This window comes from Acinetobacter tianfuensis, assembly GCF_003611465.1.
In the GTDB taxonomy this organism is placed as follows: domain Bacteria; phylum Pseudomonadota; class Gammaproteobacteria; order Pseudomonadales; family Moraxellaceae; genus Acinetobacter; species Acinetobacter tianfuensis.
The window spans coordinates 1-49,395 of sequence record NZ_RAXV01000029.1 but is presented as its reverse complement, the minus strand read 5'-3'; the positions used below and the strand labels follow the sequence as shown (position 1 = coordinate 49,395).

Genomic DNA, 49,395 nt, shown 5'->3' with positions numbered 1-49,395 from the left:
TTTATTTCATTGTTCTGTAGGGTAATACCCCCTAAAAATAATTGAAGTTTCAAGTAGAGGCCTAGTAGATATACTTAAATCCCCAATACAACTTGATATGGTTTAAATCCATCAAGCACAGCCTCAGAAACTAATTGGATAAATGCTTCAGTTTTACCATAAGCCATCCATTGATCTAAAGCTTCATAGTAAGCCAAACGATTTTCTACTGTAATCACACAAGGCGGATATCCAGCTTTAAGTAATTCGAGATTCATCAATAAGCGTGATGTACGACCATTCCCATCAATAAATGGATGAATGCCTACAAAGTCTGCATGTACTTTAGCTGCACGTTCAATAGGATGTAGCTTATGTGCCTCAGTATTGTACCAATCGACAAGCTGAGCCATTTTATCATTCAACAGTGTATAGTCGGGTGGGTTAGTCGTAGCACCTGAAATCAACACGTTTTGTTGGCGATAACGTCCTGCATTGTCATCATCGATATTTTTTAGAATGAGTTGATGGATATTACGAATCTGCCATTCAGAAAAAGGTTCTTCTTTACGAATAATATCTTCAACATAATAGATCGCATTTCTATGGTTAATTGCCTCGAAATGTTCTCGTAATGCTTTTCCACCAACGGTAATGCCTTCCAAAACCACTTTTGTTTCTAGCAATGTCAGTGTATTGCCTTCAATTGCATTTGAATGATATGTCCAGCGAACAATAAGATCTTCTTGTAGATTTTTTACAATTGCAGGAGAAAGAGGACGATGCTGATCTAATTTTGTTTTTAAGGCATCTATATTGTCAAACATAACTTTCACCCTGAAGTTGTACTCTTGAATGATACATGAAAAAAACAAATATAAAAAAGTAATGTTATAACATATCTTTTAATATTGAATGCGTACGTGTTAAAATCGGGACACCATTTCAAATCCTGTTAATGGATTTGAACAAAATAAATTTTGTGATTCAATGCACTAAATCTAATTTGGGTAAAAAATGGGTACAGGAAAAATGCTATTGGCTTTATGGTTCACTAAATCAATAGCTTGGGAGTTGAGTTCAATTGACGCCATCACAGCTACTTTACTAAATATGGCTATGTATTACGTTATTGATAGCTGGAATGTTAAAGTCTAAAACGTGTTATTATTTCATATAAGATTTTGAAATATATGAAAATATAGGTTTATTTTTGTTTGTTTGTTTGTTTGTTTGTTTGTTTGTTTGTTTGTTTTTTTAATCAATATTATGAAAAAATTATAACAGTAAGAGAAATTAATTTAATAAAAATGGTGTGCTTTTTTAATTTGGTGTGTTGTAACTAAATTTTCATATATATTTAACTAGACATTAATTATTCGATTCAAAAACTTTTCTTTAATCTGGCTTGGAGAATGGAATTGCTTGTTATTCGCTATAAGCCTTGGATCATGATTATACTACTGGTTTTGCTCGTCAGTTTTGCTACATATCGCTGGTGGCAAGGACCATTGCTGCCTAGTTATGAAGTCGTATCTAGTCCATTGATTCAAACAGTTGTCGCTTCAGGACGGGTAGAGAAAGTATCTCGGACTCAGATTGGTAGTGAAATTACAGGGGTTGTTCTTGAGCGATTGGTTCAAGAGGGAGATCGGGTCTCTCGAGGGGATATTCTTTTAGTACTGAAATCTGATGAAATTTCAGCGCAAGTGCGGCAGGCAGAAGCTGAATTAAAAGAACTCGAAACCACTAGACGCCCGCAAGCAGAAGTTGATTTAGCGAATGCCAAAGTACAATTAGAACAGGCTCAAAGAGAGGCGTTACGCAGACGAAATACCGAATCAGGAATATTATCAGCAGAGGAAAGGGAGAAATCGATAGAGGCAGAAAGACTCGCCCGTAATAATTTGGAATCAGCTCGATTAAAAGTTGCTTCACTTGCCCCAAATAAAGTTGAAGAGACAAAATTACGCGAACGACTCGCTGCACTACAAGCGCAACTTGCCAAGACCAAAATTCGTGCAGAAGTTTCAGGTATTATTTTAACGCGTAATGTTGAGCCAGGGGATCTGGTACAACCGAGTCAGACTCTCTTCACTATTGCACTGGATGGTGCGACTGAAATACGAGTGCCATTTGATGAACGAAATTTACCACTGCTGGCTTTACAACAAAAAGCCGCAGTGATTGCAGATGCCTATCCAAATCAATCTTTTCCTGCCCATATTAATTTTATTGCTCCAAGTATTGATGCTCAACGTGGCACAGTAGACGTCCGATTAACAGTTGATCCAGTCCCAGGTTTTCTGCGTCAAGACATGACGGTATCGGTAAATGTTGAAACCAACAAGCGCGAGCGAACCTTGGTCATTCCAAATGATGCTTTAAGCAGTATAAGTGGCAACAAGGCTATGGTTATTTTAGTAAGAGATAGAAAAATTCAACGTCATCCTATCACACTGGGTTTACGTGGTTTGGTTATGTCTGAAGTTGTAGCTGGAGTGAAAGAAGGTGATCACGTCCTTACCGATGCAGAATCAGTGCTTAAAGATGGAACTCGTGTCCGAATAGAGAAAACTAAACGTGTTTTCCAGAGTCAAACGGATCAGAAAAATAGCAAAAATGAATTACCGGTGAAATTCGATTGAAAAACTTTTTTAGGCGACTTTGGACCGAGTGGACCATCGCAATCAGTTTTTTGCGAGAGGGTCGCACACAGTCGATGATGATTACCATTGGCGTCGCGGTGGGGGTAGCGGTCATTGTGTTCATTAGCGCCTTAATTCAGGGTTTACAATCGAATATTGTAGAAAGGACTTTAGGGACACAAGCGCATATTCGTTTGCTCTCACCAGATGAGGTGAATCATATTGTGCCACCAGCAGCAGGAACACTTCAGTTGTTACTAGAAGATCAGCGTGCACAACGCTTACGTTCTATTAATAATTGGCAGCAGATTACTGGGACTTTAGATCATTTACCGGTGTTGACTGCGGTTTCTCCTGTGGTCTCTGGTCCTGCATTTGTACAGCGCGGAGATGCAATTCAATCTGTTGCATTGGTTGGTATCAACCTTGAACGTTATCAACAGATTATTCCGTTAAAGCAATATATGGTGAGTGGTGAATTACGGGTCAGTGCGGATAATGTATTAATTGGGCGTCAATTAGCCAAAGATTTGGGTGTGCAAGTCGGGAGCAAATTAAGATTAGATACTGGGCAACAGAAAAATGCAGTGGTGAATATCTCTGGAATATTTGAACTGGGCGTGCGTGAATTGGATGCGCGCTATGTCTATCTGGATTTGAAACAGGCGCAATCTTTACTTAATTTGCCTGGTGGGGTCACAGTGATTGATCTGACGATCCAAGATATTTTTCAGGCGGAGCAAATTGCCTCACAAGTTGGACGCCTGGCTGGATTAAAAGCAGAAAGCTGGATTGAAACCAATGCTCAATTAATGAATGCGATTACCGCTCAAAGTCTTTCGACCAACATGATTATTGTTTTTGTAGGGATTTCAGTCGCTTTTGGAATTGCCAGTGTGATGTCGGTGAGTGTGGTGCAACGGACTCGGGAAATCGGTATTTTACGTGCAACTGGGGCTACACAAACGCAAATTTTAAGAGTTTTCTTATTTCAGGGAGCAATTTTTGGTCTGCTTGGTTCGATGCTTGGTAGTGTTGTCAGTTATTGTCTAATTTGGGGATTTAATCAGTTTGGTCCCGGCTTGTTTTATATTTCGATTTCAATCAAGCTTATCTTGTCAGCATTATTCTTGGCGACTTTAACGGGAGTTTTGGCTGCTGCAATACCATCCCGTCGGGCTGCTGCACTCGATCCTGTGGAGGCAATTCGTCATGTCTGATTCATCTGAGGAAGTACTACGTTTAGAAGCATTGCGAAAGTCCTATAATGTTGGGCAACCTAATGAAGTGGAGGTATTACATGGGATTGATCTGTGTATTCAACGGAATGACTTTGCTGCATTAATTGGTCCTTCTGGTTCAGGCAAAAGTACTTTACTGAATATTCTTGGCTTATTAGATCAGCCTAGCTGTGGTGAGTTGTACTTGTTGGGTCAGGCAACAAGTCGTATGGATGATATGGCTCGGACAGCATTACGTGGCAACAGTATAGGTTTTGTGTTTCAATTTCATCATCTTATACAGGCCTTTACTGCCTTAAATAATGTGCTTATGCCATTAATGCTGAAGCAAGGTAAGCCAGATCAATCTGCGTTGCAATATGCCCATGAATTATTGGCCGCTGTAGGGTTAGATAAGTTCGCTGACCGTAAACCCAATGAGCTTTCTGGAGGGCAACAGCAACGCATAGCGATTGCACGTGCACTGATTACTCAGCCTGCACTATTGTTGGCTGATGAACCGACAGGTAATCTTGATACTCAAACTGCTGCGGAAATGTTTGAATTATTTCGTAAAGTTCATCGCGAACATGGCTGTGCAGTATTATTGGTGACTCATGATCCTAGATTATCGGCAACCTGTGATCGAACCATTAATTTGGTGGATGGGAGAATTCAGAGTGATTCCAAAAAATGATATAAGCTCAGTGTGAATGTGAATCACGTATCTGGGAAAAGCAGTTCAAAGCATATACCTTCTGCGCTATTAATCGCCTGATACATCCCTTGATGAAGCGTCATAATAGATGCCACAATGGATAGTCCCAAACCACCTGTTTGATGATAACTTTGTCTACTGGAACTGCATTGATAAAATCGCTCAAAGATATGCGGCAAATGTTCCGGGGCAATTTCTAAACCACTGGTCACGACCGATAGCGCAATCATAGGCAGTTTGTTGATGATCTTTCGATAGCTATGCACATAAATAGTCCGGCGCTTGCCGCCATGAATCAGGGCATTGGAGAGCAGATTATACAGAGCTTGTTGTAACTGTTCTGGATCTGCCAATAGCTCAGTTGCCTCAAGCTTTAAAACAAAATTGCAGTGTTGTTCTTCGGCTTGATACTCAAAAATGCTGAAGATATTTTCTATAAAGGATTGAAGTTGGATTTTTTGTCTGTTTAAGCAAACCTTCTGCGCATCTGCACGTGCCAGAAATAACATGCTGTCAATCATTCTTTTTAAGCGTTGATAGTCCTCTAGGTTGGAAATCAGCACTTCCTGATATTGTACGGGACTGCGTTCACTCATGAGTAAAATTTCGGTTTGTCCTATTAAATTATTCAATGGTGTTCTAAATTCATGCGCAATGTCTTCTGAAAAACGATTCAGCTGGCTATATCCCAGCTCAATACGGTCGAGCATGGCATTGATATCGGAGGCTAGTTGTGCAATCTCTTGAGGGGGATAGGGCAGATTGAGTCGCTGTTCAAGTTGCTGAATATTTATCGCATGGGTTTGTTCTCGCAGGGTTCTTAATACTTTTAATCCCAGATGGCTAGCAATAGCACAAAGGATGAAAATCGCCAAGATACCTGTGAAAACATAAATGACAAGGCTCTTTTGAAAAGGTGCAATGATGCCTAAACGTTCAGACCACTGTTTGCCTGCAATTAACAGATACGGCTGGCGATTAATTTGAATAGTTTTCCAGGCAATGCGGGTGGGATAAGCATGCGCCGATAAATCTTGGAATTGAATTTGGGGCTGATGGGTAAATTCAGGTAGAGGAATGCCAAGAGGATTAATGCTGATCAGCGCCTGATCACCCTGAATCAATAAAAACAAATTATCCTGATTTCCCAACATGTTTTGATACAGCTTCGGGCGAGCGATAATCTGTTCAATATTGCTACTGTCTTGTAGTAATATTTCCAGTCGCTCAATTCGCTCAATCAAAGCCCTATCTTGCTGAGCAATTAAAATCTGGTTGATACCCAGATAGGTCATAAATGCTACACCGCACAAGACCATTGCAGCACACCCTGTAACCAAGAGTGTTAATCGGAGTTCTAGCGAACGAATCGGTTTCAACATTATTTCTCTGCCGAAATTTTATAGCCCAAACCGCGAACAGTATGAATTAACTTTATATCATGTCCCTCATCAATTTTACTACGTAAACGCCTTACCGCTACATCAATAAAATTGGTATCGGTATCAAAATTGATCTGCCAGACTTCAGAAGCTATTTGCCTGCGCGTAATAATTTCATTCGGATGGCGCAGCAGAAAGCGCAAAAGGTTGAATTCTTTTCTACTGAGTTCTATCGACTGCTCGTTACGCCAGACTTTATGATGGATCAAATCCAATTTCAGATTGGCAATTTCTAATTGGTTTTCCTGTGCATACTGCTGGCGCCTAAGTAGACTTTTAATTCGGGCCAGTAATTCAATATAAGAAAAAGGCTTGGCCAGATAATCATCGGCGCCCAGTTCCAAACCTTTGACCCGATCAATCACCTGATCTTTTGCTGTAAGAAAAATGACCGGAATTTGGGAAAATTGTCGCAAGACTTTCAGGACTGCCCAGCCATCAATATCGGGCAACATTACATCTAATATGACTAGGCTATATGCATGCATCTTTAACTTTTCCAAACCTTCTAGTCCTGAATGGACGCATTGCGCCTCATAGCCAGATTCATTTAACCCTTTAACCAGATATGAGGCGATCTTCGCTTCATCTTCGATAATTAGAATACACATTTTGTTCAGACTCATTTTAAAGATGACAACTTTGTAATGTGATTGTCATCCTTCAAATCATTCAGGTTGTATAAGATTTTTAAAACTTAATTCAGGGCAATCATGATGAACAAACTCAAAGGGCTTATTGCAACAGTAATGCTGATGAGTAGCAGTACTTTTGCACAATCCGTTCAATTCAATCAAGTTTATTCACTTGATTCTCAGTCAGCACGAACTCTTACGGATGCTGCGGTGACTGCGTGTCAAAAAATACAGCACAATATCGCTGTGGTGGTGGTGGATCGGGGCGGAAATACGTTAATGGCAAACAGGCATGAAACTGTCGGACCGCATAATTTGGGCGCAGCTGAAAAGAAAGCCTATACCGCCTTATCGACCAAAACGGCGACTATGTTGTTAAGTCAAAATGCCAATGAAAACAAGGATGCAAAAAATTTAACCACCTTATCTAATCTACTGCTGTTGGGTGGCGGCCTACCTGTGAGTTATGAAAATCAGGTGGTCGGTGCCATTGGCGTTGCCGGAGCAGGGGGTGCAAAAAATGACCATTACTGCGCTGAAACAGCTGTTAAGTCTATTTTCAATCCTTAAGGAATTCATCATGTTTAAAAAATTATTGCCACTTTCAACACTATTGTTGACCTCAATGACTTTCGCACAAACTAACCCTTTAAGTGTGCATGTGTTGAATCTAGAAAATGGTCTACCCTCAGCTCAAGTCGAAGTGGTACTCGAAAAAAGTACTGGGAATAAATGGGTGAAGTTAAATCAGCAATATACTGGTCCTAATGGCCGTATTACTGGATTGTTTCCTGAAAATCAGAAGCTTGAAGCCGGTATTTATAAAGTTACTTTTAAAACTGAGGACTGGTTTAAAAAAAATAAGCAAGATACTTTCTTTCCTGAAGTTCCTGTAATTTTTAAGGTAGATGGAAGTGTCAGCCATTATCATATTCCTCTACTTTTAAGTCCTTATGGATATTCGACTTATAGAGGTAACTAAGACTTAACAGGGCTAGTTTAACTAGCCCTTTTATTCGTGCTGAGTCCGTAAACTAGAGAAAAATCACAAAAAATTCATGATTGTATTGTTATTCTTTTAGTCAGATTAAAGTCGATAAAGCTTATTGACGCTTCGTGATGATTAAAAACGAGAATGGTATGAATCAATTTTCTGAAGAGGACTTATCCAGAATTATAGAAATGGCTTGGGAAGATAGAACTCCTTTTGAAGCTATTTTATGTGAGTATGGTTTAAATGAAGCGGCGGTGATCCGCTTGATGCGGCAAAATATGAAAGCATCGAGTTTTAAAATGTGGCGTGGACGCGTCACCGGCCGAAAAACCAAACATCTGCAACTGCGTTCACCCGACGTGATACGGGCCTATTGTTCACGGCAATACAAGCGTTTCTAAGCGTTTGATTTTGACCGCTGTCTGGACTCACGTTTACATCGTTCAGAACAGTATCTGACTTCCTCCCAGCAGCGTTGCCATTTTTTGCGCCAAGTAAAAGGACGCAAACAGTGCATACAGATTTTTTCAGGAAAATGCTGTTTTTTCATGGTTTATAACTCATCAATCCGGCTAAGAAGTTGCTGGGCATGGCTGATAATCTGAGGCCGATCTTTAAGCTTGTCCAGCTGTCGATAGATCATGCACATACGTGGATGAGTACGGAATGTCGCTTCATGCCGGATCATGAAATACCAGTACAGGCTGTTGAAAGGACAGCTGTCCGGTTCGGTACGGGTTTTGACATTGTAGCTACAGTGCTTGCAGTAATCCGACATCTTATGGATATAATTGCCCGAAGCCCCATAGGGCTTGCTGGCCATTAAGCCACCATCGGCATGCATTACCATGCCCAAGGTGTTCGGTAGTTCTACCCATTCATAGGCGTCGGCATATACTGCCAGATACCACTCACTGATCTGCTGCGGGTCTACACCCGTTAACAGGGCAAAATTTCCAGTCACCATCAAACGCTGAATATGATGTGCATACGCATGCTGAAAAGTATTACGGAAACACTCAGCCATGCAGTTCATCTGAGTGCGGCCAGTCCAGTAAAATTGTGGCAACGGGGTTGAGTACTGCAGCGCATTGCGGCTGGCATACTCCGGCATGTACAGCCAGTAAATTCCGCGGACATATTCGCGCCAGCCGAGGATTTGCCTGATAAAACCTTCCACTGCATTCAGTGGTGCATGACCGGCATAGTAGGCCGTTTCTGCGGCATCACAGACTTCTCGCGGCAGCAGCAAGCCACAGTTTAGATAAGGCGAGAGCAGGCTGTGAAACAGCATGTCTGCACCCTGAACCATGGCATCCTGATAATCTCCAAAATGCGGCAAACTGTGGGTAATGAAATGCTCCAGTGCAAGCAGAGCATTGCTACGTGTGGTGGCCCAGCGGAAGTTGTCAAGGCTGCCAGCGTGAAGCGGAAACTCGCGCTCAACCATTTGCATTACATCCAGATCAATCTGATCGCGTTCAAAATGAAGTGTTGGAGGCAATGGTGGAGTGCCTGACCATGCCTTGCGATTGGCGCTGTCATAGTTCCACTGTTGTCCAAGCGGCTGCTGTCTCTGCATCAAATAACCGGTCTGTTTACGCATTTCCCGGTAAAAATATTCCATGCGCAACGTCTGGTAGCGACTGGCAAAGTGGCGGAACTGCTCCAGACTACAGAAAAAACGGTCGTCATTCAGGCACTGTACGGGCAGTTGTAGCCGTGGGCTCCAGTGCTGTTGAATCTGCTGCTGCAAGCGGTATTCTCCGCATTGGGTCATGACTAGTTCTGTGACAGGGAACAGTTGTTGCTGTCCCTGCACAAAATCTAGCAGGCTGCGAATCGGACTTCCGGACTGAAAAGCATGATAACGTACACGCCAGCCCTCGGCCTTGAGCTCTTTGGCAAAATGACGCATGGCGCTAAAAATCAGGGCAATTTTCTGCGGATGATGCGCGACATACGTGGCTTCCTCAACCACTTCGGCCATCAGGATCACATCCTGGGTACGGTCCAGCGCTTTGAGCGTAGCAAGCTGATGATGAAGCTGGTCACCCAGAATTAAACCGAAACGCATACCTATCTCAGAACCAGTGAAAGAGAGCGCAGTGTAAAGCCGAACAGTTCAATTTTTTGTGAAAATAAAGATCAACGCGCATGTTGAATCAATTCAACTCGACCAGATGACCAGATGACCAGATGACCAGATGACCAGATGACCAGATGACCAGCTGGCATTGCACAGGAATCATGATTGCTGCAATAAAAGACTGTCCATCTCTGTAATGCTACAGCCCATTGATGAAATTCACATTGCATCATTCCTTAATGCATAGGTGGTGTGAAAATTATGTGATTTTAATCAAAAAGATACAAATTATTATGGTTGTAATTCAGGCAGCTTGCACCTAGTATCTGCTTAGAAGTTACTCCATGTAAGCTTCCTTAGTTTTGTCCCATACACTCCTATGTATGGGATTTTTTTTAATCAGTGGATGTCATGAGCATGCATTCAAAAGCATATATTTTTAGACAGCAGCAATTACTGGTGGATGAACATTTTCAGTTGCCGCAGGTAGAAAAACTGCAGCACGACCTGGATCTGTCGGAAAATGGCCAAGTCATTGCACGGGATCTAAAAGAAAATGAATCAGTACCCGAAGGTTATCAACTGGTCCCGATCCGGCAACTGGTACAGGTCTGGAGCAGGCCACAGTTTGAAGAGGCCAGCCGTGCGGTACAGTTGCTAGAATGGCGCCGTAATCACCGCTTTTGCAGTAAGTGCGCTCACGCCACCCAGCAGCACGCCAGCCAGTATGCCATGGTCTGTCCATCCTGTGGCTATAACCAGTATCCGCGGGTAAATCCTTGTGTGATTACTATCATCACCCGCGGCGAAGATGAAATTCTGTTGGCAAAAAATGCCCGCAATAAAACCCAGATGTATAGCCTAATTGCAGGATTTGTTGAAGTGGGCGAAACCTTGGAGGAGGCAGTACGCCGTGAGACGCTGGAAGAAGTTGGGCTGCAGATCAAGAATATTCAATATCTGGCTAGCCAGCCCTGGCCGTTTCCTAGCAACCTGATGATGGCTTTTAGGGCAGAGTATCACTCGGGTGAGATTCAGATTCAGGAAGATGAACTCAGCGATGCACAATTTTTTAAGTTTAATCAGTTACCAGAGATTCCGTTTAAAGGTAGTATCGCTTATGCAATGATTCAGCATGTGATGCATGGAATGCCTGTGGCAGATGACAGCAAAGAGTGGCTTTGAAATTTTGAACAAAATATAGTGCGCATTCTCGCTCTTTTAAGGGCGAGTTAAGCCACTAGAAATTTAAAATTATTATATGAGTTATAAATAATATAAAGCGATAATATATAAATATTTTTATATTATCATCTTTGTTTTAGCTGTGAGTAGTTCATCGACTTAAATAATTTTGAAAATTTTTCCGCTTGAAGTACTTTGGAAAAACATTTCAAAACTGGGCCGAATATCTTCACCATCCACGGTTATATATTTGATATGGGAGTAAGACTGGCTAGCACTAAAATGGCGCTCAACCGTGGCCTGAATAGAATATTTGATACCAAATTGGTCTTTCACATTTAGATTTTGTTTAAACATTAGTTCACCTTTAACAAGATTATGGCAGAGCGACTATTCAATTAATTAAGCAATATAGTATTTTTTTAAATAACTTTTTGATTTAGCTTAAATAATTTATTTAAAGACATATAAAATGTACGACCATCTAAATTTAAATCTACCTCAATTCCAGATTCCAGCAGAACTCTTTTACCCACTTCAATTTCTTTAAAACCTTGACGTGTATTCTGCATTTTATTTAAGGGAATTAAAGAAACGATAATTTCAGCACCATTTTTAGATTTTGCAATTAATTCATTAACTTTTAACAATTTATATCCTGTTTTTATGATTTTTTCCAATATGGAACAACAACTTTTTTCTTTAAAATTAAAAAAGCACTGAGTAGTGCTTTTTCAACTCGTATTTTAGTGCTTATATAGCAACAATATTGACCGCATTCGGTCCTTTTTGACCTTGAGCAATACTAAATTCAACCTGTTGGCCTTCGAATAAGGTTTTAAAACCTGAGTTGGCAATTTCACTGAAGTGCGCAAAAACATCTGGACCTGATTCTTGTTGAATAAAACCAAAACCTTTAGTTTCATTGAACCACTTAACCGTACCTTTAACAATATTTGAGTTTGACATAATAAATCCTACTGATTTTTTAATAATTTTAGCCATTTTATTGACTGCTGATAACTTGGAAAATAATAATGAATGAGACTTAAAATCTAAAAAAACGAAGGATTATGAATAAAACGACGATACTTAACAGAGATTGAATGAAACAAGACTTTTTTCTAGTTAGGATCACTATACATTAAAAATAAATTTAATCAAGTTTTTTTATATGTATATTTAATTATCTTATAAAAGACATCTGAATCTGGAAAGAGTCTGTTGATCTGGTTGACTTTTTTTAACAAGTCTATTGACAGCACTGATACATTCAAACAGAAAAAACTAATTTACCGCTTAAAAATGGGATCCAATAAAAATGATTTTACCTATTTTTTCAGGCTATAAAATTGAAATTTTGCCTACATTCGTCCTGCATTTAATCTTCACATTTTGTTCACATCGACTTGGGTTATCTTAATCTTGGAAATCAAATAAGGCTTAAAAATGAAGATGCTATTAAAGTCAGTTTTTGCAGTTACAGCGTTAGCCATCATCTGCTTAAGCTTTACAGCTCAAGCTGAAACGGTTACCCCTCGGGCAGTCAATCAGGTTGATATCCAGAAGTATGCTGGTAAATGGTATGAAATTGCGCATTTACCGATGTATTTTCAGCGTAAATGCGTATCGAATATCTCGGCACACTACATTGTCAATGCCGATCAGACTATGGGCGTATTAAATAGCTGCCGGATTGAAAATGGTGAAATGATCAGCTCTGAAGGGGTGGCCTATCCGCAAAATCAGGGCAACAGCAAACTAAAGGTCAGCTTTTTGCCGCCAGGTTTAAGATGGATTCCGTTTACCAAAGGGCATTACTGGGTATTACGCGTGGATCCGGAATATAAAGTGGCACTGGTCGGTGGACCGAGTACCAAATACCTGTGGATTTTATCGCGTGAACCGCAACTGGATGAAGCCATCTATAAGTCTTATCTGGAGACAGCAAAATATTATGGTTATGACATCACAAAACTGATCAAATTGTCGCATTAATCTGTTAACCTTTTGCCGAACTGACCACTCTCTCTACACAGTTCGGCTTTTTTTATTTCATTTCACATAAAATTCATATCTGACTGATTACACTCATCAAATAGAATAAAGACAATCGCTTGAAAATAGGATGAGTCCATGTTGAAAAGTCTGATGCGATGGATAGACAGCTGGTCTACACCCACAGCGCCCGAAACACTGACGGCTGAAAACAGCAAGATTCAGTGGCTGAGGATTTTACCCTTTATTCTATTACATCTAGCCTGTCTCGCCGTGTTCTGGGTGGGAGTGTCATGGTTTGCGCTGGGCTTTATGCTGGCGTTCTACCTCATCCGCATGTTTTCCATCACCGCTTTTTTTCATCGTTATCTGTCACATAAAACTTTTCAGACTTCGCGTTTAGTACAGTTCCTGTTTGTGTTGATGGGTACCATGAGTGCGCAGCGTGGCCCGCTCTGGTGGGCGGCGCACCACCGTTATCACCATCGCTATACCGATACCTTGCAAGACCCGCATTCCTCCATGCATGGTTTTTGGTACAGCCACGTTGGCTGGTTTTTAAACGAATATAACTTTGCCACGCGTAAAGAAGTCATTAGAGATTGGCTGAAATATCCGGAACTGATCTGGCTGGACCGTTTCAGTTTAATTGTGGTGCTGCTGACCGCGGGCGGGATTTATGCGCTAGGGGAGTGGCTGGCCACGGCTTTACCTCAACTCGGCACTTCCGGCCTGCAATTGCTGGTCTGGGGATTTGTGGTCTCCACTGTGTTACTGCTCCATGCCACTTTGTGTATTAACTCACTGGCGCATCATTATGGCAGCCGGGATTTTGACACTGAAGATCACAGTCGCAACAACTTATTCTTATCCATCATTACCTTAGGCGAAGGCTGGCACAACAATCACCATTATTATGCCGGCAGTACCCGGCAGGGTTTTTACTGGTGGCAGATTGATGTGACCTATTACCTGCTGAAACTCATGTCTTTGTTCGGGCTGGTCTGGGGACTCAAGCCGATTCCGGCACGGGTCTATGAAGCCAGTAAAATTGCCCAGGCTCGGAAACAGAAAAAAGCCGCTACGGCAGGCACTCACACGATTCAATCGAAGGAATCACCATGAAAATTGCGATTATTGGTTCAGGTATTTCCGGTCTGTATGCCGCCTGGAAACTCAGCAAAGTGCATGAAGTCACGGTCTTTGAAAAGAATAATTACTTTGGAGGCCATACCGATACCCATCAGCTGAATATAGACGGCGAACAGGTCGCAGTAGACAGTGGCTTTATTGTGTTTAACGAGCACAACTATCCACTGTTCTGCGCCATGCTGAAAGAACTCGGGATTCAATCGCAAAGCAGTGACATGGGCTTTTCGGTGAACAATCAGGTCACGGGCTTGCAGTACAATCCATCGAAAAAATTCTCGCTGCTGTTTAGACCGCAAAACTTTTTAAAGGCTGATTTTCGCGCGATGTTGTCGGATCTGTTCCGCTTCTATGCCGCCAATAAAGATCTGGATGTGGAGCAGGTTGATGCACAGCTCAGTATTGATGAATATCTGAATCAGCATGGTTATTCTGAAGCCTTCCGTCAGGAACATCTCTATCCGATGTGTGGAGCGCTGTGGTCCTGCCCGGTGGAGCAAGCCGGACAGATTCCCTATAAATTTGTGGTGAGCTTTTTCCAGCACCATCGCATGTTGCAATTAAAAGACCGGCCGTTATGGCTTACGGTCAAGGGGGGATCAGCTCGCTACGTTCGTGCGATTCAGTCCCAGGCGAATATTACCTTCCGCAAGATGGGTGTTCTGCATGTATCCCGCAGTGCCAATGATGTACTAGTTGAAACAGCACAGGGCACCGAACGTTTTGACTGGGTCGTGTTTGCCAGCCATGCTGATGATAGTCTGAAATTACTGAAAGACCCTTCTGCGCAGGAACTGGATGTACTCGGTAAGTTCCGCTATCAGGATAACCGTATGGTGGTGCATTCCGATACCCGCATCATGCCCAAATCCAGACGCCAGTGGGCCAGCTGGCATGTGCATGTGACGCCGAGTCAGGCTGCTGAACATACCCCATTCCAGCACAGCGGCATTCATTATGGTTTCAGTTACTGGATGAACCAGCTGCAGAACCTGAAATGCAAAACCCAGGTCTTTGCCACCCTGAATCCTAATTTTGCCCTGGATCCGAAAAAAGTCTGGGTAGAGCGGTATTACCGCCATCCGGTGTTTGATGCCCCGGCGATTGAAGCACAACAACGCTGGAGCGAGGTTAATGCCCAGAACCGGACTTCATACTGCGGCGCCTATTGGGGTTGGGGCTTCCACGAAGATGGGGCGCGCAGCGCAGCCTGGGTGGTCGATCAGCTATTGCAGCAGACTGAGCAGGTGGCCTAGGAGCACATGATGCAGATCTATCCACTGGCGATCGCCGCTGCCGAAATTCGGCATCGCCGTTATTTGCCCAAAGCCCATGCTTTTGAGACCCAGCTGACCTATTTATGGTTTGATCCGGATCAACTCTCGACCTTTACCCGAAAATCCTGGCTGTGGTCCTCTAGCCGCTGGAATTTCCTGACCCTGGATGAGCGTGACTTTCTGACCATGGAATGTGGTTCGATTCGGCAGAAGGTCGCACGCCTGCTGATCAAGCGGGAAAACTATCTGTTATCGCATGCCGCTTCCATCCGGGTGCTGGCTTTGCCGCGCACACTCGGCTTTCGCTTTAATTCCGTGGTGTTTTATCTGGTCTTTGGTGCCACCGATCAACTGCTCTTTGTCCTCAGCGAAATCACCAACACACCGTGGAATGAACGTCAGGTCTATATCCACGACTGCCGGAACAATACAGCTGAACATGCTCCGTACCAGAGCCACCAGTTTGATTTTAAAAAGGCTTTCCATGTATCGCCGTTCATGCCGATGGCACTGGATTACCGCTGGCGCTTCAGCTTCTCCGATCAGCAGAACGTGATTCATATGCAGCTGTTTGAGCAGGGCGTGCTGCAATTCGATGCCACGATGCAATTTTCCCTGCAGGCCATCACGGTTCCTTCACAGCAGCATCGCTATGCTGTGCTGAAAGTTCTTGAACCCTTCAGGATGATCAGCGGAATTTATTTGCATGCCTTTCGTTTATGGAAAAAGAAAATTCCGTTTTACCGGCATCCTAAAAAAGAAAAAGGAAACACATTGCAATGAAAACACTATTCATGGGAGAGCAAAGCACACTGCCGGTAGTATTACGGCATTTGCTGAAATTACGGCATGGTCAGCTGATTTTTAAAGGCGTCTGGAACGGGTCGGTCGGGGAAAACAGCGATCTTGAGGCTGTGATTCAGGTGCATGATGCCCGTCTGATGGAACTGTTGTTCCGTAATGGTGTGCTCGGTGCAGCAGAGGGTTTTATCCGCGGTTACTGGAGCAGTGAAGATCTGGTCAATGTGATCCGCATTTTGGCACGTAACCGCGATGTGCTGGATCTGATGAATCAGAATGCAGTGGCCAAAGCCAGCCAGTTACTGTTAAAGGTCTGGTATAAATCGCGCAAGAATTCGATTGATGGCAGCCGCAAAAATATTGCCGAGCATTATGACCTGAGTAATGACTTTTTCAAGCTGTTCCTGGATTACAGCATGATGTATTCCAGTGCGGTGTTTAAAGAGCCGGGCATGAGCCTGGAACAGGCTTCGGATTATAAAAAAGAGCTGATCTGCCAGAAACTGCAACTCAAACCGATGGATCATTTGGTCGAAATTGGCAGCGGCTGGGGCGGTTTTGCCATTTATGCCGCGCAGCAGTATGGCTGCAAAGTCACCACCATCACCATTTCCAGAGCACAGTATGATGAAGCCGTGGCCCGGGTCGCTGCAGCCGGACTGTCACATCGTGTGACTGTGCAGCTGAAAGATTACCGTTTACTGGAAGGCAAATACGACAAGCTGGTGTCGATTGAAATGATTGAAGCAGTGGGTGAGCAATATTTATCCACCTATTTCCAGAAATGCCGTGAGCTGCTGAAACCGAATGGTCTGGCCCTGATTCAGGCCATCACCATTGAAGATGCACGCTATGCCAAAGCCCTGAATACCGTGGACTATATCAAGCGCTATATTTTCCCAGGCAGTTTTATTCCCTGTATCAGTGTCATGACCCAGACCGCTTCCGAACAAAAACTGCGTCTCAAACATCTGGAAGATATCGGCCAGAGCTATGCCCAGACCTTGCACCACTGGCGTCAGCGTTTCTTGCAGCAGCATGATCAGGTCCTGCAACTCGGCTTTGATGAGCGTTTTATCCGCATGTGGGATTTTTATCTGTGTTATTGCGAAGGTGGCTTCCGCGAAGGCGTGATCAGTGATGTACATCTGCTGTTCGAAGCCAGTGCCTACTAAGCCAAGATAAAACAGGAGGGACGAAATGCTGCTGAATTTACTGATGCTGAATGTCTTCATCATGCTCTGTAGCTGGGTGTTGGTGACCTATAACCGCAGAGCAGGGCTAGTCGATGTCGCTTGGAGTTTCAGTATTGCCCTAAACATGATTATTGCCGCTTGGGCGATTCACAGTGCACCACTGTTGGTTCGGTTATTTCTGGGACTGGCGAGTGGGATCTGGTTTTCACGGCTGACTTGGCATCTGTTACGGCGCTATGCCAATGAAACCCAAGAAGACACGCGTTATGCCAACATGCGCCGAGCGATGGGGGATTATCAGCATCTTGGTTTTCTGGTGTTTTTTATATTTCAGGCAGGTTTGGCGCTACTGTTTTCCTACCCAATGCTGAAGTTGTTAAGTATCTCGACCGAGCAATGGAATGACTGGACTTTGGTCACTGTGATTGGGGCGGGTATGATCATGCTCTTGGCTTTGATAGGTGAAAGCACTGCCGATCAGCAACTTTACCGTTTTAAGCTAGATCCACAGAATCAAGGTAAAACCATGGATCAGGGCTTGTGGAAATATTCGCGCCATCCGAATTATTTTTTTGAATGGCTGCATTGGTTTGCCTATCCAGTGCTCGGTTTGGCAGCAGGATGCTATGAATTATGGATATATCCACTGCTGATGTGGCTATTCTTGTACTACTTTACAGGTATTCCCTTTAGTGAAAAACAGGCGCTCGCCCACCGTGGCGACAACTATAAAGACTATCAACGACGAACTTCAATGTTTATTCCGTGGCCACCCAAAGAGTAGGTAAATACATGGACTTTATGATTAAAAAAACCTTAGAACTGATCGAAAATGGCAAGGTGCCAGACCCAGTGATTCGTGCAGGCATTCGTACTTTAAGCAAAAAACGTTTGGCACAAGAAGGTCGGTTTAACCCCGCATTGGCAGCGCAGCGCTATATGGATGTGCTGACCATGCTGAAAAACAGCGAAATTGCCATTGAGACAGACAAAGCCAATGAACAGCATTATGAACTGCCGACCGCATTTTTTCAGGCAGTACTCGGTAAGCGTTTGAAATATAGCGCGAGTCTCTTTGAACATGCCGATACAACGCTAGACCAAGCCGAAGAAGCTGCTCTTGCATGCTATTGCCAGCGAGCACAACTGAAAGACGGGCAGGATATTTTGGAAATTGGCTGCGGTTGGGGTTCTTTAAGTCTATATATGGCCGAGCGTTATCCAAGGGCCCGTATTACAGTCGTGTCAAATTCTTCAACGCAGCGCGAGTATATTCAGGAACAAGCCCGTTTAAAAAAACTGGATAACCTGACGGTGATCACTTGTGATGTCAATGTGTTGCAACTTGAACCTGCCTCTTTTGATCGTGTGGTGTCAGTGGAGATGTTTGAGCACGTGCGTAACTATCAAAAACTATTTGAAAATATCAGTATTTGGCTCAAACCAAATGGCTTATTGTGGTGTCATATTTTCTGTCATCGTTTCTTGCATTATCCTTTTGAAGTCAAAAATGAGTTTGACTGGATGTCGCAATATTTCTTTAGTGGTGGTTTGATGCCAGCAGCCTCAACTTTCCTACATTTTCAGCAGCATTTACAGCTAGAACAGCACTGGCAATGGGCGGGCACGCAGTATGAACGTACCGCAAATGCTTGGCTAGAAAATATGGATGCTAAACAGGCCGAGCTAAAGCCCTTATTTGAACAAACTTATGGCGCGGATGCCGCAATCTGGTGGCAACGCTGGCGGATTTTCTTTATGGCCTGTGCCGAGCTGTTCGGTTATGAGCATGGACGCGAGTGGGTGATCGGTCACTTTCTGTTTAAAAAGAAAACCGTATAATTGAATGGCGAATCGGATGGGGTAGCGGGGAATGCACCAATGTTAAAGCTGTTCAGGGACAAACACGATCATCCTCTGGGTGAGGTGTTTAACCGCTATTACTGGCTGCAAATCGGATTCATTGCCTTGTCTGTGGTGATTGGGATTGCCTGTAGTGCCTGGGTAATCAAGGGTTCCTTGCTCAGAACTGCACTGGAACAGGAAATGTCACACTACTGGCAGCGGCTGGAACGTAATCCGGCTGCTGAACTGCCCGACACCAAAAACCTGTATGGTTACCGCTGGAACGATGTCCCACCGCTCCAGTTTCGACACATGCAGCTTGAGCAAGGAGTGAATCGGCATTTTGTCGATGGCAAGGAGCGCATGACTGTGTATGGTGAAAAAGACGGACAGCATGTCCTGTTGGTCTTTGGCGAAAGCAACGTCAACAAGCTGGTGTGGCTGTTTGGTCTGGCACCGCTGATGGTCAGCCTGTTTGTGCTATATAGTGTGCTGTGGTGGTGGAACCGTCGGGCCCGGCGCTATTTTTCCCCGATTACCCGTCTGGCCAATGCGCTGGAATATATCGACTGGGAACATCAGAAAAATCAGGCTTCGCCTTTTCAGGACATCCGCACCGACTCTAATCTGGAAGCTGAATACCTCAAGCAGGCGCTGGAAAAATATCATCAGGTATTAAGCGAATTTATTCAGCGTGAGCGTGAATTTACCGGAGATGTCAGCCATGAGCTGCGCACGCCACTGACCATTTTAAAAGGCAATGTGCAGCTGTGTCAGGCACGCTATGGCGACAACAAGTCCTTTACCCGCCTGCATAACACCATTGAAGACATGCAGCTGCTGGTCGATACCTTGCTGGCAATTGCCCGCAATACCACCAACACTTTAACTGCTGAACCGACCATGCTTTCAGAATGTCTGGACAATCTTGTGCAGGATCTGGAGAGTGTCAGTCATAACAAAGGCATGCAGATAGACCTGCAAAAAGACCTCGATGAACAGCCGCGTAAACTTTATCCATCCATGACCAAAATGGTGTTTGGCAATATTCTGCGCAATGCGCTGAACTATTCACAGGGCACAGAAATTGATGTGATTATGGAAAAAAATAAAGTACTGATTGCTGACAATGGAGTCGGCATGCCTTTACCTAACAATTCTAAAGTTCAGGAACTGTCTGGTCAGCAGCTACAACTGGAAATCAAAGGGCATGGTATTGGATTGCAATTGGTGCAAAAGCTATGCAAACAGCTAGGTTGGCGTGTGGAGCTGTTTGACAGGCAATATTATCTTGACACTCATCAGAATGTTGATCTAGCAATGACCACTGGACTGATTGTTGTTGTGTACCTAAATTAGGCTTCATCTTCGAAAGCAATCTTTAAACCAATCCCAGATATGGTGTGAATCAGCTTTTGTTCAAAGGGTTTATCGACCATTTTTCGTAAATTATAGATATGACTGCGCAGAGCATCACTTTCTGGCTCTTCGTCACCCCAAAGCTGCATCATAATTTCCTGTTTGGTCAGTACTTTAGGAGAATGTCGCATTAGTAGCTTCAAAAGTTTAAACTGAATCGGAGGCAATTCAATGTTCTGCCCAGCTCGAGTTAGCTGTTGTGTTGCTGGGTCCAAAATTAGGTCATGAATTTGCAGACGACTGCTAGATACTTCACCCAGGGAACGTTTGATCAGGGCCTTGACCCGAACCACTAGCTCGTTAAAGTCAAAGGGCTTGACCAGATAATCATCCGTGCCGGAATTGAAGCCTTTAAGTTTGTCATCCAAGGTATCCCGAGCGGTAAGCATCAAGACAGGTAAGTCCAACCCCTCTTCATTGCGTAACCACTCGCACAATTCATAACCAGAACCATCAGGCAAATTAATGTCTAGTAGCAAGATATGGTAGCGTTGCTGTTTCAGTAATTGTCTAGCAGCACTCAGATTGCGGGCGTGATCGACCACAAAGCCATGTTCTTCAAGAAACTCGCATAGGGTAGAGGCCAGTTCATAATGGTCTTCAACCATCAGGATAAAATGTTTCGACATAGCGGCAGACACTAATTTAATAATTGCTGTTTTAATTTAGCACTAAATGGCTGGGGACCCAGCCATATATTAAAATATTGTTGTGCCAGAGGATGTTTAAGCTGCCCTAAACTTTGCTGGTTCAAAGATAAGCTCAGGGTCTGTGTAGCATGGTTGTATTTTAAACGGTAGAGGTCGCCTGATCTGACCGGACGATACAAATCGGTGATTGGGTTGAATAGAGCATGTATTTTTGCGAATTTAACATTACGTTTCAGTAAATGTGTGGCCGCACGCTTAAATGCCCATTCCGGAATATTCTGTGTATAGGAAAAGTCCATCTGTATATTTTGTTTTTCCCAGGACTGGCTACAGTTTTGGGCAAAATAACTGGCCATACCGACCTGTTTTTGACCCACCATCAGCGGACCATTGCCGCATTGATTCAGGCTTTGTGCCTGTGCCCATGGACAGAAGCTACATCCCATCACTAACGCTGTACTAATCGCTATTTTTTGAAAGGCAGTAGCCATGAGTAGACCCCTCCAACATAAGGCAGGGAACGGTACAGGCCATTCGCAGGGTCCCAGAAATCCTGCTGGAAAATAATCTTGTTGTTTTCGTTGATCTTGATTTCACTGATACCGTAAGAGTCCATACTGCGGGTCGTGCCGAACAATTTAAAATCATAGGCCATATGCCAGTGCACATAGGCAGAGTCCTGATGATAAGAAGCGTTTAACAGCTTGACGCTGACCTTGCTGACCCGTTTGTTCATGCCTTGAAAGTGCTCGAGTAGATTTTGACGGGATGAAAATTGCGATAGCGTATCGTTAATAAACAGCTGGTCGGCATACAGTGCTCCAGCATTTTCAACGAATTCAGGTGTGCCCAAGGTATTAAAGGCTGAGGTAAAGCGGAGGCCGATATCCTGAGCTTTAGCCTGATCCAGCGCTATCCCCTGAATACCATTTCTGGATTGGGCGTAATCGTCTGAATAACTGGGAATACTTTTACATCCGGCTAACAACAGAAGCGGCAAGGATAAGGCTGTAGCAATTAGTGTTTTTACAAGTCTCATCATCAGTGTCCGTATGAAGTGTATGTTTATACCTTAGGCAGCACAGCGTGAATAGAATGTGAAATAGACGTTATAGATGAGCAATTGAATAGAATTTTTCAAATCAAAGATTAAATGTTTAACTTTTTTCTTCGGCCATTAACCAATTAATGATATTCATAACATCACGATTTTCATTATTTTTTCTGACCATTGCATAAAAATTATAGTCACAATAGATAAAATCAAAAGGGGCAATGATCTTTCCATTTAACATTTCTTTTTCTACTAGAATTTGAGGTGCTATGGCAATTCCTAACCCAGACACGGCAGCTTCTATCATTAAATTCAGACTATCAAAATAACGGTCATTGGATTTTGGGCAAAAGCTTATTTGAAACTGATCAAACCATGTATGCCATGCACTTTTATTTGAGTGGGTATGAAGTAATGGATAGTTTAAAAGATCATTTACGGAATGAAGAAGATTTATTTCACGATTACAAATAGGACCCATGTTATCGGGAAATAACAGATATTTATTCAAAAAGTTAGGAAGTAGATGATTCTCACTGATGCTATTGATCAATATGTCAACTTTCTCTTTTTCTAATAATTTTAACTCATTACATGTCATTAATTTGATATGGATATTGGGATAAATGACTTCGAGCTTTTCTAATCGGGGAATCAGCCAATTTGCCATAAAACTATGAGAAGCGCCTATTACCACCTCTACCTCTGATGTTTTATTTGTTAACTCAAAGACACATTGTTCTAAACGATTAAAAAATTGCGTACAAACGAGCGATAATTCTTCGGCGTCCGCCGTCAGAGAGATGGTCGAGGAATGTCGAATAAACAATTTTTTATCTAACCATTCTTCTAACTGCTTTATTTGATGACTAATCGCACTATGGGTGACACACAATTCTTCCGCAGCTAAGCTAAAACTTTTATTTCTAGCAACTGCTTCAAATGATTTTAAAGCATTAAGGGGAGGGAGTGTTCTGCGTTTCATGTTGTAAAATTTTCTAACATCATCAGCTCAAAATATATCAATTATCAGAAAAATGAAAATATTTTAAGATGAAAAAAATGGATACAGTAAGAGATATGAGATGACAACCCCTTATACAGGTAATGGTCCTGATGACTTGGGATTTTTTGGTAAATTTGGTGGATGTTACATGCCAGAGAGCTTAATGCCAGCACTTCAAGAATTAGAGCAAGCCTTTAATACTGTTCGGCACAAACCTGAATTTTGGGCTGAATATCAGCAGATTTTAACGGACTTTGTTGGTCGTCCTAGTCCTCTTTTTTTTGCAAAAAACCTAACAGCTTATGCAAGCGGCGCTCGAATATATTTCAAGCGAGAAGATTTGAACCATACGGGTGCGCATAAGATTAATAATTGTGTAGGGCAAATCTTATTAGCCAAATTTATGGGTAAAACCAGAATCATTGCAGAAACGGGTGCTGGGCAACATGGTGTTGCAACAGCAACGGTTTGCGCGCTGTTTAAGATGAAATGTACCATTTTTATGGGAGAAACAGATATTCAGCGGCAACAAATGAATGTTGAACGTATGAAATTACTCGGTGCTGAAGTCAGAAGTGTTCAAAAAGGTCGTGGGACTTTAAAAGATGCGATGAACGAAGCATTACGTGACTGGATTAGTCATGTTAATACAACCTATTACCTGTTGGGTACTGGCGCAGGCCCTCACCCATATCCGACGATGGTCAGAGAATTTCAAAAAATTATTGGTTTAGAAGCCAGAAACCAAATACTGCTCAAAGAAAATAAATTACCGGATGCTTTGGTTGCTTGTGTTGGTGGTGGATCAAATGCATTGGGGTTGATGCATCCCTTTCTAGAAGACCTGAATGTCAAAATGTTTGGCGTTGAGGCAGGTGGAAAAGGAACAAATAGTGGTGAACATGCCGCCTCTATTTGCAAAGGTCAAGTTGGTGTGCTGCATGGCAATTTAACCTATTTATTACAAGATTTAGACGGGCAGATTTTAGAAGGGCATTCTATATCGGCTGGCTTAGATTATCCTGGTGTCGGCCCTGAGCATGGTATTCTGTTTGAAACAGGACGTGTGAGATATACGGCTATAACCGATCAAGAAGCTGTAAATGCATTTCAGCTTTTAAGCCAACAGGAGGGTATTATTCCTGCGCTTGAGAGTTCCCATGCAATTGCGTATGCGATTCAACTTGCTCAAGAAATGCAGCCAGAACAGATCATTATTGTCAATTTAAGCGGCAGAGGTGACAAAGACTTAAACACGGTCAAAAAATATCTTGCAGGAGCTACAGCATGAACCGTCTAGATCAAAAATTAGAGCAATTGAAACTGGAAAATCGAAGTGGTCTGGTCTGTTATTTTACTGCTGGAGATCCTAATTTCGCAGAAAGTTGTCGTCTGTTGAGCCAATTAGGTCAAGCTGGGGCTGACATTATTGAAGTTGGCATTCCATTTTCTGATCCAGTGGCAGATGGGGAAATCATTCAAGCAGCGCATCTTAGGGCTTTAGGTTCAGGTCAAACGGTGAAACAGACCATTGAGTTGGTAAAAGTAATCAGGCTGCATGATGACCAGACACCAATAATTTTCATGACTTATTTAAATCCGATTATACAATATGGTTTTGAGAAACTTATCGCCGAAACAGAAAACCTTATAGATGGAATATTGATTTTAGATGTTCCATATGGATATCGAGAAAAATTTGAGGTGCAGTTAAATGAAAAAAATATGCATTTAATTGCAATGACCGCGCCGACGACACCAGTTGAAAGGTTGGAGCAAATTTCAGCACGCGCGACAGGGTTTTTATATCATGTTGCAGAAAATGGCTTAACAGGAGGAGACTTCAATCTATCTAATCTTGAGAAAAAGATTGCTGAAATCAAACCTATTTTTAATATTCCTGTTGCAATTGGCTTTGGGATCAAAAATGAAAACCACGTTAAAGCCTTAGCCAATAAAGTAGATCTTATTGTTATCGGTTCAGCGCTCGTCGACACTTTTTTTAATAAAGGAATGAACGCAACTTTAGAAAAAGTCACAGTTTTTTCACAAATCCTGAGAGAAAATAAATAATAAGCCAGCTCCTTTGATAGGTATTTGCGTATTCTTTAAAACCATAATTAAATATAAAACAGTATTTATCTTAGTCTTCTCCCGAGAGGGAGATGGAACTTTATACGTGGATTTTTTTCTAAAAGTGATCGCTTTTAAAAATCACTATTATCATATAGATGTGACATGCGTTTTTGCTTTGTTTCTAGATAAGCTTTGTTAAAGATATTTAAACCAACTTTTAAAGGAATACGTTCAACAACATTAATTCCTAAATCAGTTAAAGATTTAATTTTAAGGGGATTATTTGTAATGAGTTTTACATTCTTTATTTTTAAATAATCTAACATAATGGTACACATATCATATTTACGAGCATCTGCTGGTAAATTTAATAATAAATTGGCTTCAAGAGTATCATGTCCTTGATCTTGAAGTGCGTAAGCTCGAATTTTATTGGTTAGTCCTATGCCGCGACCTTCTTGGCGTAAGTATAAGATCACACCTTGACCTGCATCATTGATCATTTTCATAGTTGAATGTAATTGTGGACCACAGTCACATTTCAGTGAAGCAAAAGCATCACCTGTTAAGCATTCTGAATGAATTCTAACAAGTACTGGTTGATTAGAAATAGTATTCATGCCTTTGGCAAGAGCAATATGTTCTTCACCAGTACTTTGGTCTTGAAATGCTATAATTTCAAAATTGCCAAATGCAGTAGGTAGTTTTGATTTTGAAACAAATTCTATAGCCATTGAAGAATACACCTATATAAATTTATATTTGATACGATTTACTTAATCTATCTTAAAAGCATCGGCTAAATTTTTTACAATTATAAATTTCAGCGTTTTACTATCAATTAAAGAGTATGTATCTGATAGTGAATTTTATGTGAAATGTTATTTAGAATATTTTTATTAGCGTTCTGCTTTGTTGCAAAAACACTCAAAAGCTGAGGCTTGTCTAAACCATCAATATTTAAGATAAGTTGGTTTTTTTTGTATAGTTAATTAAATTTATTAGATTTCTTTCATAAGTCATTTTTCACTCAGCTCCAAGTTATAAATTCCAGCAATTAGATTGAATCTTAATGCTAGTCTTTTGCCTCGATTGCGATATCGCTCAGCAAGAATTTTGAAGGTTTTCAAACTGCCAAATACATGCTCAATTCCAATTCTTCTTTTATTGATTTCCTGATTATAGATTTTTAGTTCGGAATCCAGTTTACAGCGCTTCTTTGCTTTTAATGGCAACAAGCTATTTGGATACACTGTATAAATTCCCTGATAACCCTTATCCGCAATGATAAATGCACCTGCAGGAATCTGATTCAAGTTACGTTTGAAGAGTTCGAAATCATGTACGGCACCACGACTCGTACATAAACTCAGGATTTTTTGAGTTTGATAATGAATGATGGCCTGTACTTTGAAAGTGTGGGTCTTTTTCTTGCCGCTATAGCTTTTCTTCTGTTTTTTTAGGCCTTTGGATTGGAATTTCTGTGGCATCCACGATCACAACATTCCAATCGATGCCTTCGCCCTCGGGTAAATCTTTGGGTAAATTAAAGAGATTGGACCGAATCAGGCAGTCTTCAACATGACGGACAATTCTTGAGGCTGTGGGCTCTGAAACCCCGTAGCTCGTCGCAACGTGAAATAAGGTTCGGTATTCCCGCCAATAGCTTAGACAGAGCAGAACCTGGTCTTCCAGGCTTAACTTGGGCGGTCTGCCTTTGGTAGGGACATGTTTCTTCAATTGCTCAACCATCAAATAGAAAGTTGACCATGAGATGCCTGTGTATCACTTGAACTGAGGATCAGAAAGCTTGTTTGAATCGATGTATTTCATCCGCAGATTATGCACGAATGCTAAGAAATCCGGAGTGCAAATATTAACCAAAAAGAAGATCGTTTTTTGATTTATGAAAGAGATCTATTGAATAAGTTAATAAAATTAGGTTTGTGGTAAGGTCAATTCTTTGTATGATAGATTCTATGTGTAGGCTTCTTCATTCTGAAATTATATCGCTGAACAATTTTTTGATAACAGCATTAGGCAACAAGGCTCTAATAAATAAAATGTCCTAAGCAGCAGTACAAATAAAGAAATATATAAATGGGAGTAACTCTAAATTCCTAAAATTATCTGATATGGTTTAAATCCTTCGATCACTGCTTCAGAAATCAATTGGATAAAAGCTTCAGTTTTGTCATAAGCCATCCACTGATCCAAAGCTTCATAGTAAGCCACGCGATTTTTCAACTGTAATAACGCAAGGTGGATATCCAGATTTCAGCAACTTAAGGTTCATCAATAGACGTGATGTGCGTCTATTACCATCAATAAAAAATCCAGGTGTACTTTAGCTGCACGTTCAATAGGATGACGCTGATGCGCTTCCGACTTGTACCAACCGACTAGTTGAGCCATTTTGTCATTCAACAATGTATAGTCAGGTGGGGTAGTCGTAGCACCTGAAATCAATATATTTCGTTGGTGGTAATGACCTACATTGCCATCATCAATATTTTTTAGAATGCTGAATTTTTACGGTATTTTTTGCGGTACAATGATGTGGGTTGGGTTTAAATATTTATAATAAACAATTAGTTAAATTGTATTTACGGTGCGCGCTGAGCGCACCATTTCTTTGTTTTTATACATCCAATTAAATCCGAAAAAATAAACAACTTAAGTTATTTTGTTGTCCGATAAAGCTGTTCTTACAAGTTTCTTCAGCAATATGATTTGGGAATGAAGAAGCTCACATTGCATATTCCTGCCTAAATCTGTCATCTATTTTTATTCGAACCCTACCATTCATTCCTGTTCCAAATCGGCCAGCCAATAATCAAATGATAGAGAATAAAACTTCGAGTGAACTGATATAAAAAAACTAACCGTATCGTTAATTGATTAGCGGGCTAAAGATTTCTTCATTTCATCAAATTTAAGTTGAAAGCTAAAAAGTTGCTTTAAGTTAAATTTTTTTTGTGTAATAAAGTGTGAACAATTTTAATGTGTTGTACGCTTAATAGTGCGTGGGAAGTTACTGCAATATTAGAAACAGCGGCATTAAGGGGCCGAACAATTTATTCATTGAGTGCAAAGTGGCACGACAAATGTCAACAGACCCTAATATTAAGGGGGAAATAGAATGAAACATCCAAAAGAAATGAATGGATGGTCACAGGCTTTGTTCAAAGTTTAATTAAGCTAAGTGGCTTAGAATTCGGCAGTACCAGATTACTCTATATTCTATAGACGACAAAAACATATTGATATTCACATTAACTATTAAAACATAGTGGTGAGCTCATCTGCTTGTCGACTTCACTGGCTTTATATTGGTATAGAGGCTAAAACCTTGCAAATACAAGCAGTTCATAATAAATGGTGTCAGTGATTTGCAAGTCCTTGGGGATTTACTTGATCAAATTCCGTTGGATGAGCAGATGGATTCAGTCTATACAGATGGGGCTTATGACACAGAACAATGCCGTCAGGTCAGCGCAGATCGTCAAACGCATGCAGTGATTCCACCTAGAAAAAAATGCGGGACCTCGGAAAGATAAAAATAATTTCAGTATAATGAAGTGCTTACTTCGAACAGTTAAATGCTTAGGCAGGACATTATGGAAAAATGGTCAGGCTATCATAGGTGAAGTTTGATCGAAAATAAGATGTATTGCATCAAATTATTAGGCGATAAACTTTATTCAAGGCATTTTGATAGCCATGAGATCCATGCACGCGTAGACGTATTAAATAAATTTACGGAATTGGGCCGACCTCACACCCAATTTGTCACTTAAATTTCAGTAGAATAGGCTTAGTTTTTAACTCTTTGAGCAGCAAAGCCTCATGTTTTTAAATGATCAAGGGTTGCAATAAAGTCAGTAAATTTTTCACCTTGAATCACTACATGCGCTTTTAGCAAAGTCTCAGCTTCTTGCTCATGACCTGCAAAAATGGCTTCTAAAATTGCGCTATGCTCTGAAAATGAATGGTTCATTCGATGGTTAACGCGGAGTTGTAGGCGACGGTACGGGTGCAAACGTTTGTGTAAAGTACAGGCTTGTTCAATTAAAAAGGCATTATGACTTGCTTGATAAATGGCAAAGTGAAATAAGCGGTTGGCTTCATAATAATTTTCTGAGTCGTTCTGATTTAAATAGTCCTGACATAACTGGTGTAAGCGTTGTAATTCTAGCTTTTCTTCAGGCTGAATGCGCCGTGCTGCCAGTCGTCCACACATGGCTTCTAATTCAGCCATCACCTCAAACATTTCACAAAGGGTAAGTGAATTAATAGTTGGAATAATTGCGCCGCGACGAGGGCGAATTTCAACCAAACCTTCAGCGGCCAGTAGCTTCAATGCCTCACGAATAGGAGTGCGTGAAGCGCCATAGCGTTCGCAAAGCTCTTGTTCATCTAGCTTAGTCCCGGGCAGAAAAAAGCCATAAATAATATCATCCTCTAACTTTTTACTAATTTGAATAGAAAGAGGAAGTTCCGTAATTGAAGTCATACATCACCAAAAAAAAAATTGTATACAATTTATGTTTATTTGAGTACAAAAGATTGTGTACTGGATACAGATAAGCTATAACTATAGCAAATTATAAGTCAGATTATTAGAAGCGCTGCATGATCCAGGGAGGATTCAGCAATGATTATTTACGGAACAGCCATCTTGGCAGTCTGCCATTTACTTGGTGTTTATCTAGGCAATGTTCTCGGAATTGCCCTTGGTGTCCAAGCCAATGTAGGCGGTGTGGCTATTGCCATGATTTTATTAATTCTATCCAAGGAGCTTTTAGCTAAACGCGGGCACTTACCGCAAGTGACTCAATTTGGTGTGTTGTACTGGTCAGGTATGTATATCCCGATTGTTGTTGCTATGTCGGCAGGCCAAAACGTCGTTGCTGCTATGTCAGGCGGGATGTTGGGGCTTGTTGTTTCGGTTGCCTCGCTTATCGGTACAGTATTGGTGATTCGTTGGTTGAATAAATCCAGTGGCGACTACGAAAGCTATGAATGGGCTGTAGAGCAGCCTGAAAAAACCGCTTGAGGACAAGGGTGTTGTCTTAACACGAAATAACAAGCAGTTATACGGTTACAAGGAAGAAACGCAATGGAAGAAATAATTACGGTTTTTACCAAAAATGCCCTCGTCGCGGCGCTCGCAGTGACTGGTTTGATGATGTATGTGTCGCATCTTTTATCGAAATATCTCACCAAAGGGAAGTTACAAAGCTCAGCCATCGCCATTACTCTGGGGCTGGTCTTGGCTTATTTTGCCGGGATTTATACTCAAGGTGAAAAGGGCATTTCAGATATCGCCATTTTCTCAGGTTTTGCTTTACTCGGTGGCGCCATGATTCGTGACTTGGCCATTGCATCAACGGCATTTGAGGTCGACGTCAAAGAAGTGAAAAAAGCAGGAAAGGTGGGGTTGATCGCACTTGGACTTGGCTGCGTGATTCCGTTTGTGATTGGTGCCATGGTGGCATGGTTGATGGGCTATAAAGATCCTGTTTCGATGACCACGATTGGCGCAGGCGCGATGACTTATATCGTTGGACCCGTGACCGGTTCAGCCATTGGTGCAAGCTCTGAAGTTATCGCGCTGTCGATTGCAATTGGCTTAATTAAGTCAGTGTTCTTTATGGTGGGTACGCCAATCTTTGCAAAATTTATGTATCTCAAAAGTCCACGTTCTGCCATGGTTTTTGGTGGAATGGCGGGCACGACCAGTGGTACAGCTGCAGGTTTAGCAGGAACGGATGTGCGTTTAGTGCCCTATGGCGCATTGGTCGCAACCTTTTATACCGGTCTTGGTTGTTTACTTGGGCCATCTGTATTTTTTCTCACAATTAATGCCATCTTCGGCTAAACAAAGCATAAAGGTGACCCCATGAACCAAATGGTTAAAACGCGCTTATGGGATAAGCAGCGTACCCGTAGACAAGAAAAACTAAACCTTGCCAAAGAAAAAGGCTTTGCAAAACAAGTTGAGCATGCTCGGGTGATTGAACTTTTGGAAACGGTAATTTCCAGTGGTGATCGCGTTTGTTTGGAAGGTAATAACCAAAAGCAGGCCGACTTTTTGTCAAAGAGTTTAAGTCAGTGTAATCCAGAGGTGATTCATGACTTACATATTGTACAGTCGGTATTGGCTTTACCCAGTCATATTGATGTCTTTGAAAAAGGTATTGCCTCTAAGGTCGATTTTTCCTTTGCAGGCCCCCAAAGTTTACGTCTAGCACAATTGGTTCAGCAGCAGAAAATCAGTATTGGTTCGATCCATACTTACCTAGAGCTCTATGGGCGCTACTTTATTGATCTGACGCCAAATGTATGTTTAATCACGGCACATGCGGCCGACCGTGAAGGTAACCTCTATACAGGTGCGAATACCGAAGATACGCCCGCAATTATTGAAGCGACTGCATTTAAAAGCGGCATTGTGATTGTGCAGGTCAATGAAATTGTCGATAAGTTACCGCGTGTCGATGTACCTGCGGATTGGGTCGATTTTTATATTGAAAGTCCCAAGCACAATTATATAGAGCCGTTATTTACCCGTGATCCTGCACAAATTACCGAAGTGCAAATTTTAATGGCGATGATGGTCATTAAAGGCATCTATGCGCCGTATCAAATTCAACGTTTAAATCATGGTATTGGCTTTGATACCGCGGCAATTGAATTGTTACTGCCTACCTATGGGGTATCCTTAGGGCTAAAGGGACAGATTTGTACTAATTGGGCTTTGAATCCGCACCCGACTTTAATTCCAGCGATTGAAAGTGGATTTGTCGAATCGATTCATAGCTTTGGTTCTGAAGTGGGGATGGAAGATTATATTAAAGAACGTCCAGATGTGTTCTTTACAGGCAGTGACGGCAGCATGCGCTCTAATCGTGCTTTCAGTCAAACTGCAGGTTTATATGCCTGTGATCTCTTTATTGGTTCAACCTTGCAAATTGACTTACAGGGCAACAGTTCAACCGCAACTGTAGACCGTATTTCGGGTTTTGGCGGAGCGCCGAATATGGGTTCTGATCCGCATGGTCGTCGTCATGCCAGTTATGCCTATACCAAAGCAGGCCGTGAAGCAGTCGATGGCAAACTCATTAAAGGTCGCAAACTGGTAGTGCAACTGGTCGAAACGTACCGTGAACATATGCATCCCGTCTTTGTTGAAGAGTTAGATGCGTGGCAGTTGCAGGACAAAATGGAGAGCGAACTCCCGCCCATCATGATTTATGGGGAAGACGTGACCCATATTGTTACTGAAGAAGGTATTGCCAACTTGCTGTTATGCCGCACACCTGAAGAACGGGAACAAGCCATCCGTGGCGTGGCAGGTTATACCCCAGTGGGGATGCAGCGTGATGAGGCCAAAGTAGAAGAGTTACGCCAGCGCGGCATTATTCAACGTCCAGAAGATTTGGGTATCGATCCAACACAGGTCAGCCGTGATTTGTTAGCGGCAAAATCGGTGAAAGATTTAGTTAAATGGTCGGGTGGTTTATATAGTCCCCCAAGTCGCTTTAGAAACTGGTGATCGACATGGAAAAGTTAAAATTTGAATTGCAATCAGTACCGCTGAGCGCTGAACAAGCGGCGGTTATTTGTGGTGTGGTTGGTTCTGGAAATTTAGAAGTTTTGGTTTCACAGCATGATCAGGCGGATATTTGTCAGATTGAAGTCACGACATCAGCGGTCGGTTTTCAGCACGTTTGGCAGTCTGTACTGAATGAATTTGCACAACGTCATGCAGTAGCAGGGCTTAAATTTCAGTTAAATGATATGGGGGCGACCCCAGCGGTGGTGAACCTGCGCTTAAGCCAGGCAATATCTATGTTTAAGGGAGTATAGAACATGGATCAAGTGATGCTCAAAAATAGTTTTTATGAAAAAACCGCACGTGCGCGTATTCAAGCGGTCGTCGATGCTCAGAGTTTTAATGAAATACTCAAGCCGACTGAAATTGAAGCCAGCCCGCACCTGTCTGCTTTGGATATTCCGGGCAGTTTTGATGATGGCGTGATTATTGGTACAGCGCGTTTAAACGGAACACCAGTGCATATTATGGCTCAAGAAGGCCAGTTTATGGGGGGGGCTGTGGGTGAAATCCACGGGGCGAAAATTGTCGGTCTCTTACATAAAGCCATTCAAGATCAAGCGCAAGCAGTGCTATTTTTTGTCGACTCAGGTGGCGTGCGTTTGCATGAAGCCAATGCAGGTCTCATTGCCATTTCCGAAATTATGCGTGCCATGTTGCAGGTAAGAAATGCGGGCATTCCCATTATTACCGTGATTGGCGGCACCTGTGGTGCTTTCGGCGGGATGGGCATCAGTGCGTGTTTGAGCAGTGCCATCATCATGACGGAAGAAGGGCGTTTGGCACTGTCTGGGCCAGAAGTGATTGAAACAGTCAAAGGCGTAGAAGAGTTTGACTCGAAAGACCGTGCTCTGGTTTGGCGCGTTACAGGCGGTAAACATCGTTATTTACTGAACCATGTACAGGCTTTAGTTGAGGATGATATTGCCGATATTCGTGATGCAATTTTAACGCAGCTCGACGCTAAGACAGTTCCTTTAGACCTAGAACAATTATTGCAGCAACAGCAACAGCTTGAGCAGCAGTACCAACGCTGGTTTGGTAAAAATGACGGTTTACAAATTTGGCATGACATGGGAATTTCACAGCCAGAAAAAATTCCGATGCTGTCTGCCCATGAAGTTGTGTTGTTAAAGCAAGGATGAGCTCATGAATACAGAATTACTTTTACAACAGTTGTTTCCGCATCAACTGGATTATCAGATCGAAGGTTATGTGATTAAGGGAAATGCGCAGACGGACGCAGGCCCAGTGCGGATTCTCGGCACAGTCAATGCAGCACCCATCAATCAAGACATTGCCATTCAATTATCCTCAGAAATTTTGAAATTGGTACAACAAGGCAATAAAACTCCCGTGGTCTTTATTGTGGATACGCAAGGTCAAGATCTTTCCCGTGCGGATGAGTTATTGTGCTTAAACCGTACCTTCGCGCATTTGGCATCTTGTGTTGACCTACTGCGCAGAAGTGGACATGCCAATCTTGCCATTATTTTCGGTCAAGCGGTCAGTGGCGGCTTCCTTTCTTATGGCTTAATGGCAAACGAAGTTTATGCACTCAGTGATTCGCAAGTGAAAGTCATGGACTTAAATGCGATGGCACGGGTAACTAAAATTCCAGTCGAAAAGTTAAAAGAGTTGTCACAAAGCTCAGCTATTTTTGCTCCAGGGGCAGAAAACTTTTACAAAATGGGCGCAATCAATGCCATTTGGCCAGATTTGGAGACCGACTGGGTCAGTCAAGCATTATTCAATCAACAACAACATCTTGAGGTTTATCTGACAGATCAACGCCGTGTGGTGGGGCAGCAGCGTCAAGGGCGTGTGCTGTGTAATACCATTATTGAGAAAGTTGTCCACAGTTAAGGAAGCAGATATGGATCGTCATGACTTAGCTTATCTTTGTAATTCAGCAACCCTACATTTTTTAGATGTTTCTTTACCAGAAACGGTGAAACAAAAGGTGTATCAGTTGTTGAACCAACATATTCCAATGACCGTTTGTCGGCAGGAAGATGTGGATGTGGGACAAGTGAAGCTGGCGATCAACTGCTTGCTTGAGGGTTATAAATATCGTGTGGCGTGCTTAGTAGAGAAACACGAGATCGAGCAGATTACTCGACCGCTTTCTCTACAGGCTTTGTTAGAAGCTGACTCGCAGCTCCTACAACCTAAAGTGCTGAGTGATTTTGCAGATCATTTAGAACAATTGGGCTGCAAAGTGTATGTCTATGGCTCCTATGCGTATCAGTCCCTCACGCAGGAGATTTATGTCAGACCGACTTCAGACTTAGATGTGTTGTTGTATCCACAGCATCAACATGATGTACCGGAAATTTTACAGTTCATTCAACAAGTCCAAGCCCAGAGTTCTATCCGGTTAGATGGCGAGATTCAAATCCATCCAGACTGGCATGTGTCATTTAATGAGTTAATTGCGGTTTTTCCTGAAATGAACCAGCAAGTGATCGTAAAAGGAATTCAGCGTGTCGAGATGCTGAGATTAGAACAATTATTCGAAGGGAAACTGGAATATGCAGATGCTACAACCACATGAAGTTTTATGTCCAAGCATTATCACTGCTGCTGAAATTTTAGACCGTTTGGCATGTATGGCGTTATTGGATGAAGCCAGTTTAGAACATAAGCCCGGTTTGGTTTGTCCAAGTTCGCAGGGCAGTCATCGAGATATGGACTTTAGCTTGTTCCAATGTAGTGTGGATGCTTTACAGGGCTATTTTCAGGCGCAATGTTTGAATGGCTATCGTGATGTCAATTTTGAAGAGATTCGACAATGTGGCATTTTAGCTGAACAAAAAATGATGGCTGCAACTCAGCAGATCAATACCCATAAAGGGGCAATTTTTAATTTGGGTTTTGCCAGTGCTGCGGTAGGGCAATGTCTAGCAGATAATAGTCCCTTGAATGCAGGCTCAATCAGTCAAAAAATTCAAAGCACTTGGCAGAATGAACTGTTACATCATTTAGAGCGAAATCCCAACAGTCATGGGCAGCGCATGCGGAGTCAATATGGCATCACTGGGGCGATTGAAGAAGTGGCTTCAGGTTTTAAAACGGTGATGGATGTTGCCTTGCCAACGTATATCGACATTTATACCAGAACGGCCAATACACAGCAGGCTGCAATTCAGACCTTATTCAGTCTGATAGCTTATGTACAGGATACCAATATTGTTTGGCGCGGCGGTTTGTCAGCCTTATATATTGTGCAAGATCTCGCCAAGCAGTTTTTGGGCCGTGGCGGTGTGCTACAACACAATTGGATGCAAGATGTGGCTAAAGTGGAAGATTATTTCGTTCAGCATCGTTTAAGTCCGGGGGGCAGTGCCGATTTATTGGGAGTGACTTTGTTTATGCTGAAGGTGGAACATGAATTTTGCAATCATATTTAGTGGGCAAGGACTCCAAAACTTAGCGCATGTTCAAGAGCTGCTCAGCATGGCAGATGAGCTTCATGTATCAGATATTTTAAAGCAGCATTTGCCGCAACTTTTTTGTTCAGATTTAACCGAAGCAGACTTGTATGCGAATGAATTTGCACAGCCTTTTATTTTTGCTTTGCAATGGTGTCGTTGGCAAAAGTTAAAACCTGAGATTGAAGACCTTATGAGTTTCTCAGGCTATTCACTCGGAGAGTTAAGCGCACTCATTTGTGCAACGCAGATAGGTTTGGAGCAAGGTCTATATTTAGCCCAGCAGCGTGCCTCGCTGATGTCTTCAGCCACCCAGCATGCAAGTGGCTTAATGGCCGTTCAGGGCATCAATCTTAATATGCTTGAACCGTTGTTGACTGAAACCTCAACTGCACTTTCCATCAAACTGAGTGATAGTAGTTTTGTCGTGGGTGGGGCTGATACCAATTTACAGCAGCTGGCTCTGCAACTCGAATTGCGAGGAACACGTTTTGTTAAACGCTTAAATGTCACCATTGCATCGCATACCGCACGTATGGATACAGCGGTTCAGCCCTATCAGCAGGTTTTACAGCAGCAAGACTTTGCTGGTTTATGCACGGCCATGATTAGTGGTTCGGGTGGACATAAGTTTTTTAAGGCCACAGATGCCGTGAATGCTCTGATTCACCAAATGAATCATGCGATTGATTGGGATGCCTGTTTAAGTACAATACAAGAAAATCAGCCCGATGTCGTGTTAGAAATTGGGCCTGGAAGTGCATTAAGTAAAATGTTATTAGAACGTAATCCAAATTGTATCGTACGTGCGGTGGATGATTTTAAAAGTTGGTCTGGATTGCAGGCATGGTTAGAAAAACAGAACTTTGCATGAATTTGATAATGCATATCAAGGATTCAAAAATTAGCGGTATTTGAATATTAGGAAATAACATTCAAATACCGCATAAGTTTCCGATGCATGCGCAACATTTATACGCTAACGATATGATGTCATGCTGTTTATGTATTTGAGTTTAACGCATAGACATAGGCCTGTTGTATTTGCCCATTATCTAAAGTAACTTCAGTGAAAACACGCTGATATTCACTTCCTTCAAATTCATCCAAGCTGTTCCACAGCGTATCTAATTGCTCTGAACTAAATATATATCCATCAACAGCTGGTCCATCTGGGCTCAGCATTAGCCCAGGAAAGCCAATTTCTGCTCCCCAACCTGCTTCCTTAAGCAAACCTTTCACAGAGCCTTTGCTCCATGTGCCGCCAATCGCTTCTAAAATATGAGCATTGGGTTTATTGGGGCCTAAGGTGCCGTAGACAAATAAGTGTTGCTGCATGGTGTAAATATTCCTAATGGGTAACAGATGGAGAACGAAGCGGTTTTATTGAAAAAATAACGATGAGTGCAATTAGAATCAGAAAAATATTTAAGATAACGATGCCATTCCAGCCATGGCTTTGCCAGATATTTCCGCCATACGCACCCACAATGCTTGAGCCCAAATAATAAAAAAGCAGATACAAGGAAGTGGCATGACCTTTATTGGATGTCGCGAGTTCTCCAACACGACTGCTGGCAATGGCATGGGCAATAAAAAAGCCGGTGGTCACACAGCCAATACCAAGAATAATCAAAAATAACGAGGCAGAAAGGGTAAGCAGCACACCTAAGAGCATGCACAAAAAGCCCAAAATCATTACCTGTTTTTTGCCTATTCGGTCTGCAATATGGCCTGCAATCGAAGAGGAAATAATACCCAAACTATAAGATAAAAAGATCAGGCTAATCTGGGTTTGGCTTAAATGATAGGGTGCTGCAAAGAGCCTGAAGGTCACATAGTTAAACAGCGTGACAAATACACTGGTGAGTAAAAAGCCAATCCCATAGATTTTTAGCAGCCGTGTATGGCTTAAGTGTACATACCATGCATGAAGATGGAACTTAAAAGAGAGACCTTGCTGGGCAATGAAATTTCGTGAATTGGGTAAGAGTTTCAAAAAACCAAACGCGCAGAACAGGCAGATGCCGCCGAGAATGGCCATGGAAATACGCCATGAGAAAAACTCGGTCAAAATGCCCATGCCAACACGTCCCATCATGCCGCCAAATGCTGTGCCTGCAATATACAGTCCCATGGTTTTACTTAAGTTTTTTGGACTAATTTCTTCTGCAATCCAAGCCATGGCAACAGCGGGAACTCCGCCTAGGACAAAACCTTCTAAGCTTCTTGAAACCATGAGCACATGCCAGCTCGGTGAAACCGCGCATACCACATTGAGTATAGAAGCCAAAAGCATAGAGAAAAACATGAGGCCTTTTCTGCCCAATGTTTGTGAAAAGGCACTAGATAGCACGATCGACATGGCCAAAAAGCCTGTAGTTAACGACAGTGCTAGCGCGCTTGCACTGGGTGCAATATGGAAACTCTGACTTAAATTGGGCAGTAATGGCTGTACGCAATAGATCAGTGAAAAACTGGCAAAGCCCAACAAAAACAGCGCCATGCCCGCTCTTTTATATTCAACTGTACCTTGGCTGATGGTCTGTGGAATCGGCTGCTGAGGGGTAGACCAATCTGCTTCTAGTGAAGAGCTCAGTTTCATAATTTGGCGGATTTAAAATGGAGAGAAGCTGTATTTTAAGAACTGCACGCATATATGTATAATATATATAAATCAATAATGGTATAGATTTAATATATGGAGCTGCGCAATATTCAATATTTTATTGCTATCGCGGAAGAGCAAAGTTTCTCTAAAGCAGCTTTGCGTCTTGGCATAAGTCAGCCGCCGTTGAGTATGCAAATTAAAAAATTGGAAAGAGAAATCGGTGTAGAACTTTTTTATCGCTATTCGCATGGTGTAGCTCTGACACCAGCAGGGGAAACTTTTCTTAAAATGGTTTTGCCTGTTCAGAACCAACTGAAAAATGCGGTGAAATTGACCCAAAGTACGGCCAATGGCGAGTTGGGAGAACTGCGGCTTGGCTTTACAGGCACCTCAATTTTAAACTCTTTAATTCCGACAGCCATTCAAGCATTTCAACAGCAATATCCTCAGGTGAATTTGGTATTAAAAGAAGCCAATTCTTTGATTTTGATTGAGAGTTTATTGAATAATGAATTAGACATTGCGATTGTGCGGCCGCCTGCGCAGTATCCTAAAGCCATTACGATTCGGAATTTGATCGATGAAAAATTGATTGCTGCCTTGCCGATTCAATATCCCGCAGAAGATGAGGTGATAGATTTGGCAGAATTTAAGTATGAGAGCTTCATTGTCTCTCCACCAGAGGTGAGTGCAGGGCTGTATGCCGCGATTTTAAATAGCTGCCAACAGCATGGTTTTACGCCTAAAATTGGACAGCAAGCCCCTCAGATTGTTTCAATTTTATCGTTGGTTGCGGCAAATTTGGGCATTTCTTTGGTGCCTGAGTCTACCCAACAGCTCAAAATTGAAGGGATTAAATATAAATACCTGAAGAATAAGACCGCGACGATTGGACTCGGTATTGCGTTCAAGGCAGATTTGCATAGCCAGCCTGCCATCAATTTTTCCAGCCTATTGAATAGTATTGTGAGGCAGCATCATTGAAATGGTTCGCTGTAATTCACTTTATGCAGGTTTTCATATCGTTTTTTAATGATAAGTTGATACAGCAAAACTGAATTAAAACTGATCACGCAACTGGCCAGCGCCGATTAACGGATGTTCCAGCATTATTGAAGTGAATGACTTTTGCATAGTTTCCGACAGCAGTGGCATTTTCAGGAATGTCTTTTGTGACTACGCTGCCGGCGCCAATCGTTGCGTTATTGCCAATTTTTACATCATCAATGATGCAGACACTGGGGCCAATATAAACATTGTCGCCAATCATCGCCGCTTGTTTGCCGCCATTTGCGCCGATAGTTGTGAATTGAGACAAATTAACATTGTTGCCAATAATGGTTGTGGGATTGACAACTAAAGGACCGCCGTGACCGATATATAAACCATAGCCAATTTGAGTTGAGCAGTGAATGTCGATGCTGTATTTCTTTTTCTTATAATAAAAAATAGGGTAGGCAATTTTCCGCCAAGGTGATTGCGGGCTTGCAAGCCGCAGCCAGACACTGAAATTAAAACCGCGGTTAAACAAATAGTTTTTTATAAATGACTTGATGCTGGTGCTGCCGCAGTAGCGGTAAAGATCACTTAAAATAAGTTTGGATAACATGGTTAAATCCAGAAAGAGATATCAATAGATAAGACAGCAGCAAAGTCTGCGTATTTATTATAGTAAAAAATTGGCAAGTAATTGTTCTCTTAAAATGAAAAGAAAGCAATTGGTGTTTATTTGTACAAATGTGTGGAAATGTCACGGCTGCTTGCCAGCAGGAGGCAGCAGGCATATATTGAAACTACAGTAGGTCGAAGTGGTTAAGTAGACGCTACGAAGCAGTTGGACGGATCAATGACAGCTCGTTTTGAGTTTGATTCATCAAACAATACAATCAGCACTAGCCTTCCAACATAAAGCCCGCCATTGAGCGGGCTTTCTTATTTTGACTTGTCAGTACACTTTTTCGGTTAAATTGTCATACAGTTTTTCAAAATTTTACGTATTTATCTGATATATCATTTGTTTACTAAAAACTTACAATGCCAAAAAATCTAACATTTACAAAGTGCCTGATTTTTTCTGCATGTGATATAAAAAACGTAGTTTATTAGAAGCAGGATAAAGAAAATGACAAAAATGATTGATATTAAGGTGAAGGATCAGCACAGTCAGGTGATTGATGCGAAAGCAGTTTTAAGCGCATTTTTGGAACAAGGCGAAAAAACGGCTGCAGAAACAGATCTAACAAAATATATTGAACATATTGTAGTGGATGGTGAGATTATTCAGCCAAGTATTGAAATGCTGTTTGAGAGTCAGCACTCATCCAATATTTATAAAATTATTCAGGCCTAATAAAAAAACTCACCTAAGGGTGAGTTTTTTTATGCGCTGTCATGTAATTAAGATGTCTGCTTCAGGCGGACACAGACATCATAGCGTTCAAATTCATTTTGTACGCTTTGTAAAATCTGCTGTGCTTCTTGGCTTGCAGGTGAAAAATTAACTTCTGTATTTTGTGCGCTGTTAAAGCACTCAATCGTTTCAATGCGCCATGTATTTTCAAGGCTGGTTTTGCAAATCATAATACGGCGGGGCTGCAATTCGCCATTTGCTTGACGGGGCAAAACATAAGTAATAGCCAGTTGAATATTTTCCAGCTCTTCTTTAGGGCTTAAAAAAGTAATAACCCAATTGCCCACTTTGCTTAATTGCATCGGGTTATCAAAGGCATCAAACTCTAAAAAATAAGACATATTGCAGCTCCGAAATAACAGCGCCATCATTGGGCAAGTCCATTATTTTTACCAGTGAAATATAGTCTTATACTTTTAGAATCATTAAGTTTTTATTCAGTTCTCACTTGTTATGCTCATTATAAAACAAGCACTTAATTACAATTGTGTGTTCTTTTAAACTTTATTTAAGCGCTTTTTTGAATGAGTTAAAATAAAAAAGCTCTAAGCATATTGTCGATGCTGCATATGATTAAGGCTGAAATTGATATGCTGCAGGGTCTGATTCAGCTGCATATGTGAAATGCGGGATTCCTGTAAATGTGTAATCCATTGCATTTGGCAAGATTTCAGTTCAGCGGCGCAGCTGCTTTGGCTAATTTTTTCAATCAGTGATTTGGCCATCAGTCCGCAGTATTGCTGCAAATGCTGAATCATCAGCTGCTGCAATGACTCTATATCAAGTGCGCTATATGAATCTGGCAGTTCATTTGCTGGAGCTGTTTTTAAATGATCTGCAGCTGCAGTGTTTTGCAGTTCTTTAAATTCAATACTTACAGATGCAGGCCGCTGATCACGATGAGTTTCTGGAGCGAGAGGTGTATTTTTATGTTCTGAAACAGCCTTTATAGCGGTATTTTGCATTTGTGCGATTAAACCTAAATCCAGCAGCTGCTGAAGCAACTCAATATTGGCTAGACGCTGTTTTTGATCATGGCGCATGGCATTGAAATCATCAGAACCGATAAGAATTAAAAGCCTGCGCTGTTTGGCATTCAGCGTAATATTTCGATGCTGAAGTGTGTGCAAACCCAGTTCAGTTTTATAAAAATGATTCATGCCTTAATTTATCCCCCAATAAATTAAGGCTGATCTTATTATATGAAAATTACAGTGAAATGACATTTTTATGACAGTCCAGACTGCAACACTCTATTTTAGAGTGTTGTAATTGCAGTATTTTCTAGAGCTTTACGCAAATAAGGGTCTAAGTCTTCCTGACGCAGCAGCCATTGAACATAGTCCGCAGGCAAGTCAGCAATAGCTGTGCCGCGGTGTTTGCCAAAATTGATGCTGCGGGGAATGCGCGCATCTTCAGAAGCTTCAAATAGAGACTCCATAGAGCCGATATTCAGCTGGTGCACAATGTGCATCAAAATATTAGCAGTCAAAATAATATCCATGTCAGCACGGTGTGCTTTGCGGATCATTTCGCGGGCTTTTGCGCTGCCTTTGCTGATCATATAAATCAGCGCAGAAATGTTATGCGCTTCGGCATCTGGCCAGACGCGGCGGGCTAGAGCAAGGGTGCAAATGGCTTTAATTTTAGAGCTGTCCACTCCGCATTTTTCTAAAGCGCGAATGTCATAGTCAATATTGTGGCCAATAATATAAACCGTGTCATTGGGCAAGCTGAAACTGCTGTAATGCGGCATGCCTTCAAGGTCAGACTCTAAAATATGATGCACAGCCATCGCTGCAAATGAAATTGGCTCATCTACGGTATACAGCTGATCAAAAACTTTGCTTTTATCTAGAATTAATTTTCCATTTTGAATTTCGATAGGCGCGTAAGCAATCTCAATGGGCTGGCCATTTAAAGTATGTGTTTCTGTATCAAGAATAATGGCCTGCATGCCTAAATCCAAAAGCAAAATGAATAAACCTAAATTTACCATCTGAAGAAGTAGGCTGACAAATTTAAGGGCTTTAAATCTGTGAAGATTGGGATTTAGTTGTTGAAAATATCGCTAAATGGTCTTTTTCTAGCTCTTCTGCAGAAATTAGCGCTTTATATAGAAATAGAGGCAGGCCATCTCTGTGCCGATCATTTTAAAAGGTTGAGTGCCGGCATGGTATTCAAAAATCGCACGGGGCATTTTATCTTAATCTAAAATAATAAATTTTAGCTGCTTAATCGCAATATCATATTCTGGAAAAGTTTGTTTCAGCAGCTTTAAGAATACGCTTTGATTGGCGCTTAATGCATTCAGTTCACGAATTCGGCTGCTGTCTGACGGATGGATGCATGCTTTTTAAATACAATTTTTGCTGCTGGGAGAGAGGCTGGGTGAATCTGCGGATATTTGTTTTTTTGCAGCTGGGTTTTGTACCCCCGAAACAAGTACCTCAATGCAAAACTTAGAAGCAAGCAAAAAAGCATTTCCATCGTGTAAATTCGCCAATTTAAGTGTCAAGCTAAAATGTACATAAATAAAATAGCAAAAAGTGCCAAGAACGAAATCTCTATTTTTAATTCAATTATTTGATTTGACTAAAATTCATATAATTTTATCTGAACTGGGTAAAATTTAATAACAAACTGAGAAAAGTACTCTCTCGGATTTTTAAACTTCGTGCTACAATACGCGCCAATCTTAGCACGGCTTAAAAGCCCTACATTTCATAGGACCTCGCTAATGTTTGCCAACATTTCAATTGCTCAATTTGACCCAGAATTAGCTCAAGCGATCACTCAAGAAGATGCGCGCCAAGAAGCTCATATTGAGCTTATCGCTTCTGAAAACTACTGCTCGCCAGCAGTAATGGAAGCTCAAGGTTCAAAACTTACAAACAAATATGCAGAAGGCTACCCAGGCAAACGCTACTACGGCGGATGCGAATATGTAGACGTTATTGAACAGTTAGCAATTGACCGTGCTAAAGAGCTTTTCGGCGCTGACTACGCAAACGTACAGCCGCACGCTGGTTCACAAGCAAACTCTGCAGTATATCTAGCGCTTCTTAACCCAGGCGATACAGTTTTGGGTATGAGCCTTGCTCACGGCGGTCACTTGACTCACGGTGCAAAAGTTAGCTTCTCTGGCAAAACATATAATGCAATTCAATACGGTTTAAACCCTGAAACTGGCGAAATCGACTATGAAGAAGTTGAACGTCTAGCAGAAGAACACAAGCCAAAAATGATCGTTGCAGGTTTCTCTGCGTACAGCCAAATTGTTGACTGGCAGCGTTTCCGTGACATCGCGGACAAAGTTGGCGCTTACCTATTTGTAGACATGGCGCATGTTGCTGGTCTAGTAGCAGCTGGTGTTTACCCAAGCCCAGTTCAAATTGCTGACGTTACAACAACGACTACGCATAAAACGCTTCGTGGCCCGCGTTCAGGTTTAATCCTTGCGAAAGCAAACGAAGAAATTGAGAAAAAATTACAATCAGCTGTATTCCCAGGCAACCAAGGCGGTCCATTGGTTCACGCTGTAGCGGCTAAAGCAATTTGCTTTAAAGAAGCAATGGCTCCTGAATACAAAGCTTACCAAGAGCAAGTTGTTAAGAACGCTCAAGCAATGGCTGAAGTGCTTATTGCACGCGGTTATGACGTTGTTTCTGGCGGTACGAAAAACCACTTGTTCTTATTGTCTCTAATCAAACAAGACATCACAGGTAAAGAAGCAGATGCTTGGTTAGGCGCAGCTCACATTACTGTGAACAAAAACTCTGTACCAAACGATCCACGTTCTCCATTTGTCACTTCTGGTATTCGTATTGGTACACCTGCTGTGACAACTCGCGGTTTTGGTGAAGCTGAAGTACGTGACTTGGCTGGCTGGATTGCTGACATCTTAGATGCTAAAGGCGATGAAGCAGTGATCAATACTGTAAAAGCTAAGGTTGAAACTGTATGCGCTAAATTCCCAGTTTACGCAAACTAAGTTCTACTTGAGAAAAGCTCCCTCAAGGGAGCTTTTTTTATGGACCTAAAAAAGTATTCGTTCACCGCTTTGTATAAAGGTCTGTTATAACAGTGTTAAAGCAATAATAACTTGAATATGACATCACGATAGGTTTAGGAGAGCTTTGATTATGAATAAACCGCAAATTATTATTTCTGAACAGGATTTACAGCGTTTAGAAACAATGCTTGAACATCAGGCGGTATTGACGCCAACGATGCAGCATTTGGAAGATGAGTTGGCGCGAGCTGAGGTTGTGAAGCCGCAAGACGTTCCTGCTAATGTTGTCAGTATGAATGCAAAAGCAATGATTACTATTGCGCCTTCGACAGAGTCTGTGGAAATCACGCTGGTTTATCCGCATGACTTCAAGGGCGAAAAGGGACAAGTCAATGTTATTGCTCCAATTGGCGCAGCGATTCTGGGTCTGGCTGAAGGGCAATGCATAGAGTGGCCTCAGCCTGATGGCCACATTATGAAAGTTACAATTGAGAAAGTGCTTTTCCAGCCAGAACGTGAAGGGAATTATCTCTAATAGGATTTACAGATTTCTGTATAGCGTCCAGTGTTTAGAGTTAAAATCAAGCCATCTGCTCAGATGGCTTTTTTATTGAAGTCAATCTAGAAAAGCGTCTTTGCAAAAGTGTCTGGTAAGCCTAGTTTTTAGGGCGGTCTAATGTACAGATAAAACCATCAGCTGAATTAAAAATTTTGAAATATGGCATGCAGTACATTTTTATTTGCAAAAAACTACAAGAACGTTTGAGATATAGAAGTAGTATAAATTGAACTGTATAAAAATGATTTTATTGGGTTTAATGCCATTATGTCTCAAGCTTATGCACTTGCGCCTTTGCATGAAATTGAAGTCAGTACTGCGGATGTACTGTCCATCAAGCGCAATGATTTGGTTCCGCTGCTGAATGATCAATATAAACTGAATCATTTTGCGGATCAGCTTGTACAAGCGCAAGCGGTGCTGCTGCAGGGAATTGACCCTAAGCTGACGCAGCGTTTAAGCCAGAATATTGAAGAGCTTATTCGGCAGCTGTCGGTGTCTAAAAAGTATATTCGAAATCGTAAATTTAATGCTTTACAGCGCTGGATGGGGATAGATGTAGAATTTGGCGCAAAGCAAATTGCTTATTACCGTAATTTAGACCGTTTGCTGGAGCAGACGCATAGTTTGAGTCAGCAGCTGCAAGTTGAAATTCAAAAGTCTCAGTCCCGGTTTAATCAGCTCAGCGGCTTGCGTGAGCAAATGGCGCTGCATATTCGTGCTGCAGATGAGTTTTTAAATGAGTATCCGAGCTTTACGCAGCAGCATCCGCTGGATCATTTTGCTGAACGTCTGGCAAAGAAGACGCATAGTTTGAGAACTGTACAAGCCAGCAATGACATTGCTATTGCACAGATGCAGCTGTCTCAGCAGCTGACATTTTCATTGCTTGACCGTTTTAAAGAAGCGCAGCAGGTGCTTATACCTGCCTGGAAATATCATGTACAGCAAAGCCAACAGAGTGCTTCTGCTGCTTCATTGGCGAAGCTGGACAGCAGCCGTGAAAGCTTAATTCAAACTTTAAAAAAATCTTTAGAAAACTCTTCTAAAGCATGATCAGTATAGGTGTGTTATGACGCAGCAAGAACAGATGCCTTTGACAGATGTGCAAGATCAAGTGCCTAGTGAACAAACATTCCAGGCGCTGGATTTAAAAACTATTGGTTTGCAGCCTGAAGATTATCATGAGGTTTTGGAAGCGCACAAAGAGCTGGCGGATCTGACTCAAAGCGCCGTTGCTGAATACGGCAAAAACATTGCGGTGAAAACTTCCAGCTATACAGATGAACTGCTGGATTTAGTCCAAAACAAAGACTTGGATGTTACTGGGCAAAAACTGACGCAAGTGGTGCAGACAGCGCAGCAGCTGAATACGGGCAGTATTTTGAATCCAGCGAAAAGCAGCGGCTTCTTAGGCAGTCTTTTCAGTAAAATTAAAGGCACAAAGAAAAGTTTTGATGTGCATTTTAATACAGCTAAAGAGCAAATTGATGCGCTGGTGCATGAGGTTGAAAGTTCGCAAAATGGGCTAAGAGCGCGTGTTGATACGCTAGAGAAAATGTTTGGCGGCGTACAGGATAAATATAAGCAGCTGGCTGTATATGTAGCAGCCGGTAAACTGAAAGAGCAGGAAATACAGCGTAAAATTTCACAGCTTTCTGCAATGGAGCAAGATCAGCAGACGACACAGCAAATTTATGACTTGAATCATTTAGCCAATAATTTAGAAAAACGCATCAGTGATTTACAGATATTGCAGCAGTCCGCCATGCAGACTTTGCCGATGATTCGGATTATTCAGTCCAATAATTTGATGCTGGTGGATAAATTTTATGCCATTAAAAATATCACTTTGCCTGCATGGAAAAATCAGATCAGTTTGGCGATTTCGCTGCAAGAGCAAAAGAACAGCGTACAGCTGGCAAATACGATAGATGATGCAACCAATGATTTGCTGAAACGCAATGCTGATTTGCTGCATCAGAACTCTGTAGATACTGCACGGGCCAATCAGCGCTCAGTGATTGATATAGAAACGCTTGAACATGTGCAGAACACACTCATTAAAACTGTAAATGATGTGATTCAAATACAGAAAGAGGGCGTGCAAAAACGTGATGAAGCCCGAACACGGCTGCAGGCATTGCAGGAAGACTTAAAACATTTAGTGCTTGAGTCGAACAGCACTAAGCCGAATTAAAACTGGTGATTGTATCTGCATTTAATAAGAGGAGCACTTTGTGTCATTAGAGGAATTTGCCATCAAGCCTCAGCAGCTGGAGTCTGGCCTGAAAATGCTAAAAGCGCGTCAGCGGAATTTGATGCTGCTGGGAGTTGCTTCAGCAGTGCTGATGACCAGTTCTGCTGCAGCCTTGTATGTACAGCAAGATTTTGTCTATGGATTTTTTGGATTAACTTTGAATACGGAGCAGCTGCATTTACCCAGCAGCGCCGATGCTGCATTTGCTTTTTTAGGCCAGCAGAAAGATTATTTCTTTAGTTTATTCGCATGGTTTGGCTGGCTGTTCCTTAAGCTGTTTTGTTCATTTTTTGGCGCTTTTATTGCGGTACATATTTTAAAGAAAATACATTTTTTCTATGTGCGCTTTCAGTCCTTTGTTTTGAAATTTGTCGGCTGGCTGCTGTCTTTTCTGCTCATTTGGGGCGGTTTAACCTATGTGCAGCATGATACGAGTGCAGATCAAGGGAAGGAGTATCAGCAGCTGGTACATTATGATCAGCGGATACAAGAAAGCGAAATTGCTCAAATCTTGGCTCAAGAGCCTATGGCTAAGCCAGTTAAAGACTATTTGCTGGCGCAAACTGCGCTGCTGCATAAACCTGCAGATAAAGCCGCTGCAATTCCGCATGTACAGGCTTTAATGCAAGCCGAGCAGTATGATCCAAACTTTTTTTCTTATGGTTTTAAGCCTGAGCAAATGTGGACTTTGCAGCACCAGCTGTTTGAAAAATCTCTAACGCCCATGGCGAAAAGTGTGAATAAGCAAGCGCTGCAAGCTAAAAGATTGAATCAGGCCGTACGCTGGGTACTGTTGTTTGCATTGGCGCTTACTGCTTTAATGTGTCTATTTTTATTTACTGCTGCATCGCGTATCAAGCAGCGCGTACAGCGTATAGAACAGCATATCTATTGAAACTATAAACATGAAAATTCACATTTAATTGTGAATTTTCATGTTTTCATCACACTTCCCTTGATAAATAAAAAAAAGACCTTATTTATAAGGTATTGTTATTCATTTGTTTTTTAATTTAAATTCAAATATTCGATTGATGTTATAAAAACAAACTGTTTTACCAATGTTTGTTAAGCTTTTACTATCAATTCATCAAATAGATTAGA

The 49,395-nt window shown here is 41.9% G+C and carries 55 protein-coding genes and 2 pseudogenes; 34 read left to right on the top strand and 23 right to left on the bottom strand.

What is annotated here, in order from left to right:
* Positions 1-74: 74 nt before the first annotated feature.
* Positions 75-806 carry a Fic family protein gene (locus D7V32_RS12800; RefSeq protein WP_120403233.1) on the bottom strand — a complete coding sequence of 244 codons (732 nt, stop codon included), beginning with the start codon at positions 804-806 and terminating at the stop codon, positions 75-77.
* 594 nt (positions 807-1,400) lie between these two features.
* Between D7V32_RS12800 and D7V32_RS12795 the strand changes: the two genes are divergently transcribed.
* The 3 genes from D7V32_RS12795 to D7V32_RS12785 are packed head-to-tail and all read left to right on the top strand — an operon-like array spanning position 1,401 to position 4,544.
* Complete coding sequence (locus D7V32_RS12795) at positions 1,401-2,627, top strand: efflux RND transporter periplasmic adaptor subunit (protein WP_120403239.1); 1,227 nt, start codon at positions 1,401-1,403, stop codon at positions 2,625-2,627.
* Complete coding sequence (locus D7V32_RS12790) at positions 2,624-3,847, top strand: ABC transporter permease (RefSeq protein WP_078194314.1); 1,224 nt, start codon at positions 2,624-2,626, stop codon at positions 3,845-3,847. The genes D7V32_RS12795 and D7V32_RS12790 overlap by 4 nt, the downstream gene beginning before the upstream one ends.
* Positions 3,840-4,544, top strand: a complete 705-nt coding sequence (locus D7V32_RS12785; RefSeq protein ID WP_078194313.1) for an ABC transporter ATP-binding protein — start codon at positions 3,840-3,842, stop codon at positions 4,542-4,544. Before D7V32_RS12790 ends, D7V32_RS12785 begins: the two co-directional genes overlap by 8 nt.
* Positions 4,545-4,567: 23 nt before the next feature.
* On the opposite strand, the gene D7V32_RS12780 is transcribed toward D7V32_RS12785, so the two are convergent.
* A complete protein-coding gene (locus D7V32_RS12780) occupies positions 4,568-5,950 on the bottom strand; it encodes a heavy metal sensor histidine kinase (RefSeq protein ID WP_120403232.1) in 1,383 nt (460 codons plus the stop codon).
* The gene (locus D7V32_RS12775) at positions 5,947-6,618 is read right to left on the bottom strand and encodes a heavy metal response regulator transcription factor (protein WP_005177241.1); all 672 of its coding nucleotides are present in this window, start codon (positions 6,616-6,618) and stop codon (positions 5,947-5,949) included. The genes D7V32_RS12780 and D7V32_RS12775 overlap by 4 nt, the downstream gene beginning before the upstream one ends.
* A 105-nt stretch (positions 6,619-6,723) precedes the next feature.
* Here D7V32_RS12775 and D7V32_RS12770 point away from each other — a divergent pair, with 105 nt between their 5' ends.
* The 3 genes from D7V32_RS12770 to D7V32_RS12760 all read left to right on the top strand — a co-directional run bounded on the left by D7V32_RS12770 (position 6,724) and on the right by D7V32_RS12760 (position 8,037).
* Positions 6,724-7,212 (top strand): GlcG/HbpS family heme-binding protein, encoded by a 489-nt coding sequence (locus D7V32_RS12770; protein WP_171263817.1) that lies wholly within the window; start codon positions 6,724-6,726, stop codon positions 7,210-7,212.
* Positions 7,213-7,222: 10 nt separating this feature from the next.
* Positions 7,223-7,624, top strand: a complete 402-nt coding sequence (uraH, locus tag D7V32_RS12765) for a hydroxyisourate hydrolase (protein WP_004981585.1) — start codon at positions 7,223-7,225, stop codon at positions 7,622-7,624.
* Between the two features lie 158 nt (positions 7,625-7,782).
* Positions 7,783-8,037 (top strand): TIGR03643 family protein, encoded by a 255-nt coding sequence (locus tag D7V32_RS12760; RefSeq protein WP_078194347.1) that lies wholly within the window; start codon positions 7,783-7,785, stop codon positions 8,035-8,037.
* Here the strand turns inward: D7V32_RS12760 and D7V32_RS12755 are convergent.
* The gene (locus D7V32_RS12755; RefSeq protein WP_236162469.1) at positions 8,034-8,153 is read right to left on the bottom strand and encodes a DUF2256 domain-containing protein; all 120 of its coding nucleotides are present in this window, start codon (positions 8,151-8,153) and stop codon (positions 8,034-8,036) included. The two genes, D7V32_RS12760 and D7V32_RS12755, sit on opposite strands and share 4 nt — an antisense overlap.
* A gap of 36 nt (positions 8,154-8,189) precedes the next feature.
* On the bottom strand, positions 8,190-9,713 hold the full coding sequence (locus D7V32_RS12750) for a cryptochrome/photolyase family protein (RefSeq protein WP_120403231.1): 1,524 nt from the start codon (positions 9,711-9,713) through the stop codon (positions 8,190-8,192).
* 423 nt (positions 9,714-10,136) lie between these two features.
* Here D7V32_RS12750 and nudC point away from each other — a divergent pair, with 423 nt between their 5' ends.
* Entirely contained in the window at positions 10,137-10,910 is a 774-nt protein-coding gene (gene nudC / locus D7V32_RS12745) for an NAD(+) diphosphatase (protein WP_171407658.1), read from the top strand.
* A 159-nt stretch (positions 10,911-11,069) separates the two neighbouring features.
* Here nudC and D7V32_RS12740 read toward each other — a convergent pair whose 3' ends face one another.
* The 3 genes from D7V32_RS12740 to D7V32_RS12730 all read right to left on the bottom strand — a co-directional run bounded on the left by D7V32_RS12740 (position 11,070) and on the right by D7V32_RS12730 (position 11,879).
* Positions 11,070-11,267: a hypothetical protein gene (locus D7V32_RS12740; RefSeq protein ID WP_120403230.1), complete on the bottom strand. Its 198-nt coding sequence runs from the start codon at positions 11,265-11,267 to the stop codon at positions 11,070-11,072.
* A 65-nt stretch (positions 11,268-11,332) separates the two neighbouring features.
* Entirely contained in the window at positions 11,333-11,560 is a 228-nt protein-coding gene (locus D7V32_RS12735; RefSeq protein ID WP_120403229.1) for a hypothetical protein, read from the bottom strand.
* Between the two features lie 103 nt (positions 11,561-11,663).
* Positions 11,664-11,879, bottom strand: coding sequence for a cold-shock protein (locus D7V32_RS12730; protein ID WP_120403237.1), 216 nt, complete (start codon positions 11,877-11,879; stop codon positions 11,664-11,666).
* Between the two features lie 480 nt (positions 11,880-12,359).
* Here D7V32_RS12730 and D7V32_RS12725 point away from each other — a divergent pair, with 480 nt between their 5' ends.
* The 8 genes from D7V32_RS12725 to D7V32_RS12690 all read left to right on the top strand — a co-directional run bounded on the left by D7V32_RS12725 (position 12,360) and on the right by D7V32_RS12690 (position 20,535).
* Positions 12,360-12,908 carry a lipocalin family protein gene (locus D7V32_RS12725; RefSeq protein ID WP_120403228.1) on the top strand — a complete coding sequence of 183 codons (549 nt, stop codon included), beginning with the start codon at positions 12,360-12,362 and terminating at the stop codon, positions 12,906-12,908.
* Between the two features lie 138 nt (positions 12,909-13,046).
* Positions 13,047-14,033 (top strand): acyl-CoA desaturase, encoded by a 987-nt coding sequence (locus D7V32_RS12720; RefSeq protein WP_120403227.1) that lies wholly within the window; start codon positions 13,047-13,049, stop codon positions 14,031-14,033.
* Positions 14,030-15,313 (top strand): NAD(P)/FAD-dependent oxidoreductase, encoded by a 1,284-nt coding sequence (locus D7V32_RS12715; protein ID WP_120403226.1) that lies wholly within the window; start codon positions 14,030-14,032, stop codon positions 15,311-15,313. The genes D7V32_RS12720 and D7V32_RS12715 overlap by 4 nt, the downstream gene beginning before the upstream one ends.
* Positions 15,314-15,322: 9 nt before the next feature.
* Positions 15,323-16,117: a DUF1365 domain-containing protein gene (locus D7V32_RS12710; protein ID WP_120403225.1), complete on the top strand. Its 795-nt coding sequence runs from the start codon at positions 15,323-15,325 to the stop codon at positions 16,115-16,117.
* Positions 16,114-17,310, top strand: a complete 1,197-nt coding sequence (locus D7V32_RS12705; protein WP_120403224.1) for an SAM-dependent methyltransferase — start codon at positions 16,114-16,116, stop codon at positions 17,308-17,310. Before D7V32_RS12710 ends, D7V32_RS12705 begins: the two co-directional genes overlap by 4 nt.
* A 25-nt stretch (positions 17,311-17,335) precedes the next feature.
* On the top strand, positions 17,336-18,115 hold the full coding sequence (locus D7V32_RS12700) for a DUF1295 domain-containing protein (protein WP_120403223.1): 780 nt from the start codon (positions 17,336-17,338) through the stop codon (positions 18,113-18,115).
* Positions 18,116-18,123: 8 nt separating this feature from the next.
* Positions 18,124-19,173, top strand: a complete 1,050-nt coding sequence (locus D7V32_RS12695; protein WP_087549556.1) for an SAM-dependent methyltransferase — start codon at positions 18,124-18,126, stop codon at positions 19,171-19,173.
* 39 nt (positions 19,174-19,212) lie between these two features.
* Entirely contained in the window at positions 19,213-20,535 is a 1,323-nt protein-coding gene (locus D7V32_RS12690) for a sensor histidine kinase (RefSeq protein ID WP_120403222.1), read from the top strand.
* On the opposite strand, the gene D7V32_RS12685 is transcribed toward D7V32_RS12690, so the two are convergent.
* The 4 genes from D7V32_RS12685 to D7V32_RS12670 form a co-directional block, all read right to left on the bottom strand.
* Positions 20,532-21,224 carry a response regulator transcription factor gene (locus tag D7V32_RS12685; RefSeq protein ID WP_005177281.1) on the bottom strand — a complete coding sequence of 231 codons (693 nt, stop codon included), beginning with the start codon at positions 21,222-21,224 and terminating at the stop codon, positions 20,532-20,534. The genes D7V32_RS12690 and D7V32_RS12685 overlap by 4 nt on opposite strands.
* An 11-nt stretch (positions 21,225-21,235) precedes the next feature.
* Positions 21,236-21,736, bottom strand: a complete 501-nt coding sequence (locus D7V32_RS12680) for a chalcone isomerase family protein (RefSeq protein ID WP_120403221.1) — start codon at positions 21,734-21,736, stop codon at positions 21,236-21,238.
* Positions 21,712-22,284: a nuclear transport factor 2 family protein gene (locus D7V32_RS12675; RefSeq protein WP_171407659.1), complete on the bottom strand. Its 573-nt coding sequence runs from the start codon at positions 22,282-22,284 to the stop codon at positions 21,712-21,714. Before D7V32_RS12675 ends, D7V32_RS12680 begins: the two co-directional genes overlap by 25 nt.
* 118 nt (positions 22,285-22,402) lie before the next feature.
* Complete coding sequence (locus tag D7V32_RS12670; protein WP_120403219.1) at positions 22,403-23,284, bottom strand: LysR family transcriptional regulator; 882 nt, start codon at positions 23,282-23,284, stop codon at positions 22,403-22,405.
* A gap of 100 nt (positions 23,285-23,384) precedes the next feature.
* Between D7V32_RS12670 and trpB the strand changes: the two genes are divergently transcribed.
* The gene (gene trpB, locus D7V32_RS12665) at positions 23,385-24,596 is read left to right on the top strand and encodes a tryptophan synthase subunit beta (RefSeq protein ID WP_120403218.1); all 1,212 of its coding nucleotides are present in this window, start codon (positions 23,385-23,387) and stop codon (positions 24,594-24,596) included.
* The gene (trpA, locus tag D7V32_RS12660; protein ID WP_120403217.1) at positions 24,593-25,378 is read left to right on the top strand and encodes a tryptophan synthase subunit alpha; all 786 of its coding nucleotides are present in this window, start codon (positions 24,593-24,595) and stop codon (positions 25,376-25,378) included. Before trpB ends, trpA begins: the two co-directional genes overlap by 4 nt.
* Before the next feature lie 134 nt (positions 25,379-25,512).
* On the opposite strand, the gene ribA is transcribed toward trpA, so the two are convergent.
* The 4 genes and pseudogenes from ribA to D7V32_RS12640 form a co-directional block, all read right to left on the bottom strand.
* Positions 25,513-26,115 (bottom strand): GTP cyclohydrolase II, encoded by a 603-nt coding sequence (ribA, locus tag D7V32_RS12655; RefSeq protein WP_120403216.1) that lies wholly within the window; start codon positions 26,113-26,115, stop codon positions 25,513-25,515.
* A 285-nt stretch (positions 26,116-26,400) separates the two neighbouring features.
* Complete coding sequence (locus D7V32_RS12650; RefSeq protein ID WP_120403215.1) at positions 26,401-26,871, bottom strand: transposase family protein; 471 nt, start codon at positions 26,869-26,871, stop codon at positions 26,401-26,403.
* The gene (locus D7V32_RS17340) at positions 26,819-27,133 is read right to left on the bottom strand and encodes a transposase family protein (RefSeq protein WP_228200217.1); all 315 of its coding nucleotides are present in this window, start codon (positions 27,131-27,133) and stop codon (positions 26,819-26,821) included. The genes D7V32_RS12650 and D7V32_RS17340 overlap by 53 nt, the downstream gene beginning before the upstream one ends.
* A gap of 360 nt (positions 27,134-27,493) precedes the next feature.
* Positions 27,494-27,904 (bottom strand): annotated as a pseudogene (locus D7V32_RS12640) (Fic family protein); the annotation flags it as partial.
* A 645-nt stretch (positions 27,905-28,549) separates the two neighbouring features.
* Between D7V32_RS12640 and D7V32_RS12635 the strand changes: the two are divergent.
* A pseudogene (locus D7V32_RS12635) lies at positions 28,550-29,181 on the top strand (transposase); the annotation flags it as partial.
* A 47-nt stretch (positions 29,182-29,228) separates the two neighbouring features.
* Here the strand turns inward: D7V32_RS12635 and D7V32_RS12630 are convergent.
* Entirely contained in the window at positions 29,229-29,897 is a 669-nt protein-coding gene (locus D7V32_RS12630) for a GntR family transcriptional regulator (RefSeq protein ID WP_120403214.1), read from the bottom strand.
* A gap of 141 nt (positions 29,898-30,038) precedes the next feature.
* On the opposite strand from D7V32_RS12630, the gene madL reads away from it, so the two are divergent.
* From madL to D7V32_RS12585, 9 genes are all read left to right on the top strand, one after another.
* Positions 30,039-30,440: a malonate transporter subunit MadL gene (gene madL / locus D7V32_RS12625; RefSeq protein WP_120403213.1), complete on the top strand. Its 402-nt coding sequence runs from the start codon at positions 30,039-30,041 to the stop codon at positions 30,438-30,440.
* Between the two features lie 63 nt (positions 30,441-30,503).
* On the top strand, positions 30,504-31,265 hold the full coding sequence (gene madM, locus D7V32_RS12620) for a malonate transporter subunit MadM (protein WP_120403212.1): 762 nt from the start codon (positions 30,504-30,506) through the stop codon (positions 31,263-31,265).
* Positions 31,266-31,286: 21 nt separating this feature from the next.
* The gene (gene mdcA / locus D7V32_RS12615) at positions 31,287-32,942 is read left to right on the top strand and encodes a malonate decarboxylase subunit alpha (protein ID WP_120403211.1); all 1,656 of its coding nucleotides are present in this window, start codon (positions 31,287-31,289) and stop codon (positions 32,940-32,942) included.
* Between the two features lie 5 nt (positions 32,943-32,947).
* Positions 32,948-33,256, top strand: coding sequence for a malonate decarboxylase acyl carrier protein (gene mdcC, locus D7V32_RS12610; protein WP_120403210.1), 309 nt, complete (start codon positions 32,948-32,950; stop codon positions 33,254-33,256).
* Positions 33,257-33,259: 3 nt separating this feature from the next.
* Positions 33,260-34,147 (top strand): biotin-independent malonate decarboxylase subunit beta, encoded by an 888-nt coding sequence (locus D7V32_RS12605; RefSeq protein WP_120403209.1) that lies wholly within the window; start codon positions 33,260-33,262, stop codon positions 34,145-34,147.
* Positions 34,148-34,151: 4 nt separating this feature from the next.
* Positions 34,152-34,868: a biotin-independent malonate decarboxylase subunit gamma gene (mdcE, locus tag D7V32_RS12600; protein ID WP_120403208.1), complete on the top strand. Its 717-nt coding sequence runs from the start codon at positions 34,152-34,154 to the stop codon at positions 34,866-34,868.
* Positions 34,869-34,878: 10 nt separating this feature from the next.
* Positions 34,879-35,559, top strand: a complete 681-nt coding sequence (gene mdcG / locus D7V32_RS12595; RefSeq protein ID WP_120403207.1) for a malonate decarboxylase holo-[acyl-carrier-protein] synthase — start codon at positions 34,879-34,881, stop codon at positions 35,557-35,559.
* The gene (mdcB, locus tag D7V32_RS12590) at positions 35,543-36,415 is read left to right on the top strand and encodes a triphosphoribosyl-dephospho-CoA synthase MdcB (protein WP_228200216.1); all 873 of its coding nucleotides are present in this window, start codon (positions 35,543-35,545) and stop codon (positions 36,413-36,415) included. Before mdcG ends, mdcB begins: the two co-directional genes overlap by 17 nt.
* Positions 36,393-37,310 (top strand): acyltransferase domain-containing protein, encoded by a 918-nt coding sequence (locus D7V32_RS12585; RefSeq protein ID WP_120403205.1) that lies wholly within the window; start codon positions 36,393-36,395, stop codon positions 37,308-37,310. Before mdcB ends, D7V32_RS12585 begins: the two co-directional genes overlap by 23 nt.
* A gap of 128 nt (positions 37,311-37,438) precedes the next feature.
* Here D7V32_RS12585 and D7V32_RS12580 read toward each other — a convergent pair whose 3' ends face one another.
* Positions 37,439-37,774: a gamma-glutamylcyclotransferase family protein gene (locus D7V32_RS12580; RefSeq protein ID WP_120403204.1), complete on the bottom strand. Its 336-nt coding sequence runs from the start codon at positions 37,772-37,774 to the stop codon at positions 37,439-37,441.
* Between the two features lie 13 nt (positions 37,775-37,787).
* Positions 37,788-39,041, bottom strand: coding sequence for an MFS transporter (locus D7V32_RS12575; RefSeq protein WP_120403203.1), 1,254 nt, complete (start codon positions 39,039-39,041; stop codon positions 37,788-37,790).
* 96 nt (positions 39,042-39,137) lie between these two features.
* Here D7V32_RS12575 and D7V32_RS12570 point away from each other — a divergent pair, with 96 nt between their 5' ends.
* Positions 39,138-40,031, top strand: coding sequence for a LysR family transcriptional regulator (locus D7V32_RS12570; protein ID WP_120403202.1), 894 nt, complete (start codon positions 39,138-39,140; stop codon positions 40,029-40,031).
* A gap of 85 nt (positions 40,032-40,116) precedes the next feature.
* Here D7V32_RS12570 and D7V32_RS12565 read toward each other — a convergent pair whose 3' ends face one another.
* Positions 40,117-40,656 carry a serine O-acetyltransferase gene (locus D7V32_RS12565; protein WP_120403201.1) on the bottom strand — a complete coding sequence of 180 codons (540 nt, stop codon included), beginning with the start codon at positions 40,654-40,656 and terminating at the stop codon, positions 40,117-40,119.
* A 513-nt stretch (positions 40,657-41,169) separates the two neighbouring features.
* Between D7V32_RS12565 and D7V32_RS12560 the strand changes: the two genes are divergently transcribed.
* Positions 41,170-41,397, top strand: a complete 228-nt coding sequence (locus D7V32_RS12560; protein ID WP_120403200.1) for a hypothetical protein — start codon at positions 41,170-41,172, stop codon at positions 41,395-41,397.
* 47 nt (positions 41,398-41,444) lie between these two features.
* On the opposite strand, the gene D7V32_RS12555 is transcribed toward D7V32_RS12560, so the two are convergent.
* The 3 genes from D7V32_RS12555 to D7V32_RS12545 form a co-directional block, all read right to left on the bottom strand.
* A complete protein-coding gene (locus D7V32_RS12555) occupies positions 41,445-41,798 on the bottom strand; it encodes a hypothetical protein (protein ID WP_120403236.1) in 354 nt (117 codons plus the stop codon).
* A 204-nt stretch (positions 41,799-42,002) separates the two neighbouring features.
* Positions 42,003-42,617: a hypothetical protein gene (locus D7V32_RS12550; protein ID WP_120403199.1), complete on the bottom strand. Its 615-nt coding sequence runs from the start codon at positions 42,615-42,617 to the stop codon at positions 42,003-42,005.
* Positions 42,618-42,715: 98 nt separating this feature from the next.
* Positions 42,716-43,414: a DUF3820 family protein gene (locus D7V32_RS12545; protein WP_120403235.1), complete on the bottom strand. Its 699-nt coding sequence runs from the start codon at positions 43,412-43,414 to the stop codon at positions 42,716-42,718.
* A 783-nt stretch (positions 43,415-44,197) separates the two neighbouring features.
* Between D7V32_RS12545 and glyA the strand changes: the two genes are divergently transcribed.
* The 5 genes from glyA (at position 44,198) to D7V32_RS12515 (ending at position 49,186) form a co-directional block, all read left to right on the top strand.
* Positions 44,198-45,451 (top strand): serine hydroxymethyltransferase, encoded by a 1,254-nt coding sequence (gene glyA / locus D7V32_RS12535; RefSeq protein WP_120403197.1) that lies wholly within the window; start codon positions 44,198-44,200, stop codon positions 45,449-45,451.
* A 151-nt stretch (positions 45,452-45,602) separates the two neighbouring features.
* Positions 45,603-46,007 (top strand): nucleoside diphosphate kinase regulator, encoded by a 405-nt coding sequence (gene rnk / locus D7V32_RS12530; protein ID WP_120403196.1) that lies wholly within the window; start codon positions 45,603-45,605, stop codon positions 46,005-46,007.
* 291 nt (positions 46,008-46,298) lie between these two features.
* Entirely contained in the window at positions 46,299-47,087 is a 789-nt protein-coding gene (locus tag D7V32_RS12525) for a tellurium resistance protein (protein WP_120403195.1), read from the top strand.
* A gap of 16 nt (positions 47,088-47,103) precedes the next feature.
* A complete protein-coding gene (locus D7V32_RS12520; protein ID WP_120403194.1) occupies positions 47,104-48,231 on the top strand; it encodes a toxic anion resistance protein in 1,128 nt (375 codons plus the stop codon).
* Between the two features lie 94 nt (positions 48,232-48,325).
* The gene (locus D7V32_RS12515; RefSeq protein WP_120403234.1) at positions 48,326-49,186 is read left to right on the top strand and encodes a hypothetical protein; all 861 of its coding nucleotides are present in this window, start codon (positions 48,326-48,328) and stop codon (positions 49,184-49,186) included.
* Positions 49,187-49,395 lie beyond the last annotated feature (209 nt).

Bases quoted from the DNA above. Each gene is read 5' to 3' on its own strand.
- D7V32_RS12800 (WP_120403233.1), bottom strand. From the start codon at position 806: ATGTTTGACAATATAGATGCCTTAAAAACAAAATTAGATCAGCATCGT.
- D7V32_RS12785 (WP_078194313.1), top strand. From the start codon at position 3,840: ATGTCTGATTCATCTGAGGAAGTACTACGTTTAGAAGCATTGCGAAAG.
- D7V32_RS12775 (WP_005177241.1), bottom strand. From the start codon at position 6,618: ATGTGTATTCTAATTATCGAAGATGAAGCGAAGATCGCCTCATATCTG.
- D7V32_RS12770 (WP_171263817.1), top strand. From the start codon at position 6,724: ATGAACAAACTCAAAGGGCTTATTGCAACAGTAATGCTGATGAGTAGC.
- uraH (WP_004981585.1), top strand. From the start codon at position 7,223: ATGTTTAAAAAATTATTGCCACTTTCAACACTATTGTTGACCTCAATG.
- D7V32_RS12760 (WP_078194347.1), top strand. From the start codon at position 7,783: ATGAATCAATTTTCTGAAGAGGACTTATCCAGAATTATAGAAATGGCT.
- D7V32_RS12755 (WP_236162469.1), bottom strand. From the start codon at position 8,153: ATGCACTGTTTGCGTCCTTTTACTTGGCGCAAAAAATGGCAACGCTGC.
- D7V32_RS12750 (WP_120403231.1), bottom strand. From the start codon at position 9,713: ATGCGTTTCGGTTTAATTCTGGGTGACCAGCTTCATCATCAGCTTGCT.
- nudC (WP_171407658.1), top strand. From the start codon at position 10,137: ATGAGCATGCATTCAAAAGCATATATTTTTAGACAGCAGCAATTACTG.
- D7V32_RS12740 (WP_120403230.1), bottom strand. From the start codon at position 11,267: ATGTTTAAACAAAATCTAAATGTGAAAGACCAATTTGGTATCAAATAT.
- D7V32_RS12730 (WP_120403237.1), bottom strand. From the start codon at position 11,879: ATGTCAAACTCAAATATTGTTAAAGGTACGGTTAAGTGGTTCAATGAA.
- D7V32_RS12725 (WP_120403228.1), top strand. From the start codon at position 12,360: ATGAAGATGCTATTAAAGTCAGTTTTTGCAGTTACAGCGTTAGCCATC.
- D7V32_RS12720 (WP_120403227.1), top strand. From the start codon at position 13,047: ATGTTGAAAAGTCTGATGCGATGGATAGACAGCTGGTCTACACCCACA.
- D7V32_RS12715 (WP_120403226.1), top strand. From the start codon at position 14,030: ATGAAAATTGCGATTATTGGTTCAGGTATTTCCGGTCTGTATGCCGCC.
- D7V32_RS12710 (WP_120403225.1), top strand. From the start codon at position 15,323: ATGCAGATCTATCCACTGGCGATCGCCGCTGCCGAAATTCGGCATCGC.
- D7V32_RS12705 (WP_120403224.1), top strand. From the start codon at position 16,114: ATGAAAACACTATTCATGGGAGAGCAAAGCACACTGCCGGTAGTATTA.
- D7V32_RS12700 (WP_120403223.1), top strand. From the start codon at position 17,336: ATGCTGCTGAATTTACTGATGCTGAATGTCTTCATCATGCTCTGTAGC.
- D7V32_RS12695 (WP_087549556.1), top strand. From the start codon at position 18,124: ATGGACTTTATGATTAAAAAAACCTTAGAACTGATCGAAAATGGCAAG.
- D7V32_RS12690 (WP_120403222.1), top strand. From the start codon at position 19,213: ATGTTAAAGCTGTTCAGGGACAAACACGATCATCCTCTGGGTGAGGTG.
- D7V32_RS12685 (WP_005177281.1), bottom strand. From the start codon at position 21,224: ATGTCGAAACATTTTATCCTGATGGTTGAAGACCATTATGAACTGGCC.
- D7V32_RS12680 (WP_120403221.1), bottom strand. From the start codon at position 21,736: ATGGCTACTGCCTTTCAAAAAATAGCGATTAGTACAGCGTTAGTGATG.
- D7V32_RS12675 (WP_171407659.1), bottom strand. From the start codon at position 22,284: ATGAGACTTGTAAAAACACTAATTGCTACAGCCTTATCCTTGCCGCTT.
- D7V32_RS12670 (WP_120403219.1), bottom strand. From the start codon at position 23,284: ATGAAACGCAGAACACTCCCTCCCCTTAATGCTTTAAAATCATTTGAA.
- trpB (WP_120403218.1), top strand. From the start codon at position 23,385: ATGACAACCCCTTATACAGGTAATGGTCCTGATGACTTGGGATTTTTT.
- trpA (WP_120403217.1), top strand. From the start codon at position 24,593: ATGAACCGTCTAGATCAAAAATTAGAGCAATTGAAACTGGAAAATCGA.
- ribA (WP_120403216.1), bottom strand. From the start codon at position 26,115: ATGGCTATAGAATTTGTTTCAAAATCAAAACTACCTACTGCATTTGGC.
- D7V32_RS12650 (WP_120403215.1), bottom strand. From the start codon at position 26,871: ATGCCACAGAAATTCCAATCCAAAGGCCTAAAAAAACAGAAGAAAAGC.
- D7V32_RS17340 (WP_228200217.1), bottom strand. From the start codon at position 27,133: ATGGTTGAGCAATTGAAGAAACATGTCCCTACCAAAGGCAGACCGCCC.
- D7V32_RS12630 (WP_120403214.1), bottom strand. From the start codon at position 29,897: ATGACTTCAATTACGGAACTTCCTCTTTCTATTCAAATTAGTAAAAAG.
- madL (WP_120403213.1), top strand. From the start codon at position 30,039: ATGATTATTTACGGAACAGCCATCTTGGCAGTCTGCCATTTACTTGGT.
- madM (WP_120403212.1), top strand. From the start codon at position 30,504: ATGGAAGAAATAATTACGGTTTTTACCAAAAATGCCCTCGTCGCGGCG.
- mdcA (WP_120403211.1), top strand. From the start codon at position 31,287: ATGAACCAAATGGTTAAAACGCGCTTATGGGATAAGCAGCGTACCCGT.
- mdcC (WP_120403210.1), top strand. From the start codon at position 32,948: ATGGAAAAGTTAAAATTTGAATTGCAATCAGTACCGCTGAGCGCTGAA.
- D7V32_RS12605 (WP_120403209.1), top strand. From the start codon at position 33,260: ATGGATCAAGTGATGCTCAAAAATAGTTTTTATGAAAAAACCGCACGT.
- mdcE (WP_120403208.1), top strand. From the start codon at position 34,152: ATGAATACAGAATTACTTTTACAACAGTTGTTTCCGCATCAACTGGAT.
- mdcG (WP_120403207.1), top strand. From the start codon at position 34,879: ATGGATCGTCATGACTTAGCTTATCTTTGTAATTCAGCAACCCTACAT.
- mdcB (WP_228200216.1), top strand. From the start codon at position 35,543: ATGCTACAACCACATGAAGTTTTATGTCCAAGCATTATCACTGCTGCT.
- D7V32_RS12585 (WP_120403205.1), top strand. From the start codon at position 36,393: ATGAATTTTGCAATCATATTTAGTGGGCAAGGACTCCAAAACTTAGCG.
- D7V32_RS12580 (WP_120403204.1), bottom strand. From the start codon at position 37,774: ATGCAGCAACACTTATTTGTCTACGGCACCTTAGGCCCCAATAAACCC.
- D7V32_RS12575 (WP_120403203.1), bottom strand. From the start codon at position 39,041: ATGAAACTGAGCTCTTCACTAGAAGCAGATTGGTCTACCCCTCAGCAG.
- D7V32_RS12570 (WP_120403202.1), top strand. From the start codon at position 39,138: ATGGAGCTGCGCAATATTCAATATTTTATTGCTATCGCGGAAGAGCAA.
- D7V32_RS12565 (WP_120403201.1), bottom strand. From the start codon at position 40,656: ATGTTATCCAAACTTATTTTAAGTGATCTTTACCGCTACTGCGGCAGC.
- D7V32_RS12560 (WP_120403200.1), top strand. From the start codon at position 41,170: ATGACAAAAATGATTGATATTAAGGTGAAGGATCAGCACAGTCAGGTG.
- D7V32_RS12555 (WP_120403236.1), bottom strand. From the start codon at position 41,798: ATGTCTTATTTTTTAGAGTTTGATGCCTTTGATAACCCGATGCAATTA.
- D7V32_RS12550 (WP_120403199.1), bottom strand. From the start codon at position 42,617: ATGAATCATTTTTATAAAACTGAACTGGGTTTGCACACACTTCAGCAT.
- D7V32_RS12545 (WP_120403235.1), bottom strand. From the start codon at position 43,414: ATGCAGGCCATTATTCTTGATACAGAAACACATACTTTAAATGGCCAG.
- glyA (WP_120403197.1), top strand. From the start codon at position 44,198: ATGTTTGCCAACATTTCAATTGCTCAATTTGACCCAGAATTAGCTCAA.
- rnk (WP_120403196.1), top strand. From the start codon at position 45,603: ATGAATAAACCGCAAATTATTATTTCTGAACAGGATTTACAGCGTTTA.
- D7V32_RS12525 (WP_120403195.1), top strand. From the start codon at position 46,299: ATGTCTCAAGCTTATGCACTTGCGCCTTTGCATGAAATTGAAGTCAGT.
- D7V32_RS12520 (WP_120403194.1), top strand. From the start codon at position 47,104: ATGACGCAGCAAGAACAGATGCCTTTGACAGATGTGCAAGATCAAGTG.
- D7V32_RS12515 (WP_120403234.1), top strand. From the start codon at position 48,326: ATGCTAAAAGCGCGTCAGCGGAATTTGATGCTGCTGGGAGTTGCTTCA.